Genomic DNA, 55687 nt, shown 5'->3' with positions numbered 1-55687 from the left:
GGTCGTACGGCGCCAAGCTCGGCGCGGAGTACGCGCGGCGCTTCCCGAGCCGGATCCGTGCTGGGGTCCTCGACGCGCCGACCGACCCGCAGACCCCCTGGGTGACCACGGTCGAGCACCAGGTCGAGGGGTTCGAGGACTCGCTCGACGAGTTCGTCGCCTGGTGCGGGACCCGACCCTGCCCACGCCTTCGCGATGTGCGGGGGTTCATCGCGGCTCTGGTCGCCAGGGCCGACCGTACGCCCATTCGCAGCGGTCGCCCGATGGACGACGACCCCCTCGTGGGCAGCCAGGTCCTCGACGCCGTGGTCTCGGCCATGTACGACCCGGTGCGCTGGCCGGACCTCGCCGAAGGGCTCGTCGAGGCGGACGACGGTGACTCGGGGACGCTGTGGGGCCTCATTGACGCATCCGGTGCGGGCCCCCGGGCCCGTGACGAGAACGATGCTCGGTTCGTCATCAACTGCACGGACAGCCCGCCCGGCCCGTCGGAAGCCGAGATCCGCTCGGCCGGCGCCCGGTTCCGCGACCGGTTCCCCACCCTCGGTGTGTGGGGGTCGTGGCCCCTGCTCGGGTGTTCCTTCTGGAGCGCTCGCGCCACGCTGACACCTCCCACTGCTCCCTCGGCGCCACCTCTGGTCGTCGTGGGGACCGTGCACGACCCGGCGACTCCCTACGCCGGGGCCGTGAGCATGGCGAAGGTCCTGGGCAACGGCTCGTCGCTGGTGACCTGGGAGGGCTCGGGCCACACCGCGTTCACGCGCAGCCCGTGTGTGGACGCCCTCATCGACGCGTACCTGCTCGAGCTGACCCTTCCGCCCGACGGCAGTCGCTGCCCAGCTTGAAGTCGGGCGGCTGGCGCGAACCGAGCCGACCTCGTGCTCGAGCGCACCTCAGTCCGCGCTGTCGCCGGACCGGAAGGTCAACGTCAGGTGCGTCGTCGACGGGTCGCGGGTCGACCGAAGGCCCGCGACGACGGCGGAGCCGCCGTCATCGACCACCACCTCGACCGTGCTCGGGAGCAGCACCGGCTTGGCGAACCAGACGTGCGTCGTCGAGGGCTCGGTCGACCGCTGGCCGAGGACGGCCAGGGTGCGGGCCGCGGTCCACATGCCGTGCGCGATGGCGCGGGGAAAGCCCATCGCCTTGGCGCTCAAGGCGTGCAGGTGGATCGGGTTCACGTCGCCGGACACCGCGGCATACGCCCGGCCCTGTCCCTCGGGGACGCGGATGATGCCGGCGGGTCCACCCCCTGGCAGGCTCGGCGCCTCCTTGCCACGCGACGCGTCGGCGTCGCCGCGGCCGCGCCGCAGGTAGGTGCTTCGCCCGTCCCAGACTCGTGCGCCGTCGACGTCCACCTCGGTGACGAGGTCCACGATCCGTCCCTTGGCGTGCGGTCGCAGGTGTTCGGCGTGCACCGAGATGGTGAGGCGGTCATCGGCCGTGAGTCGCCGGTGCACCGTGATCTCGTTCTCGAGGTGCACCAGGCCCGGGAGCGGCAGCGGGAAGGACCGGTCTGCCATCAGCGCGACCTGGAGCGGGAAGCCGAGGACATGCGGATAGGTGTGGGGCAGAACGTCGCCCCCCGTGAAGCCGCACACCCTGTCGTAGGCGAGGAGGTGGTCCCGGCCCACGACCACTCCCTCCCGGCGCCAGACGGTGTCGGGCAGCTCCCCTCCGCGACCTCGTCGGGTGAGCGCCGCCTTGGCGAACAGTGGTGCCAGTGAAGGGGATTCGGCCAACGTCCGGACCGTCATCTCAGGCACCCAACAGGCTCTGGCCGCAGACGCGGACGACGTTGCCGGTGACCCCGGCGTTGGCGTCCTGGCTGAACCACGCGATCGTCTCGGCGACGTCCACCGGCAGTCCGCCCTGGCTGAGCGAGTTGAGCAACCGCCCCACCTCGCGGGTCGCGAACGGCACCTTGGCCGTCATCTCCGTCTCGATGAAGCCGGGCGCCACCGCGTTGACGGTGATGCCTCGCGCCCGGAGGGCCTCGTCGGCCGACAACGCGTCGACGAGACCGATCACCCCTGCCTTCGAGGCCCCGTAGTTGGTCTGTCCGCGGTTGCCCGCGATGCCCGCGATGGAGGAGACGAGCACGACATGGCCGCCGTCTCGGACGCCGCCGGCGGCCAGCAGGACGTCGTTCATCCGCAGGATCGAGCCGAGGTTGACGTCGAGGACGGAGGCCCAGCGCGCCTCGTCCATGTTGGTGAGCAGCTTGTCGCGGGTGATGCCCGCGTTGTGCACGACGATGTCGAGGCCGCCGTGTCGGCTCGTGGCGTGGTCGAGGATCCGCTGTCCCGCGTCAGCGGCCGTCACATCGAGCTGGAGGGCGGTGCCGCCGACCCGGTTGGCGGTCCTGGCCAGGGAGTCCCCCGCACCGGGGATGTCGACACACACCACGGTGGCACCGTCCCGCGCGAGCACGTCGGCGATCGAGGCGCCGATCCCCCGGGCTGCGCCGGTGACCACGGCCACCTTGCCCGCCAGCGGCGTCGCCCAGTCCTCCGGTTCCGTCGGCGTGCCGCCGCCGACCCGAACGACCTGACCGTCGACGTATGCCGCGCGGCCGGACAGCAGGAAGCGCACCGCCGCGTCGGCGTTGGCGTCCGCGCCGTCGTCCACGAGGACCAGGTTGGCCGTGGCTCCGGCCCGCAGCTCCTTGCCGATCGACCGGGTGATGCCCTCGAGAGCACGTCGCGTCGCCGCCTGCGCAAAGCTGCCGGCGCCGCCGGGACTCCGACCCACGACGATGACCCGACCGCTGGCCAGCAGTCCCTTGAGCGCCGGGGCCACCAGCGCCCGCAGCACCTCGAGGTCTGCGGGGTCCTGCGCCTCGGTCAGGTCGGCGACGACAGCCGCAACGCGGTCGCCGGACGCGAACTCGTCGACGGCGTCGACGCCCTCGAGCTTCAGCAGGTCGCGGACTCGCGCCGCCACGGGCGCCGCGCCGAGACCGCCGACGAGGACGGGACCGTCGATGAGTGGTGCGCCCACGGCATACCTGCGCAGCCTGGCGGGGCGGGGCAGGCCGAGCTGGGCAGCAAGCCTGGTGCCGACGCGGCTGTTGACGATGCCGGCGTAGGTGCTGGCCATCAGGCGGCCTCGAGGATCGCCATGACGCCCTGGCCACCGGCGGCGCAGATGGAGATGAGGCCTCGTGCGCCCGATCCCTTCTCGTGCAGCATCTTGGCGAGCGAGGCGACGATGCGGCCACCGGTCGCCGCGAAGGGGTGCCCGGCGGCGAGGGAGGAGCCGTTGACGTTGAGCTTGGTGCGGTCCAGGGCGCCGATCGGCGCGTCCAGACCGAGCCGGTCACGGCAGAACTCCTCGCTCTCCCAGGCGGCCAGGGTCGTGAGCACCGTCGCGGCAAACGCCTCGTGGATCTCGACGAGGTCGAAGTCCTGCAGCTTCATCCCCTGACGCTCCAGCAGGTGGGGCAGGGCGTAGGCCGGAGCCATCAGGAGCCCCTCGTTGCCCGTGACGTAGTCGACGGCTGCGGTCTGTGCGTCGACCAGGTGCGCGAGGACTGGGAGCCCGTGCTCGGCAGCCCACTCGTCGGAGCCGAGCAGGACCGCCGATGCGCCGTCCGTGAGCGGCGTCGAGTTGCCCGCCGTCATGGTGGCGCCCTCACCCCTGCCGAACACCGGGGCCAGCTTGGCGAGCTTCTCGACGGTCGAGTCTGCGCGCAGGTTCTGGTCGCGGGTCTGCCCGAGGAACGGCGTCACGAGGTCGTCGAAGAAGCCCCGCTCGTAGGCGGCCGCCAGGTTCTGGTGAGACGCCGCGGCGATCTCGTCCTGCGCCTCACGGGTGATCCCCCACTGCTTGGCCGTCTGCGCCATGTGCTCACCCATCGACAGGCCGGTGCGCGGCTCGACGTTGCGCGGGATCTCGGGCACCAGCTGGCTGGGCCGCAGCCCGGTGAGCGCCTTCGCGCGCTGACCGGGCGTCTTGGCCCGGTTGAGGGTGAGCAGCGTCTCGCGCAGACCCTCGTTGACGGCGATGGGGGCATCGGACGCGGTGTCGGTGCCGCCCGCGATGCCCGAGTCGATCTGGCCGAGGGCGATCTTGTTGGCCACGAGGATCGCCGCCTCGAGGCCGGTGCCACAGGCCTGCTGCACGTCGTAGGCAGGGGTACGAGCGGACAGGCTGGAACCGAGGACCGACTCGCGGGTCAGGTTGAAGTCGCGCGAGTGCTTGAGCACGGCGCCTGCGGCGACCTCGCCCACCTGCTCCCCCGCAAGGCCGTGCCGGGCCACCAGACCCTCGATGGCTGCGGTCAGCATGTCCTGGTTCGTGGCCTTGGCATAGGCGGCGTTCTGGCGCGCGAAGGGGATGCGGTTGCCGCCGATGACGGCAGCGCGACGGGGCTGGCCGGTCGCGCGGGCGGGCTTGGACGAGGGGGCCACGAGTACTCCTGAGGTGGGTCCGACTGTGGGACAGGTAACTGATACGGACAGTAGCAGGTACACCGAGTACCTGCTACCGTCACACGTTGTGACCACGCCCACGACCACCACGGACGCCTCGACGCCGAGCCCCGACGGCCGCAGCACCCGCTGGGACCAGCACCGGGCCATCCGCCGGCGTGAGCTCGTCGACGCGACCCTGCGCGCGATCCGCCAGCACGGCGCCGGGGTCGGCATGGACGACATCGCAGCCGTCGCCGGCACCTCCAAGACCGTGATCTACCGCCACTTCACCGACCGCCAGGGCCTGTATGCCGCCGTGTGCGAGAGCGTCGACGCGCTGATCCTGCGCAACCTCGCCCTGGCTCGCGACGTCGAGGGCGCCGGTGCCGGTGGTGGTGTCGGTGCCGACCTCAGCACCGCGGAGCTCTCCCCCCGAGCCCTGGTCGCAGGAGCGGTCGAGGCCTACCTCACCCTCGTCGAGAAGGATCCCGAGGTCTACCGGTTCGTCGTCACCGCACCCCTCCTCGACCAGACCTCGGGCGACCCGGCTGCGATGGTGACCGACCACATCGCCGCGCAGATGACGGAAGTCGTCGCCGAGGCCCTCGCCCGGGCCGGGCGCAGCACCGCACCAGCCCCGGTCTGGGGTGCTGGACTGGTCGGCATGGTGCGGGCCGCCGCCGACCGCTGGCTCGCCGACCCGGCGATGAGCCGCCAGGAGCTCACCGAACACCTCACCGACCTGGCCTGGGGCGGCTTGTCCGCCGCGTGGCCGGCYGACCCCGCGCCCGACACGCAGGAGGACTCATGACCACCCTCGCCACGGCACTGCAGAGGACCCTCGACGGTCGCTGGGCGGCGATCCGCGAGGAGGCCCGCACCGACCTCGACCCCGAGCGGTTCGCTCCGCCGACCGAGCCGCTGGACCTGGAGTCCTACCGCGCCCGGATCGCCGACCAGGTGCAGGCCCTGGCCGCCACCGGCCACGCCAAGCGCGGCTTCCCGACCTCGATGGGCGGCAACGGCGACCTCGGCGGCTCGGTCACGGCGTTCGAGCTGCTGGGTCACGCCGACCTGTCCCTCATGGTCAAGGCGGGCGTGCACTGGGGTCTGTTCGGCGGCGCGGTGGCGAACCTCGGCACCCAACGGCACCACACGGCATACCTGCCGTCGATCATCGATGCGACGCTGCCCGGCTGCTTCGCGATGACCGAGACGGGACACGGCTCCGACGTGCAGTCGCTCGGCACCACGGCGACCTACGACCCCGACACCGACGAGCTCGTCGTCCACACGCCCGACCTGCGCTCCCGCAAGGACTACATCGGCGGCGCGGCCCGCGACGGACGGATGGCCGCGGTCTTCGCCCAGCTGGTCACCGGTGGCGAGAGCCACGGCGTGCACTGCGTCCTCGTGCCGATCCGGGATGACTCCGGCGCAGCGATGCCCGGCGTGACCATCGGTGACTGCGGCGCCAAGGCGGGCCTGCCCGGTGTCGACAACGGCCGGCTCACCTTCGACCAGGTCCGGGTGCCGCGGACCAACCTGCTCAACCGCTACGGCGACATCGACGAGCACGGCACCTACACCTCTCCGATCGAGAACCAGACCCGACGGTTCTTCACGATGCTCGGCACCCTCGTCCGCGGCCGGATCAGCGTGGCGGGCGGCGCCGGTGCGGCCACGCGCAGTGCGCTCACCCTGGCCATCACGTATGCCGGTCACCGGCGGCAGTTCGCGCCTCCCGGCGGGGACGGCGAGGTGATCCTGCTCGACTACCGGGTGCACCAGCGCAAGCTGCTCCCGGCTCTGGCCAAGTCCTACGCCCTGCAGATCGCGCAGAACGAGCTGGTGTCCCTCATGCACGACGTGCTGACCTCCGGCGAGACCCCCGACGAGCACCAGCAGCGCGAGCTCGAGGCCCGGGCGGCCGGCATCAAGGCCGTCGCCACGGCCCACGCGACCGCGACGATCCAGACCTGCAGAGAGGCGTGCGGAGGCGCGGGCTACCTCGCGGTCAACCGACTCCCGGCCCTCAAGGCCGACACTGACGTGTTCACCACGTTCGAGGGCGACAACACGGTGCTGCTGCAGCTGGTCGCCAAGGGCCTGCTGACCGACTACCGCGACGCGTTCGGCGACCTCGACACGTTCGGCATGGTCAAGTTCGGCGCCCGGCAGTTCGCCGGGGCAGTCATCGAGCGGACGTCGGCCCGAGGGCTCATCCAACGCCTCATCGCCACCGCACCCGGCCGCGACAGCGAGAAGGGGCCGACCGATCGCGGGTGGCAGCTCGACCTGTTCGAGGACCGGGAGAAGCACCTGCTCGAGACGCTGGCCCTGCGCCTGCGCAAGGCAGGCAAGCCGGGGGCGGATCTCTTCGACGTCTTCAACCAGACCCAGGACCACGTCATCGAGGCCGCCCGTGCCCACGTCGACCGGACCATCCTCGAGTCGTTCGTCGCGGCGATCGACGCCTGTGACGACGCCGCGGCGGCGCAGACGCTGGGCCGGGTGTGCGACCTCTATGCCCTCAGCACCATCGAGGCCGACAAGGGCTGGTTCCTCGAGCACGGTCGCATCACGCCGGCACGCAGCAAGCAGGTGACGGCAGCGGTCAACGACCTCTGCGCAGCCCTGCGGCCGCACGCGCAGGAGCTCGTGGACGCGTTCGGCATCCCGCGCGCGTGGCTCGGCAGCGAGCTGCTGTCGCCGCTGGTCGAGGACGTACCCGCGACGCCGTCGACGGCTCCCGCCGCCACGGAGGCGGTCGAGACGGCCGAGGCCGTCTAGGTGGCCGAGGCCGTCTAGGTGGCCGAGGCGGCCGAGGTCGGCAGCTGAGCGAGCCGTCGGTGGGCCGAGGACCCCCCAGCCCCGGCTGAGCTCCGGCCGTTCCTCACGACCGCGCTGGCAGCACGCAGAACTCGTTGCCGGACGGGTCGGTGTAGGAACGCCACGGCAGCTCCCCCCAGTCCGTGTGGAGCGTGTCGCCGCCACGCTCGGCGATGGCTGCCGCGACGTCGTCCGGGTCCTCCCCGGCCTCGAGCCGGACGTCGAGGTGCAGCCGGTTCTTTCCCTTGCTCTTCGGGGCCGCCTCTGGGCACAGCTCGAGGAGGGGGCCGCGCAGAGACGGGTGGCGCAGGGACCGGGGCGCGATGCCGACCGCGTCGACCCAGCCGGTCAGCCAGGACCAGAACTGCGCATCGCGGTCAGGGTCGGCCGAGTCGAGGGGCAGCGCCGCGATGGGTCCGGTGTCGACGTAGGCTGCGCGATCCTCCATGACGCAGCAGGGATTGCCCTCGGGGTCGGCGAGCACGACCCAGGGCACGTCGTGCTGACCGATGTCGAGGTGTCGAGCGCCCAGCCCCAGCAACCGCTCCACCTCCTGGGTCTGGCGGGCCCCACCCAGGAGGTCCAGGTGGAACCTGAGCGGTTCGGAGGGCTGGTCGGGAACGCGCTGGAAGCACAGGTCGAGCACCGGGCCACCCTCGATGGTGAGTCGCGTCTCGTAGCCCTCCGGCTCGTCGGTCAGCTGCTCGCCGCCGACGACCGACTCCCAGAACCGCCCCAGACGTTGCGGGTCGACGGCATCGAAGACGAGGTTCTCCAGGTACATGCTCCTACCGTAGAGCCCGCGGACGACGCCCACACGGCAAGGCGCGACGTCGCCGGGAGCAGGTGGCCTCACCCACGCAGCAGGGTGCGGCCGTCGTCGGTGACCGTCCAGAACGGGTTGTGCGCGACCTCCCACGGGTGCCCGTCGGGGTCCACGAAGATCCCGGAGTAGCCACCCCAGAACGTCTCGGCGCCGGGGCGCCCGATGACTGCTCCTGCCGCGGCTGCCTCCCCTAGCACCTCGTCGACCTCGTCTGCGCTGCGGACGTTGAGCGCGAGCGTCACGCCGCCCCATGCACCGCCGTCCTCGACGGCTGAGTCCTCGGCGAGTGCGCCACGGTCCCACAGGGCCACCACCAGTCCGCCGCACTGGAAGAAGACCACCTCGGTGTCGTCGTTGCCCCGCTCCCACCCGAGGTCGGTGTAGAAGCGCTCCGCCCGCTCGAGGTCCTCGACCCCGAGCGTGACGAGCGAGACCCGTTGCTCCACTAGGCGTTCCACCAAGGTCGCAGGGGCAGTCCCGCTCCCCCACGGTCGTCGAGCTTCACCGCGAGGACCTGGTGGAGCTGGACGATGTTGCGCTCGAAGCCAACTCGCGACCCAGCCATGTAGAGGCCCCAGACCCGCGCCGTGGACTCCCCGACCTCCTCGACGCAGGCGTCCCAGTTGTCGACCAGGTTCGTGCACCAGCCGGCGAGAGTGCGGGCATAGTGCTCACGGAGGTTCTCCTCGTGCCGCACCTCCAGGCCGGCGTCCTGCGCCGCCGCGATGATCGTCCCCGAACCGATGAGCTCCCCGTCGGGGAAGACATAGCGGTCGATGAACGCTCCCGTCGACATCCGCCGGTTCACGGGTCGCGTGATGGAGTGGTTGAGCAGCAGGCCGCCGGTGCGCAGCCGACTCTTGATGAAGTCGAAGTAGGCCGGGTAGTTGCGCACCCCGATGTGCTCGGTCAGCCCGATCGACGACACGGCGTCGAACCCGGTCTCGGCCACGTCGCGGTAGTCGCTGTGGCGCACCTCCGCGACGTCCTGCAGACCCTCGCGCCGGATCGCCTCCTGGGCCCAGGACGCCTGCTCTGCCGACAGGGTCGCCCCGATGACGCGCACTCCCCGCCGCGCGGCATACCTGACCATGCCTCCCCAACCGCACCCGATGTCGAGGAGTCGGTCACCCTCTGTGAGCCGCAGCTTGTCGAAGACGAGGCGGTACTTGTTCTCCTGCGCCTCCTCGAGGGTGGCCCCGTCGTGCGGGTAGCACGCGCAGGTGTAGGTCATCGACGGGCCGAGGACGTACTCGTAGAACGTGTTGGACACGTCGTAGTGGTGGTGGATCGCCTCCGCGTCGCGGACCCTGCTGTGCCGTAGTCCCTCGGCCACGCGGCGCCACCGCGGCAGCGCCTCCTGCGGAGGCGGTGGCGGTGGCTTGAGCAGCTCGACACCGAGCGAGCGGGCAATGGCCGCAGCGGTCTTGGGCGGAGGCATCCGGAAGTGCAGGTCACCCATCGCGTTGAGCAGCTCGTAGGGGTCGCCCGGGTGGACGCCCACCAGGTCGAGGTCGCCCGCGACGTAGGCCCGGGCCATCCCCAGGTCGCCCGGAGCCGTCGCGAGGTAGCTCGCCCCCCGCGGGGTCTTGAGGTCGAGCCCGTAGGCCGCGTCGGCCGGCCCCGTGGCCGACCCGTCGAAGGCCGTGAAGCGCAACGGCACCCCGTCGGCGGACACCGCGTCGAGGATCTGGGCCATCGACAGCCGCGGGGGAGCCTGCGAACCGTGATGGGAGTCTGACCGGTTCGTCCTGAGGATCGTCACTTGCGTTGCACCGCCTTGGAGTAGAGATCGAGCAGTCGTGCGTCAGGGTCGTAGCGTCGCTTGAGAGCGGCATACGTGTCGCCGCCGTAGAGCCTCCAGAACTGAGTCTCCTCGTAGTACGCGTCGGAATACAGGGACTTGTGGCCGTCGAGGGCGGTGACCTCCTCCTCGATGAGGCGGTTGGCTGCGCCCTCCGCCCCCTCGGGGTCGCGCGGGACGCTGGACCAGAAGCCGACGTTGACGTAGGTCTCGCCCGGCCGCAACGGGTAGAGGGGCCAGGAGCCCTTGCTGCGCACCGGACACAGCCAGATCGGCTCGATGGGGATCTCGCGCAGGAACCAGTGGACGAACTCGGCCGTGCGCCCCAGTGGCACCTCGATGTCCTGGACCACGCGCTCCCGGGGCGGTTGTCCCTTGCGCGCCTCGAGCCGGTCGGCGATGTCGTAGCGGTGGTCGAGCGCGATGAGCTTCCAGTAGAACGAGCTGCGGCGGTAGCGGCGCGGCCAGAGTCGGCGCACGCGTGGGTTCTGGGCCCCGAACGCCCGGCTGCACCAGAACCAGTCGGTGTCCCACCGCCAGAGGTAGTCGTGGACGGTCAACCGGTCGACCTTGGGCTGTGGCAAGTCGTGCTGGATGGAGCGGTAGTAGACCTGCTGGCCGGTGTAGTCGCTGACCGGACCCGGCTGGGCAGTCTTGGTCCCCAGGGTGAGGTAGGACTCCGTGGCGGAGAAGACGACGCCGTCGAGGTAGTCCACCCGCTGCCCCTGGTGCTCAGCCGTGTCGCTGATCGTGGCCAGGGCGCTGACCAGGGACTCCACGTCGTGGAACCGCAGGTGCCGCAGGGCCACGAACGGCTCGACGGGTTCGAGGGCGATCCGCAGGCGGGTGGCGTAGCCGAGGGTGCCGTAGGAGTTCGGGAACCCGTGGAACAGGTCGGCGTGCTCTCCCTCGGGCCGGGCGGTGACGATCTCGCCGGACCCGGTGAGGATGTCCATCTCCAGCACCGACTCGTGGGGCAGGCCGCTGCGGAAGGATGTCGACTCGATGCCCAGACCCGTGACCGCGCCGCCGAGCGTGATCGTCTTGAGCTGCGGCACCACCAGTGGCGCGAGGCCGTGGGGCAGGGTCGCGTCGACCAGGTGCTCGTAGGTGCACATGCCCTGCACGTCCGCCGTGCGCGCCTGCACGCCGACCGCGATCACGCCCCCGAGTCCCGACACGTCCAGGCCGGGAGCCTGCGAGGCGTCTCTGGCCCGGAACAGGTTGGAGGTCTTCTTGGCCAGCCTGACCGGCGCATCCGCGGGGATGGCACGGTAGCTGGCCGCGAGCCGTTGAACGGCGCGGTCGTGCGTCCCCGTTTCGAGCTGCCCCAGCACGATTCGACCTTATGCCGTGACACCGACCGCCGTCACGTACCTACCGTCCCGCGTTCACCCGAGCTGCTCAGGACACCACCTCCACGGCGTCGCCGACCCGCAGCTCGCCGGGTCGCCGCACCGCGGCATACACGCCCGGGCAGTTGCGTGCCGTGCCGGTGACGTCGAGCTCGACCTCACCCACGCGCAGCAGCTTGCCGATGCTGGCGGCCAGCTCGGCCGAGCCCAGGGACACGACGAGGTTGGCGCGGGTGTCGGACCGGACGTCCTCGGCGGCGACCACCTGGACGGCGGCCTTCTTGCGCCGGTCACCGGCCAGCCCGTCGGGCTCGACGACCGAGTCGCGAAGGTCCTGGCCGGGCTCGCCGTGCACGGGGAAGATGTGGATCTCGTTGACCTGCGCGGACATTCAGACTCCTTCGGGTGCGGAGGCCAGGGCAGTCTCGATCGCTCGGACCAGCTGGAGGGCAGAGTCACGCGTCAGCTCGACGGCGAGGCGCGCGCCCGGACCGCGCGACGGGTCGGCCAGGTCGATGTTCAGGGTGTGCTCGGCCATCGCATGCACCGGGTGGTCGTAGTAGACCGTGGCATCGGTGACGCGGAACCACTCGCCGCCGGGCCCCTTCGCGCTGCCGTCGACCTGCTCGGAAACCGTGGAGTAGGTGCACATGTCAGCCCTCCTGCGGGGTCAGGTGGGTCTCGAAGAAGCGTGCGATCCGCTCCCAGCCGTCGTTGGCGGCGGTGACCCGGTAGCTGGGTCGGTCCACGGCGAAGAACGCGTGCCCTGCCCCCTCGTAGGTGTGGAACTCGTGCGGTCTGTCCAGGTCGGTGAGGCGACGGTCCAGCTCCGCGACGTGGTCCGGGCTCGGCGTCCTGTCCTCGACGCCGAACAGCCCCAGCAGTGGTGCCCGCAATGACGGGAGCAGGTCGACCAGGTTGGTGACCTTGAGGGCGTAGCCCGCCGGCGGCTCCCCCGTGACGAACGCGCCGTAGCAGTCGACCGCCGCGTCCAGGTCGAGGTGGCAGGCGGCGAGCACCGCCTGACGACCACCGGAACAGTGCCCGATGACTCCCACCTTGCCGTTGTTGGTCGACAACGCGCGCAGGTATGCCGCGGCGGCGCCGACGTCGCCGACCAGCCGCGCGTCGGGCACGCCGCCCTGCGCCCTGGCCGTGGCAGCCGCGTCGGACGGGTCGGCTCCCGGCGCCTCACGGGAGTACAGGTTGGGGCAGACGGTGTCGTAGCCGAGCTCGGCGAAGCGGCGCACCATCTCCTTGGTGGCCCGGTCGTAACCCGGCATGTGGTGGATCACCACCACGCCGCCCCGGGAGTGCTGCCCGTCCGGCCGGGCGAGATAGGCCTCGACCTGTGCGCCGTCGACGCCGGTCAGGGAGACGGTTGCTGCGCTGAGGGAGTCGCTCACCTCGCGATGCTATGCCCGGACGACGAAGCCGCACCCGGACCCCGGATGCGGCTGTGTCGTGCGTGGTTCTCTGGTGGACGTGAAGGGACTCGAACCCATGGCCTCTCGCGTGTGAAGCGAACGCTCTAACCAACTGAGCTACACGTCCAGGTGCCCGGTCACACAAGGTGACGGTCGGGCCTGCCGAAGAATAGCCGGACCGGGCGGATCAGGTGAAATCCGGGGTATGCCGCGCCGTCACCGGCCGCCTCTCGCGCCGGGTCACAGCCCCGGAAGGTCCTTGACCCAGTCCTCGGCGAAGTCCGGCATGAACCCGGGAACGCCCGAGATCAGGAACAGCGCATAGAAGAAGGCCGCCACGAGTGCCGCGGTGATCAGCGCAACCAGCCCCTTGACCCACAAGGGCTTGGGTCGGAGCCACTCGGACCAGTCCTTGAGTCGCGCCTTGGCCCAGTCGAGCAGCCGCTGGGCGGGCTCGAACTCCGACCCGAGGATCGCGATCCCCGCGAACACGATGAGCCAACCCGGTCCCGGCAGGGGGACGAGGGCGAGGCCCACGACGGCCACGACGAGGCCCAGGACGATGACGGCGATGCGGTAGACCGGGTACACGGCCGGGTTGGCGCGGATCCGGCGCCGCCACTCCCAGTCTGTCTCCTCCTCGGCAGCGACGTCCTCGACCGGCACGTCCCCCGCCGCCACCGGGTCGGGGCCCTCGGTCACGGGTCGATCCGCTCGGCACCCAGGCGCGCGAAGACAGCGGCGGCCCTGGCCGTGACCGGACCGGGCTGGAGCGCCCGGTCGTCGACGGCGTGGATGGCCAGCACGTCCTTGGTGCTGCTGGTGATGAACACCTCGTCGGCCTCGCGCAGCACGTCCAGCGGCAGGGTTTGCTCCCGCACGTCCATGCCGTCCTCGCGACACCATTCGATGGTGACCTCCCGCGTGATTCCCGCGAGGCACCCCGAGTCCAGTGGTGGCGTCAGGATGGCCCCGTCCACCACGACGAAGATGTTCGAACCGGTGCACTCGCACAGCTCGCCCCGCGTGTTGGCGAACACCGCCTCGATCGCGCCCCGCTCCTTGGCAAAGGCGAGCGCAACGACGTTCTCGGCATACGACGTCGTCTTGAGACCGGCCACGGCAGACCGCTCGTTGCGCGTCCACGGGACCACGGCCACCGAGGCGCTGGCGGGCGGGCGCGGCTGCGGACCTGCGGTCACGATGTAGGTGAGCGGGCTGTCGTCCCGGTCCGAACCCAGCGGCCCCGCTCCCCCTGTCACGGAGTAGCGCAGTCGGCCGAACTCGATCTGGTCCCCGGCCCCGAGGACGGCCTTGGCCCCCTCGGCGATGTAGTCGTGGTCGGCGGCGGGCAGGCCGAGACCGGCCATCGTCCGGTCCAGCCGGCGGGCGTGCCGGGTCGCGGCGAACACTCGGCCCCGGTCGACCTTGGCCGTCTCGAAGGCCCCGTCGCCGACCGTCACGCCGTGGTCGAGAGCAGAGATGGACGGCTCGTCCACTCCGGTCAGTCGACCGTTGACCCACACCCTGACGTCGCTCATGACTCGCTCACGCCTCCACCCTCCCAGATGCCAACCCGATGAGTCGCGCGGCTTTCACCCGTGTCTCCTCCCACTCACCGACGGGGTCCGACCCCCACGTGATGCCCGCGCCGGTGCCGAAGCGCAGCCAGCGGCGACCGTCCTCGTCCCGCTCTGCCCAGAACGAGCGGATGCCCACGGCGAGTTCCGCCGTCCCCCGGTCGGCGTCGATCCAGCCGATGGCGCCGCAGTAGGGCCCTCGTGGCGCCGTCTCGAGGTCCGAGATGGCCTGCAGCGCAGTGTGCTTTGGAGCCCCCGACACCGATCCCGGGGGGAACGTCGCCGCCATCAGCTCGGGCCACCCCACCCCGGGGCGCAGCTCGCCCGACACGGCGGACACGAGGTGGACCAGGCCGGGGTGCTCTTCGGGGCGACAGAGGTGGTCGACCCGCACCGTCCCCTCCCGACAGACGTGTGACAGGTCGTTGCGGACGAGGTCGACGATCATGACGTTCTCGGCGTAGTCCTTGGGCAGCATCGCCTCGATGCTCGTCGCGGTCCCCTTGATCGGGCGGGACTCGAGCCGGCCGCCGTCGCGCAGCAGGAACGCCTCCGGACTGGCGCAGACGACGTCGAGCCCGGCGGACGGCACCGTGATCCGCCCGGCGTGGGGTGCGGGATTGCCCCGCTCCAGCAGTCGTGCCAGCCCGTCGAGGTCAGCACCGTCGGGGAGCTGGTGCGACAGCACGCGGCAGAGGTTCACCTGGTAGACCGTGCCCGCCGCGATCCGCTCGCGGATCTCCGTCACCCGGGCGAGGTATGCCGCCCGGTCCAGGCTGCTCTGCCACTCACCTTCGAGCGGCGACCAATGGGTCGGTGGTGGGGGCGCGGCATACCGGATGACGTCGGCGAAGCGGACGGCGGTGACCTCGCCCTCGAACGTGGCGACGACGGCCCAGAACCCCGACTCCAGCGTCGCCACGTCGTGACGCACCTCGACCGGACGCGTGGCGTACAGGCTGCCGAACCGCGCGTGCCCCGTCGCCGCCTCCACGATGGCGATCCTAGGCCGACCTAGACTCACCGATCATGCGCCCTCTCGCCTCGACCGTGACGGCCACGGTCGTGGCCACGGTCGTGGTCCTGGCAGTGGCCGCCTGCCAGGGCGCACCACCCCCTCGTCCTGCGAGCACCCAGCCGCCCGCGAGTGCGTCGACGACGTCCGTGGGCGTGCCCGCGACGACACCGGCCGGGCCCCCGACGACGACCACTGCCGCGTCGGACCCGGGCACCCTGACGATGGCGTTCGCGGGTGACGTCCACTTCGAGGACTACCTGGCGCCGCTGGCCCGCGACCCCCACGGCCTGGACGAGCTGCAGTCATCGCTCGGTGCAGCGGACCTGGCCATGGTCAACCTCGAGACCGCGATCACGGAGCGTGGCACCAAGATCGGCAAGGAGTTCCACTTCCGTGCCCCCGCGTCGGCCCTCGACACGATCAAGAACGCCGGGATCGACGCCGTGAGCATGGCCAACAACCACGGCGTCGACTACGGGCCCGTGGGTCTCGCGGACACCCTGGCGGCCAAGAAGGCGAGCCCCGTCCCGATCGTCGGCATCGGCAGGGACGAGGACGAGGCCTTCGCACCGGCGATCCTGCGGGCCAAGGGACTCAAGGTCGCGGTGTTCGGTGCGTCCGAGGTCTTCGAGATGACGCTCGCGCGGTACTCGGCCGGTCCGGGCAAGGGCGGCATCGCCAGCGCCAGCCCCGTCGGCCGGCTCCGGTCGGCCRTGGCCGCAGCGGCTGCAAGGTACGACCTCGTCGTCGTCTTCCTGCACTGGGGCCTGGACTACCAGGCGTGCCCGGACCGGCTGTCCGTGCAGACCGCCGAGGCCCTCGAGGGTGCGGGGGCCGACATCGTCGTGGGCGGGCACTCGCACCGCGTCAACGGGGCGGGTTGGCTGGGACGCGCCTACGTCGACTACGGGTTCGGGAACTTCGTGTGGTGGCGCAGCCACGAGCCGGACTCCCGCTCGGGGGTGCTCACGCTGTCGATCGACGTCAAGGCCGCCCGCGGCACCAAGCGGGCCGCGACGAGCGCGGTCCGCGAGGCCGTCTGGACACCCATGCTGATCGGCGCGGACGGCATACCGCGCGAGCCCGACGCTGCGAACAGCGCCCGGTTGCTCAGGCTCTGGCAGCAGGCCGGCGCGTGTGCCGGTCTGGACGCCGCGCCGGAGTGACCCCCGCGCGCGGGCTCGGAATGAAAGCCGGACATCCGCGGTTCATGTAGTTGAATTCGCAACTACTTACCCCGACCTACCTCACGAGGAGCGCGAGCCCGATGCAGTTCGGAATCTTCACCGTCGGTGACGTGACCACGGACCCGACCACCGGCACGACCGTCAGCGAGCACCAGCGGATCAAGAACACCGTCGAGCTGGCGCGCCAGGTCGAGCAGGTGGGGCTGGACGTCTTCGCCACCGGCGAGCACCACAACCCTCCGTTCGTGCCCAGCTCCCCCACCACCACGCTCGGCTTCATCGCGGCGCAGACCGACACTCTCCTGCTGTCGACCTCGACGACGCTCATCACCACCAACGACCCGGTGAAGATCGCCGAGGACTACGCGACCCTGCAGCACCTCGCCGACGGTCGCGTCGACCTGATGATGGGACGTGGCAACACCGGCCCCGTCTACCCGTGGTTCGGCAAGGACATCCGCGACGGCATCCCGCTCGCGATCGAGAACTACGCGCTGCTCCGCAGACTGTGGACCGAGGACGTCGTCACGTGGGAGGGCAAGTACCGCACGCCCCTGCAGTCCTTCACCGCCACGCCGCGCCCGCTGGACGGCATTCCGCCGTTCGTCTGGCACGGCTCGATCCGCAGCACGGAGATCGCCGAGCAGGCCGCCTACTACGGCGACGGCTTCTTCCACAACAACATCTTCTGGCCGATGAGCCACACCCGGCAGATGGTGGCGCTCTACCGGCGCCGCTTCGAGCACTACGGCCACGGCTCCGCCGACCAGGCCATCGTCGGACTCGGTGGGCAGGTGTTCATGCGTGCCAACAGCCAGGACGCGGTGCGCGAGTTCCGCCCCTACTTCGACAACGCGCCCGTCTACGGGCACGGCCCGTCGCTGGAGGAGTTCAGCCGCGAGACGCCCCTCACCGTCGGCTCACCCGAGCAGGTCATCGAGCGGTATGCCGCGATGGCCGACTCCGTCGGCGACTACCAGCGACAGCTGTTCCTGCTCGACCACGCAGGGCTCCCCCACCGGACGGTGATGGAGCAGGTCGAGATCCTCGGCACGCAGGTCGTGCCCGAGCTGCGGAAGATCGCCGCCGCCCGCAAGCCGGCCCACGTGCCGGACGCCCCCACCCACGCCAGCCGGCTGGCCGCGGCCACCGCGCGCGCCACCCAGGACGCGGCCAAGGACCTGGAGGTCACCCGATGAGCACCCGCCCCATGGCGCCCCGCCCGACGACTGCAGGCCGCATCGTCGTCGTGCAGGCCGGCCTCGGCCAGCCCAGCACCACGAGACTGCTCGCCGAGCGGCTGGCCACGGCTACGCAGGATGCCCTGCTCGAACGCGGCGACGAGGCGGAGGTGACCTTCGTCGACCTGCGCGAGCACGCCCACGACCTCGCCAACACCCTGCTCACCGGCTTCGCCACCGGCGGGCTGCGACTGGCCCTGGACGCCGTGCGCGACGCCGATGCGGTGATCGCCGTGACGCCGGTGTTCCAGGCGTCCTACAGCGGACTGTTCAAGACGTTCATGGACGTCCTCGACGACTCGGCCCTGCGCGGCACCCCGGTGCTCATGGCGGCCACCGCCGGCACGGCGCGCCACTCACTGGTCCTCGAGCACGCGATGCGCCCGATGTTCGCCTACCTCAAGGCGGTGACGGTGCCCACCGGCGTGTTCGCGGCCGCTGAGGACTGGGGTACCGGCGGCACTGGTGTCACCGTGGACGCCGGCCTGTCGAGCCGGATCACGGTCGCGGCGTCCGAGCTCGCCGACCTCGTCACCGGTGTTGCGGCCCGTGGGTCCGCGACGTCGAGGACCGCTCGGGTCGACGAGCTCGCCGACCCGGTGCCGTTCGAGGAGCTGCTCGCCCGCTGACTTCGGGCAGCAGGCCTACGGCTGCGACGTCGTCACCATCGCTGCCGGTCGACTCTCGACCTACGGCACCAACGCCGGATACCACGTGGCACTGACAGTCCAGTTGCGATGTATTCCGTTGCGCTGCAAGGCAATTCCCCGTCGCGCCGCTTGCGATTTTGTTCGAACACCTGTACGATTGTGGTATGTCGAGCAGTCCAGTGGCAGTGCAGCGTGACGAGGTCCAGCGCGACCTCGGGGCGCGCACGGCGACCGTGGCCGGCCGGTTGAACCGGGCTCACGCGAAGCTGGTCGACATCGCGGCCGAGCTCATCGAGGGCGACCACTGGGGCGACGGCGGCTTCCGCTCCCCCGAGCACTACCTCGTCGTGCGGGCAGGGCTGTCGCCTGCCCGCGCGCGAGACGTCGTCGCGGTGGCCCGCCGGCGAGGCGAGCTGGCGACAGTGGCCGAGTCCGTCGCAACAGGTGCCCTGTCGCTCGACCAGGCCGCGGTCGTCGCCCACCACGTGCCTGCGTCGCACCAGCGGTCGGTCGGCGAGCTGGCAGTGCACATGACGGTGCCCCAGCTGCGTCGAGCAGTCTCGAGACACGCCTTCACCGTCGAGTCCGACACTGACGGCGATGCCGCCAATCCTGAAGCCACCTCGGAAGCCACAGCGGTGGAGACGAGCGCATCCGAGCGACGAGCGTGTGCGCGGCCGGAGCGATGCACTACGACCGCGACGGCCGGTTCCAGCTGCGCTACAGCGCACCCGCCCCCGTCGGCGCGCTGGTCGAGCAGGCCCTCAAGGAAGCCAAGGACGCGCTGTTCACCTCCCAGACCGGTGCGGCCGCACCCTCCGAAGACAGTGTGAGCACCGGACAGGGCTCCGGTTCGATCGGGGACCATCCGACCTACGCCGATGCCCTCGCGGAGATCGCCCACCGGGCACTGTCGAGCGTGACGTCGACCAGCCGGTCCAGCCACTACCGGGTCTACCTGCACCTGTCGACCGACGGCGCCTGGATCAACAGCGGCGGAGCGATCCCGCGACGACTCCTCGGACGCTTCCTCTCCGACGGGGTGCTCCAGCCGGTCTGGGAGACCGACGGGCGACCGGTCAGCGTGGGCCGCGCCATGCGGATCCTGCCGGGTCGGTCGCGTCGGCTCATCGAGGACCGCGACCGCGGCTGCCGCTTCCCGGGCTGCACGGCCAGCCGGTTCGTCGAGATCCACCACCTGCACGAATGGGCCGCCGGCGGCGCGACCGACGACGACAACCAGGTCAGCCTCTGCCCGTTCCACCACGACGCCATCGACCGCGGTGACTTCACGATCAGCGGCGATCCCACCCGGCCCGACGGCCTCGTCGTGACCAACCGGTACGGGCTACCCGTCCGACCACCCACCCCAGCCGAGCTTGCCGCCTCACCCACCAGCTCACCACGCGGCGACCCGCTGGGCGGGGCTCCACCCGGAACGGCCCGCCCCGGCGAGCAGGCGGCCTACCGACCACCCACCGGCGAACGCGCCCGCTGGGCCGACATCGAGATCCCACCCGACCGCGACCTGCCGCCACGAACCCACTTGCACGCTGTCCCCTCGGGCTGACCCGACCTTCCGCGCAATCGGTGTCCTCCAGCGTCCTGCCCGATCGCAGGTACGTCATCTTGCTGATGCCCACCGGGCGACATCGCGGTCATACTGAGGCATCTGCAGGGAAGCCCCTCCGACCCGCAGCAAGGACGACCACGGAGGCGTGACGCGATGGCGATCATGAGTGCCCTTCCCGACCCAGCAGAAGGGCCGGGTCCCACTGCCGCATTGCCCGAGCCAACGTTCACGCCAGGACCTGCCGCGGTCGAGCAGATCGAGCAGGTGCGTTTGGCGAAGCAGGAGGCCTGGCGCACCGAGCCGTTGGCCCGCAAGGTCGCCTACGCAAGGCGACAGGGCGCGCCGGTGCCCGGCAACGCCTCGCCGGCCGTCGTCGACGAGACACTCGAGCGGATCTTCAAGAACGCCGACTTCCTGCCCGGATGGTGGCTGGGCACCGGCGCGAAGCGCGCCGACGCGGTGGCGAAGCTGACGACCGCGGTGGAGATGGGCACCGGCTTCCTCGTCTCACCGTGGCTGCTGATGACGAACCACCACGTCCTCGACTCGGCCGAGACCGCGGCCGACACCATTGCCTGGTTCCGCTACGTCGAGGACGAGGACGGCGCGAGCCAACCCACCAAGGTGGCCCTCCAGCCCGAGCGGTGCTTCGTCACGAGCCCCGCCGACGACCTCGACTTCACCCTGGTCGCAGTGGCCCCGGTCGCCGACAAGCCTCCGGGCGAGACGTTCGGGTACATCGCCATGCACGGCGGCGTCGGCAAGATCGTGAAGGGCCAGCCGGTCAACGTCGTCCAGCATCCCCAGGGGCGGCACCGCGAGGTCACCCTGCGCAACAACACCTTCAGCGGCCCCCTCGTCGACGCCCAAGGGGTGGAGAACCCCAAGTACCTGCTCTACGACGCGGACACCGAACCCGGCTCCTCGGGGGCTCCTCTTCTCAGTGACAGCTGGGAGCTGATCGGCCTCCACCACGCAAGCGAGCAGCAGCGCAACACCGCAGGCCAGTTCGTCGACCTCGACGGCAACCTCGCCGACGCCAACACCCCTGAGAGCAAACGGATCTGGGTCGCCAACCGCGGCATTCGGATCTCCGCGATCGTCAAGGACCTGTCCGCACGAACCATCGACACGAGCAACGGCACTGATGCAGCGGAACTGGTCAGCCTCCTGCTCGGACTGGGAGGGAACATATGAGCACCGCCCTGCTGCTGATCCATGGACGAAGCCAGCAGATGCCGGCCGGGGCTGTACGCACCGAGTCGTCCGTCGGGGACTTCGTCGCCGCCAAGAAGCGGGAGTGGCTGGCCGGACTCGCCAAGGGGATGACCCTTGCCGGCCGCCCGGGCGTCGCCCCCGACGCGGTCTACTTCCCGTACTACGGGAACGTGCTTGCCGACGCGATCGCCAAGCACGTCAAGGCTGGCGGTCGGACGCCCGAGCTCGAGGAGACGACGATCGCGTCGCAGGCCGCGACCACGTCGGACGACATGGTGCTCGACGCCGCCGCGGAGCTCGGTTTCGTCGCCTCGCGGCGGCTCGAGCAGAGCGAACCCGGGGTCGCCGATGCGGCCCGAGACGTGGAGAAGTCCCGCGCAGCCGGTGAGGAGGCCTCCTGGGGTGACCTGCTGAAGCCCAAGGTGGTCCGCGAGGCGCTGCGGTTCCTCAGCGACAAGACAGGCGCGCCGCAGCTCATCATCACCCAGTTCCTCAGCGACGTGGCCTACTACCTCGAGGACGACGCCATGCGCGACGACGTGCAGGCCGTGGTCACCGAGTCGCTGGCCCAGGTCACTGCGGACGGCCACACTGACGTCGTCGTAGTCGGGCACAGTCTCGGCAGCTGCGTTGCCTACGACGCCCTGCAGCGCTACTCCGGTTCGGCACGGGTCCGCCTCCTGGTGACTGCGGGCTCCCCCGACGGATACCCCGTCGTGAAGCGCAACTTGTGGGGCGGCCCGGAAGGGGCGGCAGAACGCGGCATACCGTCGGTCGTCAACCCGGTGAGCGGCTCCCTGCGCTGGCTCAACGTCTACGACGAGCACGACGTCGTCGCGCTGGTCCACCCCCTCACCCCACTGTTCGCGGCCAGCAGCGACGCGATGCGCGACGAACGCACCCAGAACCCCTCCGACCCACACTCGATCCAGGACTACCTGTCCGACCCCGACGTCGCCGGTCCGATCGCCGAGGCCCTGACCTGACGGTGGACCGGGGAGGCTGCGACCACGCAGCCCCGGCCAGCTCCCGAACGTGGAGGTGAGTGACATGGACTCCAGGTGGCGTCGACCCGTGCCGGCACTGCTCGCCCTGACTCTGGCGTTCGCCCTGGTCGCCTGCACCGGAACCGGAACCGGTGGCGACGGCGGCGGCGGGTCGACCTCCGACAGCTCGACGTCGGAGGAGTCGACGACCGAGCCGGACCCGACCACCGAAGACCCCGACCCCACCACTCCCCCATCGTCGAGCAGCAGCAACAGCAACCCCGYGATCTCCGTCGCGCGGCTGCCCGTCGGCGGCGCCTCCGAGCTGCGTGAGGACGACCCCACGCTGCAGTGCGCCGAGGTCTCCTGGATCGTGGACAACAACGGGGAGATCCCCCGCGGAACCGCGGTGGAGATCACCAACCCCCTGTTCACCCCAGAGGTCTTCGAGGTCGTGCGGGGAGGATGTGGCACCTCGCAACCCAACTGCGTCGGCTACATCTTCCGGACGTCCGCCCAACGCTGCGACCTGCTCGTCCGGCTGGTCGGGACGATCCCCGAGGACACCAGTCCGTCCGTGGGCTTCACGGGACTCGTCTACTGCCCGCGCAACGACTCGCCTGCGTGCCAGCAGTTCGTGGCAGCGCTCGGTGACCAGCAGCAGATCTCCGTCCAGCTCAGCGTGCCGCCATCCCCGGAACCCGAGACGACCTGACGGATGACCCCGGACCCGAGCCTGCCGGTCGCCGAGGACGCCGACGGCACCGACACCCCCGCCAGCCCCGACAGCCCCGTCAGTGCGAGCCGGCTGTCGTGGGACCGGGTCTACAGCTTCGCGGGAAACATCGTCGCCCCCGCGACCGCGCTCAGCACGTTGCTCTTCTACTTCGGCTACGTCTCCACGCGGGCTCAGTACCTCTACTTCGGCCTCGACGTCGACACCATCGGCCTGTCCACGCAGGCCTTCGTCATGCGAAGCCCCCAGCCGCTGCTCGTGCCCGTGCTCGTGCTCTTCCTGCTCGTCGCCGGCGGCATCGCCGTCAACCGGTGGCTCGGGCCCCGGCTGACCGGACACACCAGGACAACGCTCGCGGTGGGCACGACCATCCTGGGAGTGGGGCTGGTGGTGCTCTTCTCCTACCCCGCCACCGGGCGGTGGACCTACTACCCACTCGTCGCGCCGGTCCTCCTCGCGCTGGGAGCCGGCATCACGGCATACGCGATGGGGCAGCGGCACGGCCCGGTCCGCTTGCGTGTCGCGCTGTGGCTCACGGTCGCCGCCGCGGTCTTCTGGACCAACGCGACTCTTGCGCAGTGGTCGGGCACGGGGCTGGGGCAGGAACAGGCGGGTCGGCTCAACGAGCTGCCGCGCATCGTCCTCGACACCCGTGAACGGCTCTACCTGCGCAACGCAGACGTCTCCGAGACGGCCCTGCAGACGGAGGAGGGCCAGACCTTCCGGTACCGGTACCGCGGCCTGCGGCTGCTGGTGCAGAACGGCGACCGCATGTTCCTCGTGCCCTGCACCGAACGGGTCACCCCGTGTCCCTACCACCCGAACAGTGCCACCCTCGTCGTGCGGTTCTCCGACAGCACCCGCGTGCAGTTCCTCGCGCCCTAGCAGGACCGGTCCGTGGGCCCCTCCCCGTCAGCGATCGGCGGTGGGGGCTCAGCGATCGCGGTTGCGCGGGTGCTGGCCCGCCTGCCGCTCGTTGCCTCGCCTGTAGTTTCCGGTCACCCGCGCCATCAGCTCCTGGGCGTCACCGCCCTCGACGTCCTCGAGAAACTCCTGGGCACGCCTGCCACGCAAGACCGTGGCACGCCGCCCGTGGTGGAAGACCACGACCTCGCCGCCACGCTCCTCGAACTCGAAACCCTCCGGTCGCCCAGGCATGCGCACGAGCGTATGCCGCGCCGTCACCGGTGTCGTGCGGGTTTCCCGAGCCCTAGATTGGTCGGATGAACGCACTGGACCGCTTCTCCCTGGCTGGCCGCGTCGCCGTCGTCACCGGCGGGACCCGGGGACTGGGTGCCGGTTTCGCCCGCGCACTCGGTGATGCCGGGGCGTCGGTCGTCCTCGTGGGGCGCGATGTCGAGGCTGCGGAAGGTGTGCTGGAATCGTTGCACGACAACGACATCCGGGCCGACTTCGTGGCTGCCGACGTCACGGTCGCCGAGGACGTGCAACGGGTGCTCGACACAGCGCTGTCCCTCCACGGCCGGGTCGACGTGCTGGTCAACAACGCCGGTGCCTGCGTCCATGCGCCGGCCCTCGACGTGACGCCCGAGGACTGGCGGGCCGTCATGGCCGTCAACCTCGACGCGGTGTGGACGTGCTCGCAGACCTTCGGTCGGCACTTCGTCGCGCAGGGCGCGGGGTCGATCGTCAACATCGGGTCGATGTCGGGCTTCATCGTCAACCGGCCGCAGTGGCAGCCCGCCTACAACGCCTCCAAGGCGGCAGTGCACCACCTCACACGGAGCCTGGCGGCCGAGTGGGCCCCGCACGGGGTGCGCGTCAACGCGCTGGCCCCCGGCTACATCAAGACGGACATGTCCCCCGTGGACGATCCGACGTTCCGCCAGCACTGGATCGACGACGCGCCGATGCAGCGCTACGGCACCGTCGAGGAGCTCGCGCCGGCGGTCATCTTCCTTGCCAGCGACGCGTCCTCGTTCGTCACCGGCTCGGTGCTCGTGGCCGACGGCGGCTACACCGCGTTCTGAGGCAGACGTCTTCTGAGCCAGACGTGGCAGAGTCCCCGCCGGGAGACCGGCGGGGACCGCGTCGTTGGTGCTGGCCCGAGCTGTCAGGCGATGGCGGGCTTCGAAGAGGTGTGCCGCGAACCCGCACCGACCTCCTGCTCAGCAGGGACCCGACGCAGGTGCCTGAACCCGAGCAGGCTGAGGACGATCATCGCCGCCGCGCCGATGAAGCTGGCCCACGCGGCATACATCGCGATCTTGCCCATCGTCCCGAACGCGTAGGCGTTGAGCAGCAGACCGCGAAGCGTCTCACCCTTGAAGGCGAGGTCCACCATGGCCTTGGCCTTCGGGTCGTCGGGGTTGGCCCGCGAGGCGGCGCTGAGCTCGGAGTACGTCTTGCCCCCGGTCGACTCGTCGAGGTGGACCTTGATGTAGTGGTCGGCCCAGGCCTTGGCCTGGTCGCCAGTGGTCAGCTGCTGGCCGGCGTACTGCTCCAGGTAGGGCTTGACCAACGGGTCGTTGAGCTGGTCGCTGCCCTTGGCGGGGAAGGTGATGTGCTGGGCCGCGAGCTGCGTGTGGACCTCGTTGTCCACGAAGCTGCTCGCCCACGTCATCAGCCCCCCGGCAACCAGAAGGACTGCGGCGACGATGAGACCGCCGGTCGTGAGCAAGGCGTCGAGTGTCCGTCGTCGCATAGCGGTGGTTCCTCCTTCGGGTGTCAGGCACCCGTTCGTATGTCGTTCTGACGCACTCAGTTTCGCGAGGCGGCCAGACCGCCGTCAGGGTCAAAGGTCCCGACCTCAGGGACAGTTCCGCAGCCCCCTCACTCCGGAGGTGCCTCACGGTGTCCACCACGGACGACGAACCGCCGACCGGAAATCGACTCTGCCCGGACCCTCACGATCCGGGGCTTGGCGCCCTCGTGCCAGGGGTACAGCGGCAGGCTCAGCGCGGCGATTGCGTCGTCCAGCTCGTACACCTCGGAGGCCACTCCGCGCACCACGACGCTCCACGCCGTGGCATCCGCCGTGTCGTAGCCATCCACCTCGAAGGCGACGAACGCCCCGTCCGCGGAACGGAACAGCGTGCCGGAACCGGTCCGGAATACCAGGCTGCCGTGGTCCACCGCGAAGTTGACCGGGAAGATGTCAGGTCGACGGTCATGGACCACGGCGATGCGTCCCACCACCGCGGACCGAAGCATGTTCCAGCACTGTGCGGCGCTCAGTTCCTCTGTCATGGCCAGGCCCTTCGTGTGTGCGTCCATGGCGCCACCATCACGCGTCGTGATCCGGGAGTTCAGGGGCCAAGGTCCCGACGTCCCCGCGTTGGCCCTAGATTGGCCCGTAGCCCGAGTCCCTCAGCGAAGGAGAAAACATGGCCACCACACGCACCGCTGTCACCCACTGGGAGGGCTCCCTCTTCGAGGGCGCCGGCCAGGTCGACCTCCAGTCCTCCGGGATCGGGACGTATGACGTGTCGTGGGTCGCGCGCGCCGAGGAGCCGAACGGCAAGACGAGCCCCGAGGAGCTCATCGCGGCAGCGCACTCGAGCTGCTTCTCGATGGCCCTGTCCCTGGCGCTGGACAAGGCCGGCCACCCTCCGACCTCGCTGGACACCACCGCCAAGGTCACCTTCCAGCCGGGCACCGGCATCACAGGCAGTGCGCTGTCCGTCGTCGGCGTCGTCCCCGGCATCACCGTCGAGCAGTTCGAGGAGGCGGCCCAGGACGCCAAGGCCAACTGCCCGGTGAGCCAGGCCCTCAAGATCCCGATCACGCTGGAGACGAGCTTCTCCGGCTGAGGCCGGACGCTCGACCAGCACGGTCGGAACACAGCCATGATCGACACCTGGTGGGTGTCGGAAGACGGGCTCGAGGAGCACGACGTCGCCCAGGTCGACGCCCTCCTGCAGCGCGACAACGGGTTCGTCTGGGTGGACGTGCCCGACTTCGACGATGCCGCGGAAGCGGTCCTGCGCGAGCGGTTCCACGCTCACCCGATGGTCGTGAAGGCCTGTCGTGAGCGCAACTTCGTCCCCTCGGTGCACGGTTACGAGGAGCACACCTTCGTCATCGTGCACACGCCCCTGGCCGGCGAGGGTGGACACGTCCACATGCTCGAGCTCGACCAGCTCGTCGGCACCCGCTACCTCGTGACGGTGCACGGCCCGCGCAACCCGGCGGTCTCCCTCTCCGACGCCACCGAGGAGACCAGGACCGTGCGCGAACGCATCGAGGCCGGGCGGTTCCGCCCCAAGAGCCCGAGCGAGCTCTCGTACGCCATCGGGTCGGCGGTGGCACGTCGGCAGAGCGCCGCCGTGAAGTCCGTCGCTGGACGGCTCCCGGCCCTGGAGATGCGCGTGATGGGCTCGGACTTCCACCAACCCGAGGAGCTGCTCGAGGAGCTGTTCCTGCTGCGCCACGAGCTGCTCATCTCGCGGACCCAGGCAGGCCAGGCCCACGAGGTCTACGGTCGGCTTGCCTCGCTCGAGCGGTTCGCCAGCGACGAGTCGAGGCGGCACGCCCGCGACCTGTCGGAGCAGTTCGACCGGGTCCGCAGCCTCGCCGACGGCGAGAGCCACTTCCTGTTCGGTGTGATCGAGCTCTACCAGACCCGGGTCACCACCAAGATGACCGTCGCGATGGAACGCCTCGCCGTCATCGCCGCGATCACCCTGCCCGTCACCGCCATCGCGTCGGTCTACGGCATGAACGTGATCGTGAACGAACAGACCCACTGGACGCAGCTGATCATCGTCCTCGTCGTGATGGCCTCGATCAGCCTCTGGCTGCTGCGCTGGGCGCGACGTCAGGGCTGGTGGTGAGTCAGGCCCGTGACGACGGGGATGGCGGTGGCAGGGGTATGCCGGGTGGCCGCCCCCCATGGTGACCACCCGGCATACGTGCATGGGCCCTGGAACTCCTGGACCTAGAACTCCTCGTTGAAGGCGACCGAGCCGGACACCCCCACCTGGTAGGCGGAGACGCGGCGCTCGAAGAAGTTCGACAGCTCCTGGACGTCCTGCAGCTCCATGAACGCCAGCGGGTTCTTCGAGCCGTACTCCGGCTCCAGCCCGAGCTGCTCGAGCCGCCGGTCTGCCACTGACTCGAGGTAGGTGCGCATGTCGGTGACGGACAGGCCCGCCACGCCGCCGCCGAGCAGGTCCTCGGCGAACTGCGCCTCGGCGTCGACGGCGTCGCGCATCATCGCCCGCACCTGTGCGGCGAGGTCGTCGTCGAACAGGTCGGGCTCCTCGCGGCGCACCGTCTCGACGACGTCGAACGCGAACGCCATGTGCATCGACTCGTCGCGGAACACCCAGTTTGTGCCGCTCGCCAGCCCGTTGAGCAGGCCACGCGAACGCAGGAAGTACACGTAGGCGAAGGCGCCGTAGAAGAACAGGCCCTCGATGCAGGCAGCGAAGCAGATCACGTTGAGCAGGAAGGCCCGTCGGTGCTCACGCGTCTCCAACCTGTCGAGGTCGAACACCGAGTCGATCCAGCGGAAGCAGAAGTCGGCCTTGGCCTTGATCGACGGGATGTTGTCGACCGCGGCGAAGGCTTCCTGGCGCTGCTGCTCGTCGGGCACGTAGGTGTCGAGCAGGGTGAGGTAGAACTGCACGTGCACGGCTTCCTCGAACAGCTGACGGCTGAGGTAGAGCCGGCCCTCCGGTGAGTTGATGTGCTGGTACAGGTTGAGCACCAGGTTGTTGGCCACGATCGTGTCGCCGGTGGCGAAGAACGCCACGAGTCTGCCCACGAGGTGTCGCTCGGCCTCGGTGAGCCGCTGGAGGTCCTTGAGATCGGTGTGCAGGTCGACCTCCTCCACGGTCCAGGTGTTCTTGATGGCGTCGCGGTAGCGCTCGTAGAAGTGCGGATAGCGCATCGGCCGCAGGGTCAGGTTCATGCCCGGGTCGAGCAGCATCCGGTTCTCGCTGTGGTCAGTGTCAACGCTGTTCGTCGTGCTGCCGGTCGTGGTCGTCTGGGTGGTGCTCACTGGCAGGCCTCGCAGCTCTCGGGGTTCTCGAGGGAGCACGCGATCACGTCTTGATCGGACACTGCCTCGTCGGGGACGGTCTGGGTCGGCGCCGAGACCGGGGCGGCCATCGAGATGGTCGCCTGCTGGATGCGGGTGGCCGGGCGGGACCGCAGGTAGTACGTGGTCTTCAGGCCGGCCTTCCACGCGTAGAGGTACATCGAGCTGAGCTTCCCGATCGTCGGCGAGGCGAGGAACAGGTTGAGGGACTGGCTCTGGTCGATGTAGGGCTGGCGGGCAGCCGCGATGTCGATGAGGGACTTCTGCGGAAGCTCCCAGGCGGTGCGGAACAGCAGCCGCACGTCCTCGGGGATCGAGGTGATGCCCTGGACCGAGCCGTCACTGCGCTTGATGGCCTCGCGCACCTCCGGCGTCCACAGCCCAAGGGCCTTCAGCTCGCGCACGAGGGCGGTGTTGACCTGGAGGAACTCCCCCGACAGGGTCTCGCGCTTGAACAGGTTGGACACCTGCGGCTCGATGCACTCGTAGGCGCCGGCGATCGAGGCGATCGTCGCAGTTGGGGCGATCGCGATGAGCAGCGAGTTGCGAAGCCCGTTCTCCTTGATGGCCTTCCGCGCCGCCTCCCAGCGCTGTGCCTGGGTCGGGGTGACGCCCCAGAGGTCGGGTTGCAGGTCACCCCGCGCTGCGCGCGTCTGCGGGTATGCCGGGTGCGGACCGTGCTCCCCCGCCAGCTCCGTGGACCTCTCCAGGGCCGACAGGTAGACCTCCTCGGCGATGCGGGTGGACAGCTCCTGCGCCTCGGCCCCGTCGAACGGCAGCCGCAGCGCGAACATCACGTCCTGCAGGCCCATGACGCCCAGGCCCACCGGTCGCCACTTCGGGTTGGACGCCGCAGACTGCGCCGACGGGTAGTAGTTGATGTCGATGACGCGGTCGAGGTAGGTCACGGCCGTCCGCACGGTCGCCCGGAGCTTGTCCCAGTCCACGCCGTCACGGCCCGCAGTCAGGTGCTGGGCCAGGTTGACCGACCCCAGGTTGCACACAGCCGTCTCGTCGTTGCTCGAGACCTCGATGATCTCCGTGCACAGGTTGGACAGGTGGACCACCGGCGCACCCGGCGCCTGTTCGTCGTTGGTCTGGTTGCAGGTCCGGTTGCTGGCGTCCTTGAACGTCATCCAGCCGTTGCCGGTCTGGGCCAGGGTCCGCATCATCTTGCCGTAGAGCTCGCGCGCACCGACCTGGCGGACGTAGCGCCCGTCGCGCTCCGCCGCGGCATACACGGCCTCGAAGGCCGGGCCCCACAGGTCGGGGAGCTCCGGCACCTCGTTGGGGTCGATCAGGCTCCACTGCTCGTCGGCCTCGACGCGACGCATGAACTCGTCGGGGATCCAGTTGGCGAGGTTGAGGTTGTGCGCGCGACGCGCGTCCTCCCCCGTGTTGTCGCGCAGCTCGAGGAACTCTTCGATGTCGGGGTGCCACGGCTCGAGGTATACGCACGCCGCCCCCTTGCGGCGGCCGCCCTGGTTGACTGCCGACACGGACGAGTCGAGGGTGCGCAGCCACGGGACGATGCCGTTGGAATGACCGTTGGTGCCACGGATGAGCGCCCCGCGTGACCGCACCCGCGACCACGAGATCCCAATGCCACCAGCGTACTTCGACAGCTTGGCCACCTGGGTGTAGCGGTCGTAGATCGACTCCAGGTCGTCCTGGGGCGAATCCACGAGATAGCACGACGACATCTGGGTGTGCCGCGTGCCGGAGTTGAACAGCGTGGGCGAGCTGGGCAGGTAGGCCAGCGAGGCCATCAGCTGGTAGAACGCGATCGCCTCCTGGGGTGTGTGCGACAGGCCGCAGGCCACCCGGAGCAGGAAGTACTGGGGGGTCTCGATGACCATCCGGGTGTCGGGGTGACGCAGCAGGTAGCGGTCGTAGACGGTGCGCAGCCCGAAGTACTCGAACCGGCGGTCGTTCCTGACGTCGACGGCGTGGTCGAGCTTGCGGGAGTTCGCCTCGACGAAGGCAGCCGTCTCGTCGCCGATCAGCCCTTCGAGGTGCCCCAGTCGCACGGCCTGGCTGAACGACGCGATCTGCTGTCCGCGGACCTCCTTGTCGATGTAGTTCGACAGCAACCGGGCCGCGAGCCGGGAGTACTCCGGCTCCGCAGCCGTCATCTCGGCAGCGGTCTGGATGGACAGCCGGTCGAGCTCGGCGGTCGTGGCTCCGTCGTAGAGACCGCTGATGGTGCGGGTGGCGATCGCCATGGGGTCGACCTCGGCGAGGTCGTCGCACCAGCGCTCGACGGCGCGGACGATCTTCATCACGTCGACGGGTTCGGCGTCCCCGTTACGCTTGCGCACCGCCATGGACGTGCGGCGCGGGGCGGTCGGGGTCTCCACGACCTCACTGGGTTCGACGACTTCACTGTCGACGACTTCGATGCTGGTGTCGGTCACTGCTCTCTCCTCGCGAGCGAATCGGTGCCGCGGACGCGAGGAGGAGACGACGACGCAGCCACGCATCCGGGAAGGCAGTGCGATGTGGTGCTGCGTATGCCGTGTGACCCACCCTCGAGGCCACGACTCACCGCGCACGGTGTGCGCGGTCGCTGGCAGGTCTTCGGACTCGCGGACGTGTCGTGCCGGCGACCGTGATCTGGTTGGTCGCCGACTCGGTTCCTACTGGCCGTCGCTTCCCACCCACGTGTGCGAGCAGTGCTTGATGACGGCGGTCGTTTCCGCTTACCGCTGCGGGGCAGTCCCGGAATCTCACCGGGTTCCCTCTTGCCCCGAAGACCGATTGCGCGGCCTTCGGACCAGCAAGAGACACCATATGCGGGTGGTGGGCGCAAAGTGCGGCACCACATGTTGGGTCCGCGTGTCGTGTCCCTAGGATTGCCTGCATGCGGCGCGCCACCCCCTTAGTCGCGGGCGCAGCGCTCCTCCTCCTTGCCCTGGTGGCGTGTTCCGCGCCCCCACGCACCGGTGAGCCGACCCAGTCGGCCAGCGCCACGGCATACCCCCGGCTCACCCCGGCGTGCCCGACGGCTTCGTCCACGGGCAGACCACCCACGGTGACGGTCGCCCAGCTCAACCGGATCGTCGCGGGCCTGGACCTGCCCCTGTGGCAGGCCGGTGACATCGGTGCCAGCGCCCGACTCCCCGACGACCGGATCGTGTGGGTGTTCGGCGACACGGTGCGCGGTGAGGGGATCTCGCCACGCATCGTGGCGAACTCGATGCTGGTCACGAGCGGGCTGTGCACGTCGCAGGTCGAGACCTCCGCCCGAGGGCCGGTGATCCCCGATCGAGCCGACGGCGTCGTCCACTGGCCCATGTCGGTGGCGTCGGTGTCGAGGCCTGACGGCGACTTCCTCGTCGTGATCACCGCACGCATCCGTCGTGGCGTGGCGGGGAACTTCGACTTCACGTACCTCGGTAGCAGCGCAACGGTCTTCGAGATGCCGCCTGGTGGCGCTCCGCGGCTGCGCCACCAGCTGGACATCACCCCCGACAGCTCCGCGGCGGACCAGGTCAACTGGGGTTCGGCCATGACGGTGAGCGGGGACTGGCTCTACGTCTACGGCACCCGGCTCCCCACTCGCAACTCCTTCGGACGAGCCCTGTATGCCGCCCGCGCGCCAGTGGCGGACGCGCGCGACCGGTCGACGTGGCAGTTCTGGGACGGCGCAACCTGGGTGTCGGAGCAGGCTCGCGCGGCGGTGATCCTGGCTGCCCAAGGTGGTGTCTCCCAGACCCTGTCGGTCGATGCCGTGGACGGCCACTTCGTCATCGTCTCCAAGCGGGACGGCGACCTCGGCAACACGGTCTACGCGTGGTCGTCGAAGTCGCCGGTCGGTCCCTGGACTGCGCAGCGTGGGACGAGGGCCGACTTCCAGGACCCGTCCGGACAGCTCAAGTACGCACCCCTGGCCCACCCGGGGATCGCGCTGGCCGACGGCCGGCTGCTGATCTCGATCTCACGCAACACCACGGACTTCGGCCGGCTCCTGAAGGACCCGACGCTGGGCAGGCCGGTGTTCGCCGAGATCGACCGCCCCTGAGGAGGAATCAGGGTCGCCTCAGGGTGAGCATGGGGTCTGTCCCCGATGTGTCCACGCGGCTGCCGGCGCCACGATTCTCGGCATGATCACTGTCAACTCACTCACCAAGAGCTACGGACGCGGACTGACCGCCGTCAACGACGTCTCGTTCACCGCGGCCACCGGTCGCGTCACCGGATTCCTCGGCCCCAACGGCGCCGGCAAGTCGACCACGATGCGCATCATCGTCGGACTCACCCCGGCAACTTCGGGGACCGCCACGGTCGACGGGCACCGGTTCACCGACCTGCCGAACCCCGGCACGGAGGTCGGTGTCCTGCTGGACGCCTCCGCACAGCACGCCGGACGCACGGGACGCGAGATCCTCACGCTTGCCCAGCGCACGATGGGCCTGCCCCGGACCCGGGTCCAGGAGATGCTCGACCTCGTCAGCCTCACCGCCAACGAGGCCGACCGGCGCGTCCGGGACTACTCCCTGGGGATGCGCCAGCGCCTCGGCATCGGGACCGCCCTCCTGGGAGACCCGCACGTGCTCATCCTCGACGAGCCCGCGAACGGACTCGACCCGGCGGGTATCCGCTGGATGCGCGACCTCCTGCGCGGGTTCGCCGACCAGGGCGGCACCGTCCTGCTCTCCTCCCACCTCCTCCACGAGATCGAGGTCATCGCCGACGACCTCGTCGTCATCGGCAACGGACGCATCGTGGCGCAGGGCACCAAGTCCGACCTGCTCGCTTCGGCCGGCACCGTGGTCCGCGCCCGCAACGCTGCCGCCCTGGCGGCGGCACTGGAGCACGCCGGCCTGACCATCACGGCTCACGCCGACGGCAGCGTGCACACCGACTCCGCACCCGACCAGGTCGGCGAGATCGCGCTCGCCGCACGCCTGGTCCTCACCGAGCTCCGTACCGCCGACGGGGCCGGGCTCGAGGAGATGTTCCTCGAGCTCACCGCAGACACCCAGCGCGAAGGAGCAGCAGCATGACCACCACCGTCCTGCGGACCCCGACCTCCGAGTCGGCCACCTCCGCCCCCCGCACGCACACGGCAGGTGCGCGGATCCCACTGACCCGCATCATCGGGGTCGAGCTGCGCAAGATGTTCGACACGCGCTCGGGCTTCTGGCTGATGGCCAGCATCGTCATCACGAGCGTGCTCGCCACCGCTGCCATCATCGTGTTCGCACCCGACGACCAGCTCACCTACGACAACTTCGCGGCCGCCATCGGGGCTCCGATGACGGTGATCCTGCCCATGATCGGGATCCTCGCGGTGACGAGCGAATGGAGCCAGCGCAGCGGCCTGACGACCTTCACGCTCGTGCCGCACCGCGGTCGGGTGCTCAGGGCCAAGTTCCTCGCAGCCATCACGGTGGGTGTCGCGTCGATGTTCGTCGCCCTCGTCGTCGGTGTTCTCGGCACCGTCGTCGGGAGTGCCATCGCCGGCGTGGACCCCGTCTGGAACGTCTCGGTCGGCCACTTCGCGACGATCGTCCTGGGCAGCGTCCTCGGCATGGTCTTCGGCTTCATGCTGGGCCTGGTCATCCGCAACTCCGCGGGCGCGATCGTCACGTACTTCGTGTACACCCTCGTCCTGCCGCCCCTGCTCGGCCTGCTGGCGGCGAACCAGAAGTGGTTTGCCGACCTGCAGCCGTGGGTCGACTTCAACTACTCGCAGATGCCGCTCTTCGACGGCAACCTCACGAGCCAGCAGTGGYAGCACCTCGCCGCCTCGGGGGGACTGTGGTTGCTCCTGCCCATGGCGGTCGGGCTCCTGGTCGTCCGCCGCGCCGAGGTCAAATGACGTCGGATCGTCCCGCACTGGAGCTCCGCCGCTCGACCACCGGATCAACCGGTGGGGAGAGCGGCGGAGCTTCTGCTCGTGGCGGATGATGGTTCACGGACTGCCTGCACTCCCACGACGAAAGAGAGACTGCGAATGGCGACCACGAGGTTCACCGTCCACACCAGCTTGTCGCCGAGCGCGGTCATGGGAGTGATCACGGACTTCGGCCCAGACCGGTCCCGGTGGTGGCCGAACGTCGATGAGGCCCACTTCCAGGTCCACGAAATGGGTCCGGACTGGGCAGAGGTGACCGAGGGCACCGGCATGGGGTGGGAGCGGGAGCGCTACTCGTGGGACACCGCAACGGGCGTCGTCACGATCGACACCCTGGAGTCGAACCTGTGGGGCCCGGGCAGCGGCTGGCGGTACGAGCTGGTGCCCTCAGCCGAGGGCACCGACCTGCACGTCTCGCTCACCCGACTCCCGAACTCGTTCCGGGGAAGGATCCTCGCCGCCTTGATCCCCATCGCTGGGCCCCGCGCGCTGGGTAAGCAGTTCCAGTCGGTCCTGCGCAGGGCCGAGAGTCGCTGAAGGGGACGTGTCTGATGATCAGCCGGCGCGATGCCACACGATCCCGAAGTCGTCCGTGAGGGTGTCAGCGCCCGCGTCGTAGCCGAAGAAGATGGTCAGACGTGTCCTGAGTGCGTTGCCTCCAGGTAGGCACACGAGGCTCGCGACCATCAGCACGTCACTGCCGTCCGCATAGCCGGGGCCCGACAGCTGGGCGGGGTTGCCGCCGCAGACGCTGGTCGCGGACTCGTCCACGTAGGCCATCGCATAGGCGGTGCGTCCCGAGCCCCTGATCTCGAGGGTCTGGTTGCTTCCGTCATTGTCGACCGAGGTCCACGTGCCGGCCAGTGCTCCGCCTGCGGCCGATGCGGCGGCCGGAGCGAGGACTGCGGTGGTGGCTGCGAGGATCGCACTGGCCGCTATCGAGACAGTTGCACGATTCATGTCGATTCCCTTCCGCTGCACCGAAATGTGCGTGACTCGATGCTGGCGCGAGGCCCAGTCGACGGCAATGGCCCAACTGGGCCACGCCCGCGGACTAGGCATGCGTTGGTGGCGGTGATGGCGGTGATGGAAGGAGCGATCACCGCCCACCAAGGCCCGCCTGCAGTCCCACGATGTCGTGCGACTCCTGTAGCCACGCTTTCAGTTCGTCGTCCAGGTCGGCCGGCTGCTGAACCTTGACGAAGTGACTTCGCCATCTCGGGCCGTAGTCGGCGGTCCGGACTATCCGTGGGCTGTCCAGCCACCGGTGCAAGGAGAAGCTGACCAAGAAGCCGTCCCTGCGCGGGGAAAGGCCGGCGAACCTGACTCTCGCAACGCAGACCAGCCGCGTCTTCTGCGGGATCACCTGCACGTCGCCCAGTGAGTGCAGCACCGACACATACGTCCGTGCCAGGTCCAGCACGCGTGGGTCCGACGTGGCGAACAGCTCTTCGAGCGTGAAGTGCCCGCAGGAGTGCCACAGGTTCCGCGTCACCAATCTGGCCCCGCAGCGCGGACAGCTCCACAGGGGCGGCTGGCTGCTCTGGGTCCGGGTGTCCTCCACTGCTCCGTGCACCTCCAGACGACTGGGCCTGAAGAACCCTCTGATGTCTTCGATTATCTGGCGGCCGGGCCTTTCGCGGTGCGCCGGCCTTCGATGTTGGGCGCTGTCGACGCCCGGACGACAGGGCTACCGTCGGCACCATGAGGATCCTGGAGCGCCTCACGGAGGCACAGAACGCCCACGACGCCCAGCGCATGGCGTCCCACTTCGCCGAGGACTACGTCAGCTCCCAACCCGCCCACCCCGGCCGTGCCTTCACCGGCAGTGCCCAGGTGCTGTCCAACTGGACCGCGGTCTTCGAGGGGGTCCCCGACTTCCGCGCCGAGCTGCTGGCCTCGTCACACGACGGGGACACCGAGTGGGGTGAGTTCGACTGGCAGGGTCAGCACAGCGACGGCTCACCCTTCGCGATGCGCGGAGTGATCATCGTGAAGGTCCGTGACGACCTGATCGCCGAGGGCAGGCTGTACATGGAGCCCGTGGAACGTACAGGCCAAGACATCGCGGCCGCGGTCGAAGAGCTGTACCGACCGGGGTTACAGCCATCTGACTGACAAACGGCCAGGTCGCTGCCAGCACCAGTTCGCGACGCGCCGTCAGCCGACGATGCGGTCCAGCGTGAGCGGCAGGTCTGTCACGCGCCTACCGGTGGCGTGGCGGACGGCGTTGGCGACGGCGGCGCCCACTCCGACGATGCCCACCTCCCCCGCTCCGAGGATGCCCAACGGCATCTGGGGGTCCGGGTCGTCGAGGGTGTGCACGTCCAGGTGCGGGACGTCCGCATGCACCGGTACGTGGTACTCGGCGAGGCTGGGGTTCATGATCCGCGCGCTCCGCGTGTCGATCAGGGTCTCCTCCCCCATCGCGAGGCCCAGTCCCATGACGATGCCGCCGCGCAGCTGGCTGTGGGTCGTCTTGGGGTTGACCACCCGACCCACGTCGAAGACGCTGACCCACCGACGGATTCGCAGCTCACCGGTGTCGGCGTCGACCCGCACCTCGCAGAAGTGCGCACCGGTGGCGGCCTTCATCCAGCGCCTGCTGTCCAACACCAGCTTGGACAGGAACCGCACCTGCCCCCACATGGCCTTCGGTCCGGTGTCAGCGCCGACCTCAACGGTGAGCGAACGCTCCCCCGAGCGGGTCAGGACCTCGGCGGGGTCTGAACCGTCCGGCATACCTGCCCTGGACGCCAGCGCGTCCAGCTTCTTGCGCATGGCGTGGCAGGCCTTCTCGATCGAGCCGGCAAGGCTCGCGGTCTGGCCAGAGCCCCCCGCGCCCGGGCCCATCGGGAGGTCGGAGTCGCCGTACAGCGTGTTCACCCGTTCCAAGGGCACCCCCAGGCAGTCCGCGACCATCTGGCCCACGACGGTGGCCGTACCCATGCCCATCTCGTGGAAGGCGCAGGCGAGCGTGGCGCTGCCGGTGGCGTCCACGGTGAGCTGGACGTTGGCGACGAACTCCCAGGACGGGTGGATGGCCGCCGCCACGCCCCAGCCGACGAGATCCTTGCCGTCGCGCGTCCCCGGCGCCGGCCGATCGGCCCACCCGAACAGGTCGCGTCCCTGCTCGAGCGTCTGGGCGAGCCTGCGGTGGGAGTAGCGCGTGCCGTGGACCGGGCTCTTCTCCGAGGGCTGGTTGAGCAGGCGCAGGTCGACCGGGTCCATTCCGAGCTCGATGGCAAGCTCGTCGACCGCGGACTCCACGGCAAAGCTGCCCTGCGCCTCGCCGGGAGCACGCATCGCTGTGTTCGTCATCAGGTCGAGCTCGACGACCTTCTGCTCAGCCAGGATCGTCGACGCGTCGTAGAGGTCGAGGCTGCACGCCACGATCTGGTCGGCCTCACCACCGACGCGACCCTTGCGCGACGTGGCCGAGTGGATGAGGGCCTCCATCTGACCGGCTCGCGAGGCCCCGATCGCCACGCGCTGGCGGGTGGGAGTCCGACCACCCACGGTGCGGTAGACACCCTCTCTGGTGAGGGCCAGCCGCACCGGTCGCCCCGCGACCTTGGCAGCCATGCAGGCGATCAACGTGGCGGCCCACACCTTGGACTTGCCGCCGAAACCCCCACCGACGAACTTCGAGACGACGTGGACGTCGCTGGCCGGAATGTCGAACCGCTTGGCCAGGAACTTCTGGGTCCAGTCGATGTTCTGGCATCCCTCGTAGACGGTGAGCCGCTTGCCGTCCCAGACGGCCGTGGTCGCATGCGGTTCGAGGGCGTTGTGGTTGTGCTGGGGCGTGGTGAAGGTCAGGTCCACCTTCACCGGCGAGATCGCGTATGCCGCGCGGGCGTCACCGCGCCTGCCTCCCGTAGCGGGCATGACCGGCATGGATCGGACCTTTGTCGCGGTAGGCAGCTCAGCATCGAAGTCGGCTGTCGGAGTGATGGTTTGGTACTCCACGCGGACGAGGGAGGCTGCGTACTGAGCCGCCTCGAGGGTCTCGGCAACGACGGCGGCAACGGGCTGCCCGTCGACGTGCACCTCGTCGGTGTTGAGGAAGGCGATGGAGCTCCCCGCAGCCATCGTCGAGAGATCCATGGGGTTCATCCGGGTCGGTGGCGGGGTGAGGCGCGGGGCGTTGTGATGGGTCAGGACCAGCACCACACCCGGGTGGGCCTCGGCCCGGGCGACGTCCATGGAGGTGATCCGACCACGGGCGATGGGTGCGTGGACGAGGACGGCGTGGGTCATGCCCGGGAGGGGGTAATCCGCCGAGAACCGTGCTGTGCCAGTGGCTTTCGCGAGGCCGTCCACCCGGTCGACGGCCCTGCCGATGGCGGGTCCGGTGTGCCTCTCCGCCTCTGTCGGCCCAACGGCCTGGGTGGTCCGCTCAGGTGCCAGGGTCATGCCGCACCCCCTTCGTCGCGGAGTCGCCTGAGGGTGGCGGTGATCGTGCGGACTGCGAGGTCGATCTTGAACTCGGTGCTGGGCGTGCCCACGGCCTGCGCCAGCTCGGCACGGGCCGCGGCGGCGAACTCTTCGTCGGTGGCCGGTCGGCCGGTCAGGTGCCGCTCGAGAGTCGTTGCCCGCCAAGGCTTGTGGGCCACTCCACCGAGCGCGACCCGCACCTGGGAAACGGTGTCGTCAGTGACCTCGATCGCGGCGGCCACGGAGACCAGCGCGAACGCGTACGAGGCACGGTCGCGGACCTTGCGGTAGCGGGACCGGGCCGCCAGCGCCTGGGCGGGGAGGGTGACCGCCGTGATGAGCTCGTCCGCCGCGAGGGTGGTGTCCACGTCCGGCGTCTCTCCGGGGAGTCGGTGGAGGTCCTGGATCGGGATGGTCCGGACACCGGAGCGGCTGGCGACCTCGACCTCCGCGTCGAGCAGCACGAGCGCCACAGCCAGGTCGGAGGGATGCACCGCGACGCAGTGCTCGCTGGCTCCGAGTACGGCACCCATCCGGTTGTGACCCCCGGCGGCATCACAGCCGGCACCGCGCTCACGCTTGTTGCACGCGGCGGCGTCGTCGTAGAAGTAGAGGCACCGCGTGCGCTGCAGCAGGTTTCCTCCGACCGTCGCCATGTTGCGGATCTGACCCGAAGCGCCCATGAGAATCGCCTGTGCGAGCACCGGATAGCGTTGGCGCACAGCCAGGTCGGCGGCGAGATCGGTGTTCCTGACGCCTGCACCGATCCGCAGGCCGCCATCCGCCGTCTGCGTGATCTCGGCCAACGGGAGTCGCGTCACGTCGATGAGCACGTCGGGTGTCTCGATGCCCTCACGCATGAGGTCGACGAGGTTGGTGCCACCGCCGAGGAACTTCGAACCCGGCAGGTCCACGATGGCCGCCAGCGCCTCGTCGATGCTGGCCGGCACGGCATACGACACCGGCTTCATCGGCGACCACCCGCCGTGCCGGCGTAGGACTCGATGGCCTCCGCGATGCCGTTGTAGGCACCGCACCGGCACAGGTTGCCGCTCATCCGTTCCCGCAGCTCGAGGTTCGAGGGTTCCGGAGGTGCGGCCAGGTGGTCGGAGACCGCGCTCGGCACGCCTTCGTCGAGCTCGCGCAGCATGCCCAGAGCCGAACAGATCTGCCCCGAAGTGCAGTAGCCGCACTGGAACCCGTCTGCACCGACGAACGCGCGCTGCAGGTCGTGCGGAGCCTCGGGTGTTCCCACGCCCTCGATGGTGGTGACCTCGCGGCCCTCGACCTGCACCGCAAGGGTGAGGCAGCCCAGCACGCGTCGGCCGTCGACGAGGACGGTGCAGACGCCGCACGCGCCCTGGTTGCAGCCCTTCTTGGTCCCCGTGAGGTCCAGATGTTCGCGCAGCAGATCCAAGAGGCTCACCCCTGCATCCACCTCAACCTCGGTCGGTGCTCCGTTGAGGGTGAAGTGGAGCTCCGGAGTGGTACGGGGCTGCACTGGCACTGGCGTCTCCCTTCCTTGTCGGGAGACTAACCCAGCTCTGGCGGTCGGTGCCTTGACCCCGACACTGCCTGGACCCGCAGGCAGGGGAGGTGGCGCGGGTGGAGCCCGCCGAGGTGTTTCCAGCCGCGGACCGGGGCGGGCTCCCCACCTGAGCACGCCGACTGCGCAAGAATGGGTCATGCCCTCATGGTCGGACGCCCGGCGCCACGAGCACGTCCTCTCGTCATTGGCCTGCCCCGCCCGAGCCCAGCGGGGCTAGGTGATCCCCTCGTCCTCGTTCCTGCGCCGGTGGGACTTCGCCGCCGTACTGGTGCTGCTCGGCGTCTTCGTGCTCGGGGCGACCGCCGTCCGGTTCGCCCCGCCCGGATCGTCGGTCGCCGTGTGGTGGCCGGCCGCCGGGCTCGCCGTGGCCTTCCTGCTCGCAACCGGCCCCAACCGCTGGCGGGCGGTGATCGTCGTCGTCGGCATGGTGGTGTTCAGTGGCGCAGCCAACCTGTACGGCGGCCGGCCCCTTCTGGCCGCCACGTGTTTCGGCGTGGCCAACGCCACCGAGGCCGCGGTGGTCTGGTGGGTGATGACCCGGGGAGGGCGCCGCCCGCGCCTCGCCTCGCTCGACGACCTGGGTCGGCTCCTGATCGCCACCCTGACAGGAGCCATCGTCTTCGGCATCCTGGCCGGCCTCACCGTGAGGTTCACGCTCGACGGCACCTTCCTGCCCACGGCGTATACCGTCGCGGCGTCGCACGCGGCTGCCGTCCTCATCATGGCGCCGCTGGGGGTGGCCGTCTCCACCAGCCGGTCCCAGCCCCGCCGCCTGGAGGACCTGCTCCAGGTGCTCACCCTGCTGGCTGTGGTCCTGTGGGTGTTCGGTTCCAGGGACGGGCTCCCTCTGGCCTTCCTCCCGCTCCCCGTGCTCGTCTGGGGCGCGACGAGGCTGCACCTGCGGAGCCTCGCCGCTCAGCTGGTTGGCCTGGGCGTCATGGTCGTCTTCCTCACCAGCGAGGGTGGCGGACCCTTCGCCGCCGCGGGGCGCTCGGGGATGGTCGAACCCGAGACGGTCGGCGCGCTGACCCAGGCGTTCCTGATCACCGCGGCGATCACCGGGCTCGCGCTGGCCGTGGCGTCGACCCAGCGCCGTGACGCCCTCGACGACCTGCACAGCGAGGCGACGTTCACCCAGACGGTGCTCAACTCCGCCGTCGCCACGGCCATCATCGGGACCGACCCCTCGGGCACCATCACGTTGTTCAACCGTGGCGCGACGAACCTGCTCGGCTACCAACCCGAAGAGGTGGTCGGTTCGCTCAACTGGGTCGATCTGCACGACCCGCCAGAAGTGGCCAGGCGTGCGGCCGAGCTCGGCCTGGCGCCTGGTCCGTCCGTCCTGGTCCACCTGCTCGAGGGTGCGGACCGCACGGAGACGCGTGACTGGACCTGGGTCACCCGGGATGGGCGCCGCATCGTGGTCGACCTGACCACCAGCGCGATCGTCGACCAGGCCGGGACGGCCACGGGCTACCTCGGTGTCGCCGAGGACGTCACCGAGAGACGCCTGTCGGCCGACGCGGTGCAGACCGCGCTCCGGCGCGAGCGCCGCGCGGTCGAGGAGCTCACCGCCCTGGACCGGGCCAAGACGGACTTCCTGTCCTCCGTCAGCCACGAGCTGCGCACGCCGCTTGCCAGCGTGCTCGGCTACACCGAGATGCTGGAGGACGGCGCAGTGGGGCCGCTCGCCCCGAAGCAGCTCGACCTCATCTCGCGGATCGACCGCAACGGACGGCGGCTGCTTGCCCTCATCGAGGACCTCCTGCTCAACTCGCGCATCGAGTCAGGGCAGCTCCACCTGTCGCGCCAGCGCTGTGACCTCGTGGAGGTCGTCGACCACGCCTGGGAGTCCGTGGGGGCGCTCACCCAACGGCGAGACCTCCAGCTGTCCCGCGACGTCACCGACCGCCCGGTCCCGCTGCACGGCGACCCGGCCGCCCTCGAGCGGGTCGTCACGAACCTCCTGTCCAACGCCGTCAAGTTCACCCCCGACGGCGGCAGCGTGGTGCTCAGGCTCGACACCACGCGTGACCCCTCCGGCGCGGGCAGGGCGAGGCTGGTCGTGGCCGACACGGGCTACGGCATCACCGAGAGCGACCAGGGTCAGGTCTTCCGCCGGTTCTTCCGCTCCTCGGACGCCAACGAGCGGGCGGTCCAGGGCACTGGTCTCGGGCTGTCCATCGTGCGTGCCATCGTGGACGGCCACGACGGCACGGTCCACGTGACGTCGAGCATCGGCAAGGGGTCGGCCTTCACTGTCCTGCTGCCGTTGGCCACCGTCCCCAGGTCGAACGCCAGAGCCACCTGACGACTCGCCGATGAGTCGCCGATGAGTCGCGGGGTCGGCAGCGGTCTACCTGGCATGGACACGAACCACGAGAGGCCCGCCAGGACGCACCCTGGAGCGCCCACCGAGGCCGACCCGCAGCCGTACGAGCTCGATCCGCTGGTGGACGCCTACATCGAGGCGTTGCCCGCATGGCAACGTGCGCTGTGCCAACAGCTGCGCGAGATCGTGCACGCCGCCGACCCCGAGGTGCAGGAGACGATCAAGCGGCGGGTCCAGCCCTACTTCGTGCTCGAGGGCAACGTCTGCGCCCTGCTCGCCACGAAGGACCACGTCAACCTGTTCGTCTACGACGGCGCCATCGTGGACGATCCGCACAGCCTGGTGACCGCTGGCCACGACAACGCCACCGCGCGCACGATCGCCTTCTGGGAGGGCGATCCGGTCAACGAGCCTGCGCTGTTGGACTTCCTGCGCCAGATCATCGCCAACAACCGGTCCGGTGGGTGGCGGCGGCTCAAGAAGCCCTGAGGCCGAGGCGAGCACTCCCGTCGGGAGCTCGAGGTGGCCGTCCCGTCCCTGCTAGTCGTCCATCGAGCTGAGGTCGGGCGGGACGTCGACGGCGTGCTCCCGCAGGACCTCCAGCGGCACGACCTCGAGCACCGCCTCGTTGGTTGACGCCAGGACGACGTGGGCGGCTGCCCCGTCACGATGCGCCCGCGCCCAGTTGAGGGCCGTCACGCACCAGCGGTCCCCCGGAACCAGTCCGGGGAAGCGGTACTCCGGCATCGGCGTCGACAGGTCGTTGCCGATGCCGCGCTGGTGCTCGAGGAACTCGGCCGTCACCACCGCGCAGATGGTGTGGCTGCCGAGGTCCTCCGAGCCGGTGCTGCAGCACCCGTCACGGAAGAACCCGGTCATCGGCTCGGTGCCGCAGACCTCCAGCCCGCCACCGAGGACGTTGCGCTCGGCCACCTCCCCGGAATCGCCCGGAGCAGGCCCCATCAGCCTTCCTCGCGTGCGGCGGCTCGTTGCTCCTCGCGCAGGCGAGGCTCGGTACGCCGCTCGGGGTGGATGCCGTGCTTGTCACGGTAGAACTCCCGGACCTTGTCCATGTCTGCCACCACGTCCGGTGTGGCGGAGATCGTGGGACCGAAGCCGGCGGTGCGAGTGGGCCCGTCGATGAAGGCAAGGGCGATCGGGAGCTTGGCCGACCGCGCGAGGCGCCAGAAGCCCGATTTCCAGTACTCGCCCTTCTTCCGCGTTCCCTCTGCGGCAAGGATGAGCAGGAACGGCTCACCGCTGCGGGCCTCGCGCACGAGCTCTCGCACCACGGCGCCAGGGTTCTCGCGGTCGAGCGGCAGGCCGCCGAGGCGGTGCAGCAGCCAGCCCACCGGCCCCCGGAACAGCTCCTTCTTGATGAGGACCCTCGGCGTCACCCCGCCCCGCCACATGACGAGCAGCATCATCACGAAGTCCCAGTTGGACGTGTGCGGAGCGCCGACGAGCACCCCTGTCCTGGGGACCTGGCCGACGGCTGTCCACCCACTGGCTCGCAGCACCAGGCTGGCGAGTCGACTCCTCATGGTGTGCCTCTCGGGCAGGGCGCTCCGGTCACGGGTCGGGCGATGACGCTGGTTGGGTCCCGATGGTGGTGAGGCCCGGATGGCTGGTGGGGTCGCTGACGACAGCCTGGGCGACGTCAGTGAGGCGGTGGTGGTTGCGGCGAGCGTAGTGGCGCATGCGCTCGAAGGCGGCATTGACGTCGATGCCGTGGGTCCTGGCAAGCACGCCCTTGGCCTGCTCGATGGCGATGCGGCTGTTGAGAGCACCCTGGAGCTGCTCCGTGAGCACCTCAGCACTGCGGATGCTGCGCTCCTGCAGGAGTCCGATGGTCGCGATGTCGGCCAGGGACTGCAGGATGCGGACGTCGGCCGGCTCCAGCAGGCCGGTGTCGGTGCTGAACATGTTCAGCGCCCCGATGACCTGCCGGCGGTGGCGCAGCGGGAAGGCGTGGACGGACTGGAACCCCGCCTCGACCGCGCGGGGAGCGAACAGCGGCCATCGTTCAGCGGCCAGGTGCAGGTTGGTGTTCACGACTGCGGTGCCTGTGCGGAAGCAGTCGAGGCAGGGGCCCTCCTGGTACTGCAGCTGGAACAGCTCCAGCAGCTTGACCGACTCCGCCGAGGCGGCCATGTACTGCAGCTGGCCACGGGGGTCGGCGAGCAGGAGGCCTGCGGAGGCGGTACTGCTGACCTCGGCGGTGTGCCTGGTCAGGGTCTCCAGGAACTCGATGACGTCGAAGTCGTCGACGAGCGTGTCCGCCACCTCGACGAAGACCTCGGCGAGCACATCAGCTGCAATCATCCTCTCCGCCCCTTCCCCGTCGTGGCTCCCGGGCGGGCCGGTCGTCTGCCCGTCATGCGGTGTCTCGGTTCAGTCTGAGTTTACCGGCGACGATGTCCTTGGCGACATCGCTGATGTAGCGATTGTGGGCGTAGGCGTGGCCACGCAGGCGGGCCATCGCCTCGTCGATGCCGACACCCAGGTCGACCATCACCATCCCCTGCGCCTGGTAGACCTCCAGTCGGTAGGCCATGGCGTCATCGAGGTCCCCTGGGGTCTTTCCGTCCTTGGCGCCGTCCTGTCCGTCCACCAGCAGGCCCATGGCCACCTCGGCGAAGGTGACGGCCCGGGTGAGTGCATCGGTGGTCAGCGAACCCGGCTCGTTGCGGTAGACGTCGAGCGCGCCTGCCCGAGCAGTCCCGACCTGCAGGGGGAACGCGAAGACCGCCTGGACACCGTGCTCCTGCGCCGCGGGAGCGTAGCCCGGCCAGCGTCGCAGTCCATGGGTGGGGAGATCTGGCTCCAGGACCGGGCGGCGCGAAGCGAAGGCGTCGATGCACGGACCCTCGCCGAGGGTGAACTGCAGCTCCTCGAGCTCCCGGCTGGCCAGGCCAGACGCCGCGATCGTCCCCCCGCCGCGGTTGTCGTCCGTCAGGAGGCTGAGCCCGACACCCGTGGCCGGAAGTGCGCGGGTCAGCGCGAAGCACAGTCGTTCGAGTCGACCGATGGTTCCAGGGGCTGCGTCTGGTGGGGGTGGCTCGTCGTCGATGAGCTGGTTGGCACGAGCAAGGCGCCACTGGGCGTCGTTCACCCGGACCTCCCCGGAGAGCACGTGGGGACGGGGACCGGGCAACCGAGGCCCAGAGGTGCGGTGGCGGCACCCGCACTCACCATGCTCATGTGCTCACCCCTCGTCGACTCGGACCCGGTCTGGGCGCTGTCGTCGGCGTCCGGGGGCTGGCTGCTCGGCCTTCGTCAAGAATAGCCCCGATGGCGTTCAGGGCGGGGGATGCGATGACTCTAGCGATGCCTCTCGTGATGCCTCTCGCGACGCCTCAGGCCAGGCCGGCCCGGTGCGCGATCACCACCAGGTGCACGCGGTCGCGAGCGTCGAGCTTGGTCTGGATGCGCGACACATGTGTCTTCACCGTGGTCTCGCCGATGAACAGGCTCCGCGCGATCTCGGGGTTGGTGGCTCCCTGGGCAACGAGGTGCAGCACCTCCGACTCCCTCGGCGAGAGGCGACCCAACGCCGCCACTGCCTCGGGGTGTTCCTGCCTGGGTTGGCCGCGGACCAGCTGCGCGAGCACCTGCTTCTCCACGGCGACGTCACCGGCGGCCACTGCGCGAATCGCCGCGACGAGCGACTCCCGGGGGGCGTCCTTCAGGAGGTACCCGCTGGCGCCCGCCCGTAGCGCGGCGAGAACGTAGTCGTCCGCCCCGAAGGTCGTCAGGATGAGAATCTTTGTGGGAGAGCCAGATTCGACGATCCTTCGGGTGGCCTCGATGCCGTCGACCTCCGGCATGCGGATGTCCATGAGGGCCACATCGGGTGCCAGCGTCGTGATCAGGCCTATCGCCTCGGCGCCGTCCGCGGCCGTGCCCAGGACGGTGAAGTCCTCTTCCGCATCGAGGATGGCCGCGACACCGTCACGGATGAGGAACTGGTCGTCGACCACGACCAGGGTCGTCACGGGGCGTCCCCGAGGGGCAGGACCGCGCGCACCCGGTAGCCGCCGCCCGGCCGCGGTCCGGTCGTCAGCATGCCGCCACACGCCGCCACCCGTTCGTGCATTCCTGACAGCCCGTACCCGGGTGCGGCTGCGGTGCCGTTCACCTGGCCGGCCGCCGCGCTGTCGTTCTGCACGTCGATGACGAGCAGGTCGGCCTGCTGTCGCACGGCGACCGAGGTGGGTGATGCGTGAGCGTGCCGCAGCGCGTTGGTCAGAGCTTCCTGCACCACCCGGTATGCCGTGGCCGAGGCCTCGGGGGTGAGCGTGGGTTCGCCGTCGGGCGCGTCGAGCGTGATCTGCAGCCCGGACTCCCGCATCCGCCGGACCAGCTCGGGGACGTCGGGCCAGGTCGGTGGGTGGGCGGCGCCACTTCCCTGCGTCGGATCCCGCAAGGCCTCCAGCAGGCGTCGGGTCTCGCCGAGTGCATCACGCCCCGTGTCCTGCACCCGGAGCATCGCCTCGTCCGCCCGAGCCGGGTCCGAGGTCATGAAGAGCCGCGCCAGCTCGGCCTGCACGACGATGACGCTGAGGCTGTGCGACACGACGTCGTGGACCTCACGTGCAAGGCTCACCCGCTGGTCCGCAACGTCGGCCTGGGCCCGCGCGGCGACCGCCTGGGCGACCTGCTCACGAAGGATGCCTTCGTGGCGAAACGCAGCCCCCAGCGCGAAGATCCACCACGAGTTCAACCCCCACGCCCACGCGTTGTCGACGTTGATCTGAGGGATGACGCTCGTCCACAGCAGGACCGGGACCTCGGGCAGGACGAGGGCGGCATACTTCGACACCCCTGCGCCATAGCGTCCGCAGGCGAACACGGCGACCACGAGCAGGTAGAGGCCGGCCAGCAGGAACGCGTGGAGCTGCGCCGTCGTGGTCAGCGCGAGCGAGCCGACCACCACCACGAGCGCGGGAACCGGATGCGCCCGCCGCAGGCACAGGGCGGCGAACCGGGCGATGAAGTCGCTGACGTCGGAACGCCCGCGCAGTGACAGGGCTGCGAGCTGCAGGGCGGCTATCCATCCCTCCGTGCGCTCCTCGAGGGCTGCCACCTCACGTGCCGTGAGGTCCAGGCCCGCGGAGGCGTTGAGATATGCCGTGGCCTCCTCCGGCGTGAAGCGAAGGTCAGCTGCTCGGATCTCGACCAGCTCCCCCCGCACTCGCCACCGTGGCAGCGGCAGGTCCGGGTCGGCGCGGGTGCTCAACAGCACGTGGACGTTCGGAGGACAGTGCTCCAGGAAGAACGTCATGCCCTCGCGCACGCCGGGGTCGACGACCACGTGGTAGTCGTCGAGGACCAGCCAGACCTCCCCCGGCGCCGCGGCCAGCTCGTTCAACAACGGGGTCAGCACTCCCCCGACCGACATCGGCGCGGATGCAAGGCGTTCCAGTGCAACGACGCCGATGCCGGTCACCGCCGTCTGCAACGCCGTCACGACATAGGTCCAGAACGACGCTGCCTCGTTGTCCGCGCTGTCAAGCGAGACCCAGGCGACAGGGCGACCTGCCGTTCCCGCCTCGAGGACCCACTCCGACATCAGCGTCGTCTTGCCGAACCCGGCAGGGGCCGAGACCAGCGTGAGCCTCGCCTGTCCTCCCGCGTCGAGGAGCTCGTGCAGGCGTGCGCGGCCCACCAGACCCTGTCGCAGCCTGGGAACGTAGAGCTTGGTCCCGATCAGCGGACGTGCCACACGCATCCCCGTTCGACGGTGCGCCACCTCTGGGTGGCGTCGCCCGGCCAACGCTAACGCGCCGGGCACCGGCAGACCCGGGGACGGTCCTTTCGCCTCTTGGGTGCCGGCGCCGGACCGACGTTCAGAGCTGCGTGCTGAGGTACGCCTGCAGCGCGTTCACGGTCCGGGCGTTCCAGGTCCCGGCCCCGTCGCGTGCGATGCCGACATAGGACTGCATCGCAGCCATCGAGTGGGGGCCCCACTGTCCGTCGACGGGGGTTCCGACCCGAGCCTGGAGAGCCCTGACGGTCGCGGAGCCGAAGGTGCCGGTGGCGGTCACGCCCAGCCAGCGCTGCAGTGCCGCGATGGTCAGCGGCCTGAACACGCCGTCCACGGCGAGCCGTGTCACGAGCAGTCCGTCGGTGGCCTTCTCGAGCAGGACCCGGTATGCCGCCGCGTTGACCTTCGCCCGGAACGCCGGGTCACTGGCCGTCCTGGCACTCACGGCAGCGACCATCGCCGGCAGGACGGCGGGGTTGACGGTGAGGACGATGTCGCCGCCGGCTGAGATGAAGCTGGTGGCGCGCGTGCCGGGAGACCACGCCGCGACCTGCCTGGCGTTGCCCAGGTCGTCACTCATGACGACGCCGGTGAACCCGAGGTCTCCGCGGATCATCCCCGAGATCACGGTGGGAGAGAACGCAGCCGGGCGGTCGGCGTCGATCCTGGAGTACACGGCCAGGGACACCATGACCATGCGCGCACCGGCGGCGATGGCCGAGCGAAACGGAGCGAGGTCCCCCGAGGTGCGGCTCGTCACGCTGTCGGTCACTCCGGCGGTGGTGTCGGTGTTTGCCGTCACGTGTCCGAGGCCCGGGAAGTGCTTGGCCGTGACGGCGAGGCCGACACTGCGTTCGCCCCGGACGATGTCGCCGCCCTTCGCGGCGACCACCGTTGGTGTGTAACCGTATTCGCGGGAGTAGCTGCCGATGGGCACGTTCTTCGTGCCGAGGCTCGCCGGTACCGTGTCCACGACCGGGGCCAGGTTCAGGTCAACGCCCGCTCGCGACAGCTGCTGTCCCCAGGTCTTGGCGTTCGCCGTCAGGGTCGCATCGGTCCAGGTGCCCTGGGTCAGGGCTGACGGGATGCGCGTGAAGCCGGCGCCCTGGAGCACCTGGACCTGCCCGCCCTCCTGGTCGGCGGAGACGTAGAGGGGAACCCCCGCCGTCGCGCCGGCGGTCGTCAGCCGGTCCGCGCTGGCCGCGAGGTACCGCACGGGTGCGGCCCCGGCATACGTCCGGCCTGTGAGGATGAGGTTGCCCACGTGGTGCGCGGTGATCGCGGAGGCCGCGGCGGAGGACAACCCCGTCGCGGGCGTGCCGACCATGAACAGCTGCCCGATGCGCTGCGCCTCGGTCATCCTGGTGAACGCCGCCTGGGCGAGACTGGCGGGGCTCGCGGCGGAAGCTGCGCTGGCCCCAGTGGTCATCGTCGTCGTCAGGGTGGTCGCCAGCGCCAGGGTCAGCACGCCCACCACGGAGGCACTTCTGGTCGGTCGCCCTCGTTCCATACCTCGAAGACGAACGACGGTGGCAGCCGGTTGTCTCCGGTCATCCCTGCCGCGCGTTCGGGCCCGGGTCCGTCGGCGAAACTCCCGTCGGATTCTGCTGCGGACGATGCGGCGACGGTGGAGGATCGAGGTGGGTGGGCGCCGACCGGTGCCGGCCTGAGACCTCGAAGGAGTAGTCGTGTCGAAGTACATGGTCTTCTACAACACCACCAGCGCCATGCGCGCCCAGATGGCTGAGATCCCGCCCGACCAGGCAGCGGCCGGGATGCAGGAGTGGATGGGCTGGGGCGATCGCGTCGGGGACAACCTCGTCGACATGGGATCGCCCCTGGTGAACGAGGGCGACGCCGACGTGCAGGTGTCGGGTTACTCGGTGATCGACGCCGACTCGCAGGAACAGCTGGACGGGTTCCTCGAGGGACACCCGCACACCGCGGCGGGCGGCACGATCTCGACGCAGAAGTTCATGGAGATCCCCGGCATGTGACCGGGACGCGGGGGCGAGCCGAGGGGCACGCCCCCGCGTCGGCCTTGCGTGGTCAGCCTTCGAGGTCAGCCGTAGTCCTGTCCGAGCGGGACGGTTCCCGCGGCCTTGGCCACGTGCGCCGACACCGTCGACCTCTGCCTGAGGACCTCCCGACCTCCCCCACCTGACACTCCCAGCGTCATGACCGGCCCGACACCTCTCGCGTAGAACTTGTACTCGAGGACGTCGGGCTGGATGGTGATGGTGTCGCGGGTCAGCAGCACGTCACCGAACTTGCCCGCCGCCACCTCGGCGATCTCGTTGACGCTGAGGATCTGGCCGTTGTCCTCGGCCTTGCCCTGGTAGAACTCCTGGCGGTACCTCATCCCGACCTCCGGCCTGCCCGGCATGACGACGCCGGCCAGCGCTCCGTCGACGCCGGCCTCGAAGGAGCCTTCCTTCGAGGAGACCTTGCCGTCCTCGAACTCCGCGGTGTCCTCACCGAGGTACCAGATGGTGCCGTCGCGGTGCTGCGCGTAGTAGTCGAAGGTGTCCTCCACGAGCCCCTCCTTGGCGGTGACCGTGTCGCGCACCACCCGCGCGGTGACCCCGTTCGCCACCACGCGCGTGAGACTGGTGACGGTCACGACGACCGTGAGGGCGCGACCCTCGTCGTCGACCTCGTCGTAGGTCCACCGGGTTCCCGGTTCCATCGGCCAGTACGCGTTGTCGATCACCGTCGTGAAGTCTGACGGCTGCATCGAGACGCTCTGGCCACCCTGAGGCAGGGCGACCGGCTCCGGCCCCGTCGACCCCGTGGACCCGCTGGGTCCGGTCGAGCCCGTGGACCCGCTGGGTCCGGTCGAGCCCGTGGACCTGGTCGATGCCGTGGACCCGCTGGACCCGCTGGGCCCGGTGGATGCGCTGCATCCACCCGCTACGAGGGACACCGCAGCGGCGGCTGCGGCGGCAGCCGCCACGGACCCCGCCCGGACGGTCGGGCGTGCGCCCCGGCTACCCGTTCTCGTGGTCCGCCTTGCTGCCCACGACGTGGAACTGGTCGTCGAGCTGGACGTCCACCTGGCTGCCGTCGCCCAAGGTGACCTCCACCTCGTACAGGCTCTCCTCATCACCCACCTCCGTCTCGGTCACGCGGCCGCCGCCGGTCTCGGCCAGCGCGGCTTCCGTTGCCTGCTTCAGAGCCGCTCCCGTGATGGGTCGGTCCGTGGCGCCGTCGTCCCGGCCGCCCGCGACGGCTGCGCCGGCACCCAGAACACCAACGAGGCCAACGGTTCCGACGAGGGCGATTGCCCGGCGCTTCGTCATCCGAAGTTCCATGTCGAGTCTCCTTCCGGTTCATCCCGAGACTAGGAGGGCGAGATGAGGTGACCATGAGCTCTCATCGGGATCTCACGTGGCTGCCTACCATGGAAGAGTGCACCTGCTGCTCGTGGAGGACGAGCCGAAGATGGCCCAGCTGCTCCGGCGCGGGCTGGGCGAGAACGGCCACGTCGTCGAGGTGGCACTCACTGGGGAAGCAGCGGTCGACGCTGCGACGACCGGCGAGTTCGACGCCGTACTTCTCGATGTGATGCTGCCCGACATCGACGGCTTCGAGGTGTGCCGACGCCTGCGCCGCGGCCACAACTGGGTGCCGGTCCTGATGCTGACCGCGCGCACCGCGGTGCGTGACCGCATCCAGGGCCTGGACGTGGGCGCCGACGACTACCTGACCAAGCCGTTCGCCTTGGTGGAGCTGCTGGCGAGGTTGCGCGCCCTGGCCCGTCGAGGGTCTGTGCCGCGGCCCCCCACGCTGGTCGTGGGTGACCTCACGCTGGACCCGGCGACGCGTCGGGTATGCCGTGGGGGCGCGTCCGTCGTCCTCTCCTCACGCGAGTTCGCCCTCCTCGAGGCGTTCATGCGTCGACCGGGTCGGGTGCTCACGCGTGACCAGCTTCGTGATCTCGTCTGGGATGTCGCGCAGGACGGCCACTCCAACATCGTGGATGTCTACGTGCGCTACCTGCGCGAGAAGATCGACCGCCCGTTCGGCCACAGGTCGCTGCAGACGGTCCGCGGTGTCGGATACCGCCTCGACAGCTCGGGCCGATGAAGGCCGCGAACCGCCTGCCGATCCGCATCCGGGTCGCGGCTTCCTTCGCCATCGCCACCGCCATCGCCCTCGCGGCCCTTGGCACGTTCGTCTACGTGCGCGTGGACAACACGCTGACCCAGCAGAGCCGTGAGGCCATGGCCATCCAGCTGGACGCGCTCGCTCGTGTCCCGTGGCCAGGTCGCGCCGACGCCACCACGTCCATGACGGGTGAGTTCTTCGCCCAGATCACGACGCCGGAAGGTCGGTTGGTGGCCTCCTCGCCGCAGGTCTCGGGCTCAGTGCTGAACACCGACGATGTGGCCCGCTCGACCCGCGTGAACCAGGCAATTGACCGCCCGGTCCGGCTCGTCGGGGAGGAAGAACCAGAGGGGAGCCTGCTCCTCGTCCGCCGGGTCTCAGACCAGGTCCTCGTGATCGGCACCTCGCAGTCCCGCACAGAAGACGCACTGGGCGGCATCCAGGCGCAGTTCCTCGTGGGTGGACCGCTGGCGCTCATCCTGGCGTCCGGGCTGGGGTACCTCGTGGCGGGATCCGCCCTGCGTCCGGTCGAGCGCATGCGACGGAGGGCGGCCGAGATCTCTTCGACGTCGACGGGCTCCAGGCTGCCGCTACCTGTAGCCCACGACGAGATCCACCGACTCGGCTCGACCCTCAACGGCATGCTCGACCGGCTCGACTCCGCGGTGCAGCAGCAACGCCGCTTCGTCGCGGAGGCCAGCCACGAACTGCGCACACCGCTGTCGCTACTGCGCGTCGAGCTCGACCTCGCGCTGTCCCGGCCGCGCTCCCGCGACGAACTCGTCACAGCGCTGACGTCGGCGAACGAAGAGGTGTCGCGACTCACCGCGCTGTCCGAAGGTCTCCTCACCGTGGCTGCGACCGACCAGTCGCCCCTGCCCCTCGACCTTGCCGACGTCGACATCGACCAGCTGGTTCACGGTGTGGCGCAGCGCTTCTCGCCTCGGGCCGCCGCAGAGGGGCGGCGCATCGAGGTGCGTGCTGATGGGTCGTTGGCGATCCGCGGTGATGCTGTCCGCCTGGAGCAGGCGCTGGGCAACCTCGTCGACAACGCGCTCAGACACGGCGACACGGACGTGTGCCTCGATGTCTCGAGCCAGCCCCACCAGGTGACCATCAGGGTTCGCGATCGTGGGCCGGGCCTCTCCGTGGACCTGCGGCAGCGTGCCTTCGATCCGTTCAGCAGGGACGGTGGGTCCCGGCCAGTCCGAGGGCACGGCCTGGGCCTGGCCATCGTGGACGCCATCGTCACCGCACACGGGGGAACGACCACGATCGGCCCGCGCTCCGACGGTCCCGGCACCGAGGCAACGCTGACCTTGCCCGCCGCTCCCAGCTAGCTCACGAACGCGGCTAGAGCCAGGTGTGGATGCGGACCGTCGTGCCTGCCTCGCCGGAGCGGACCTGGACGAGGTCGCACAGCTGGTTGGCCATCCACAGGCCGCGCCCGTGCTGCTCCCCCCACGGCGGCAGGCGTCGTCCGATCATCGGGTCGGCGATGTGGCCGTGGCCACGCACCTCGCAGACCAGCGCATGGTCCTCCTGCCAGATGCGCAGCTCGCTCTCGCCGCGGCCGTACACGGCACTGTTGAGGGCGACTTCGTGGACGGCGAGGGCCAGGTCGTCGCTGCGCTCCTGCGTGAGTCCGACCGACGAGGCAGACGCCTTGACGTCCGCACGGATCGCCGCCAGGTCATCGCTACCGAAGACTCGGTGGGAGACCGCGACCTCGACCGCTCCAAGATCGGTCTCGAACATCGTCACGACGTGATGGGCTCCGCCGTAGGTGGTGCTCCCACGATGCGTCTCGATGTCGACAACCACGGGGTGGGAGCGGTGTGCCTCCGCCACCACGCTTTCCGGGAGCGTGCCCAGGTCATAGGGGCACATCAGCCACAGGGGGGTTTCGGTGTCGACGGCCATGTTGAGCAGTGCCTCGTGCATCTGGCACTCGGCGAGCTCGGCGAGCCGTCGGCCGTGCCAGATCGGCTCGCCGATACCCCGCACCGGTTGCCCGGGGTGCGCGTCCGTGAAGCGCTGCCATGCGGGAATGATCCGCGCCGGGTTCGCCCCGAGCCGAACCATGTCGAAGAACTCCACCTGGTCCGCGAGCCCACCGAGGGCGTCGCGCAGCAGGTCGATGTGGGAGGGGACGACCGCGACCATGACGGGCTGGCCCGCGCTGAGGCCTTGCGTGACGAACGGGACCGTCCCAGCAAGGAACTGGTCGTCACCGGACCAGAAGAACGCCTCGTGTCTGTAGCCGTCGTGCGTCCGACGCGCTGCGCCGGCGCCGCGCTCGGTAGCCGCACCCTCCACTGGGGTGTCGACTTGGTCGGTTCCCTGCGGCGACGTAGCCGCTCCCTTCGCGAGGGCCCGCCGCTGAATCGCGGCGGACAAGCGTGTGCAACGTCTCCCCCGAGGCTACGCCCGAATCGCCGGCTCGAACCCAAGTTCGCACTGCCTATTTGTCCCGGCGTCGTCGTGCGGAACACTGTTGGGTGCACAGCGGTTGCACGCGGAGCGAGCCGGGGGCGTCATGGTGGATCGACCAGTGAAATGACGAGGCCAGTGAGCCTCGGGCCGAGGTCGTGGGCACCGTCGGAGAGAGATGCCATCGGTCATGACAAGACGATCAGACGACGGCAGTTCCCGACGCTTGTCCTCCTGATCGTCGGCGTTGCCGCCCTGGTGGGGGTGACGGCTGGGTTGCTCCGTTCACCAGGTCCCGACGCGAGTCCCTCGACCGTGAGCGCGTCCACCAC

57 protein-coding genes, 1 tRNA gene and 1 riboswitch (1 of these 59 cut by a window edge) are annotated in these 55687 nt (G+C 69.9%); of the genes, 24 read left to right on the top strand and 34 right to left on the bottom strand.

The genetic code is table 11. The features are described from left to right. Positions 1-845, top strand: the 3' portion of a protein-coding gene (locus tag AC1DVZ_RS10330; protein ID WP_477618103.1) for an alpha/beta hydrolase. It extends 520 nt beyond the left edge of the window; the window shows 845 of its 1365 coding nt (coding positions 521-1365); its start codon lies beyond the left edge, outside the window; the stop codon is at positions 843-845. 48 nt (positions 846-893) lie between these two features. Here the strand turns inward: AC1DVZ_RS10330 and AC1DVZ_RS10325 are convergent, their stop codons facing one another. Genes AC1DVZ_RS10325 through AC1DVZ_RS10315 form a run of 3 tightly spaced genes read right to left on the bottom strand, consistent with a single transcriptional unit; the run spans position 894 to position 4415 of the window. Beyond that, entirely contained in the window at positions 894-1757 is an 864-nt protein-coding gene (locus AC1DVZ_RS10325) for a MaoC/PaaZ C-terminal domain-containing protein (protein WP_477618102.1), read from the bottom strand. 1 nt (position 1758) lies between these two features. Further along, the gene (locus AC1DVZ_RS10320) at positions 1759-3102 is read right to left on the bottom strand and encodes a 3-oxoacyl-ACP reductase (protein ID WP_477618101.1); all 1344 of its coding nucleotides are present in this window, start codon (positions 3100-3102) and stop codon (positions 1759-1761) included. Beyond that, a complete protein-coding gene (locus AC1DVZ_RS10315) occupies positions 3102-4415 on the bottom strand; it encodes an acetyl-CoA C-acetyltransferase (protein ID WP_477618100.1) in 1314 nt (437 codons plus the stop codon). The genes AC1DVZ_RS10320 and AC1DVZ_RS10315 overlap by 1 nt, the downstream gene beginning before the upstream one ends. An 88-nt stretch (positions 4416-4503) precedes the next feature. Here AC1DVZ_RS10315 and AC1DVZ_RS10310 point away from each other — a divergent pair, with 88 nt between their 5' ends. Both AC1DVZ_RS10310 and AC1DVZ_RS10305 read left to right on the top strand, forming a co-directional pair. Further along, a complete protein-coding gene (locus AC1DVZ_RS10310) occupies positions 4504-5229 on the top strand; it encodes a TetR family transcriptional regulator (RefSeq protein ID WP_477618099.1) in 726 nt (241 codons plus the stop codon). Beyond that, a complete protein-coding gene (locus AC1DVZ_RS10305; protein WP_477618098.1) occupies positions 5226-7211 on the top strand; it encodes an acyl-CoA dehydrogenase family protein in 1986 nt (661 codons plus the stop codon). The genes AC1DVZ_RS10310 and AC1DVZ_RS10305 overlap by 4 nt, the downstream gene beginning before the upstream one ends. A 103-nt stretch (positions 7212-7314) precedes the next feature. On the opposite strand, the gene AC1DVZ_RS10300 is transcribed toward AC1DVZ_RS10305, so the two are convergent. The 11 genes from AC1DVZ_RS10300 to AC1DVZ_RS10250 form a co-directional block, all read right to left on the bottom strand. Continuing rightward, positions 7315-8034: a VOC family protein gene (locus AC1DVZ_RS10300; RefSeq protein ID WP_477618097.1), complete on the bottom strand. Its 720-nt coding sequence runs from the start codon at positions 8032-8034 to the stop codon at positions 7315-7317. A 68-nt stretch (positions 8035-8102) separates the two neighbouring features. After that, complete coding sequence (locus AC1DVZ_RS10295) at positions 8103-8522, bottom strand: VOC family protein (RefSeq protein ID WP_477618096.1); 420 nt, start codon at positions 8520-8522, stop codon at positions 8103-8105. Then, on the bottom strand, positions 8522-9841 hold the full coding sequence (locus tag AC1DVZ_RS10290) for a class I SAM-dependent methyltransferase (protein WP_477618095.1): 1320 nt from the start codon (positions 9839-9841) through the stop codon (positions 8522-8524). Before AC1DVZ_RS10290 ends, AC1DVZ_RS10295 begins: the two co-directional genes overlap by 1 nt. Continuing rightward, the gene (locus AC1DVZ_RS10285; protein WP_477618094.1) at positions 9838-11217 is read right to left on the bottom strand and encodes an FAD-binding oxidoreductase; all 1380 of its coding nucleotides are present in this window, start codon (positions 11215-11217) and stop codon (positions 9838-9840) included. Before AC1DVZ_RS10285 ends, AC1DVZ_RS10290 begins: the two co-directional genes overlap by 4 nt. A 67-nt stretch (positions 11218-11284) precedes the next feature. Further along, on the bottom strand, positions 11285-11626 hold the full coding sequence (locus AC1DVZ_RS10280) for a hypothetical protein (protein ID WP_477618093.1): 342 nt from the start codon (positions 11624-11626) through the stop codon (positions 11285-11287). Further along, entirely contained in the window at positions 11627-11887 is a 261-nt protein-coding gene (locus tag AC1DVZ_RS10275; RefSeq protein ID WP_477618092.1) for a DUF6295 family protein, read from the bottom strand. It abuts the gene before it with no gap. Position 11888: 1 nt separating this feature from the next. Continuing rightward, entirely contained in the window at positions 11889-12641 is a 753-nt protein-coding gene (locus tag AC1DVZ_RS10270) for a dienelactone hydrolase family protein (protein ID WP_477618091.1), read from the bottom strand. A gap of 71 nt (positions 12642-12712) precedes the next feature. Next, positions 12713-12789: transfer RNA gene (locus tag AC1DVZ_RS10265), tRNA-Val, on the bottom strand. A gap of 113 nt (positions 12790-12902) precedes the next feature. Next, positions 12903-13364, bottom strand: coding sequence for a TIGR02611 family protein (locus AC1DVZ_RS10260; RefSeq protein WP_477618090.1), 462 nt, complete (start codon positions 13362-13364; stop codon positions 12903-12905). Beyond that, a complete protein-coding gene (locus AC1DVZ_RS10255) occupies positions 13361-14203 on the bottom strand; it encodes an aminotransferase class IV (protein ID WP_477618089.1) in 843 nt (280 codons plus the stop codon). The genes AC1DVZ_RS10260 and AC1DVZ_RS10255 overlap by 4 nt, the downstream gene beginning before the upstream one ends. A 7-nt stretch (positions 14204-14210) precedes the next feature. Beyond that, a complete protein-coding gene (locus AC1DVZ_RS10250) occupies positions 14211-15236 on the bottom strand; it encodes a chorismate-binding protein (protein ID WP_477618088.1) in 1026 nt (341 codons plus the stop codon). Positions 15237-15271: 35 nt separating this feature from the next. On the opposite strand from AC1DVZ_RS10250, the gene AC1DVZ_RS10245 reads away from it, so the two are divergent. The 8 genes from AC1DVZ_RS10245 (at position 15272) to AC1DVZ_RS10210 (ending at position 23736) form a co-directional block, all read left to right on the top strand. Further along, positions 15272-16426 (top strand): CapA family protein, encoded by a 1155-nt coding sequence (locus AC1DVZ_RS10245; protein WP_477618087.1) that lies wholly within the window; start codon positions 15272-15274, stop codon positions 16424-16426. Positions 16427-16527: 101 nt separating this feature from the next. Next, entirely contained in the window at positions 16528-17646 is a 1119-nt protein-coding gene (locus AC1DVZ_RS10240; protein ID WP_477618086.1) for a CE1758 family FMN-dependent luciferase-like monooxygenase, read from the top strand. Next, complete coding sequence (locus tag AC1DVZ_RS10235; protein ID WP_477618085.1) at positions 17643-18317, top strand: FMN reductase; 675 nt, start codon at positions 17643-17645, stop codon at positions 18315-18317. The genes AC1DVZ_RS10240 and AC1DVZ_RS10235 overlap by 4 nt, the downstream gene beginning before the upstream one ends. A gap of 688 nt (positions 18318-19005) precedes the next feature. Beyond that, positions 19006-19908, top strand: a complete 903-nt coding sequence (locus AC1DVZ_RS10230) for an HNH endonuclease signature motif containing protein (protein WP_477618084.1) — start codon at positions 19006-19008, stop codon at positions 19906-19908. 156 nt (positions 19909-20064) lie between these two features. Then, positions 20065-21108 carry a trypsin-like serine peptidase gene (locus AC1DVZ_RS10225; protein WP_477618083.1) on the top strand — a complete coding sequence of 348 codons (1044 nt, stop codon included), beginning with the start codon at positions 20065-20067 and terminating at the stop codon, positions 21106-21108. Then, positions 21105-22115, top strand: coding sequence for a lipase family protein (locus tag AC1DVZ_RS10220; protein ID WP_477618082.1), 1011 nt, complete (start codon positions 21105-21107; stop codon positions 22113-22115). Before AC1DVZ_RS10225 ends, AC1DVZ_RS10220 begins: the two co-directional genes overlap by 4 nt. 64 nt (positions 22116-22179) lie before the next feature. Next, positions 22180-22830 (top strand): hypothetical protein, encoded by a 651-nt coding sequence (locus tag AC1DVZ_RS10215; protein WP_477618081.1) that lies wholly within the window; start codon positions 22180-22182, stop codon positions 22828-22830. A 3-nt stretch (positions 22831-22833) separates the two neighbouring features. Beyond that, positions 22834-23736 carry a hypothetical protein gene (locus tag AC1DVZ_RS10210; RefSeq protein ID WP_477618080.1) on the top strand — a complete coding sequence of 301 codons (903 nt, stop codon included), beginning with the start codon at positions 22834-22836 and terminating at the stop codon, positions 23734-23736. 48 nt (positions 23737-23784) lie between these two features. Here AC1DVZ_RS10210 and AC1DVZ_RS10205 read toward each other — a convergent pair whose 3' ends face one another. After that, the gene (locus AC1DVZ_RS10205; RefSeq protein ID WP_477618079.1) at positions 23785-24009 is read right to left on the bottom strand and encodes a hypothetical protein; all 225 of its coding nucleotides are present in this window, start codon (positions 24007-24009) and stop codon (positions 23785-23787) included. Positions 24010-24074: 65 nt separating this feature from the next. Here AC1DVZ_RS10205 and AC1DVZ_RS10200 point away from each other — a divergent pair, with 65 nt between their 5' ends. Next, on the top strand, positions 24075-24842 hold the full coding sequence (locus tag AC1DVZ_RS10200) for an SDR family NAD(P)-dependent oxidoreductase (RefSeq protein WP_477618078.1): 768 nt from the start codon (positions 24075-24077) through the stop codon (positions 24840-24842). Between the two features lie 83 nt (positions 24843-24925). Here the strand turns inward: AC1DVZ_RS10200 and AC1DVZ_RS10195 are convergent, their stop codons facing one another. Together AC1DVZ_RS10195 and AC1DVZ_RS10190 are read right to left on the bottom strand one after the other, a co-directional pair. Then, positions 24926-25516, bottom strand: coding sequence for a hypothetical protein (locus AC1DVZ_RS10195; protein WP_477618077.1), 591 nt, complete (start codon positions 25514-25516; stop codon positions 24926-24928). Between the two features lie 128 nt (positions 25517-25644). Next, positions 25645-26061: a pyridoxamine 5'-phosphate oxidase family protein gene (locus AC1DVZ_RS10190; protein WP_477618076.1), complete on the bottom strand. Its 417-nt coding sequence runs from the start codon at positions 26059-26061 to the stop codon at positions 25645-25647. A gap of 137 nt (positions 26062-26198) precedes the next feature. Here AC1DVZ_RS10190 and AC1DVZ_RS10185 point away from each other — a divergent pair, with 137 nt between their 5' ends. Together AC1DVZ_RS10185 and AC1DVZ_RS10180 are read left to right on the top strand one after the other, a co-directional pair. After that, complete coding sequence (locus tag AC1DVZ_RS10185) at positions 26199-26624, top strand: OsmC family protein (RefSeq protein ID WP_477618075.1); 426 nt, start codon at positions 26199-26201, stop codon at positions 26622-26624. A gap of 36 nt (positions 26625-26660) precedes the next feature. Continuing rightward, a complete protein-coding gene (locus tag AC1DVZ_RS10180) occupies positions 26661-27647 on the top strand; it encodes a magnesium transporter CorA family protein (RefSeq protein WP_477618074.1) in 987 nt (328 codons plus the stop codon). A 104-nt stretch (positions 27648-27751) separates the two neighbouring features. On the opposite strand, the gene AC1DVZ_RS10175 is transcribed toward AC1DVZ_RS10180, so the two are convergent. Continuing rightward, positions 27752-28819, bottom strand: coding sequence for a ribonucleotide-diphosphate reductase subunit beta (locus AC1DVZ_RS10175; protein ID WP_477618073.1), 1068 nt, complete (start codon positions 28817-28819; stop codon positions 27752-27754). Continuing rightward, positions 28816-31275: a ribonucleoside-diphosphate reductase subunit alpha gene (locus AC1DVZ_RS10170; RefSeq protein ID WP_477618072.1), complete on the bottom strand. Its 2460-nt coding sequence runs from the start codon at positions 31273-31275 to the stop codon at positions 28816-28818. The genes AC1DVZ_RS10175 and AC1DVZ_RS10170 overlap by 4 nt, the downstream gene beginning before the upstream one ends. A 137-nt stretch (positions 31276-31412) precedes the next feature. Further along, positions 31413-31654: riboswitch (cobalamin riboswitch) on the bottom strand. A gap of 67 nt (positions 31655-31721) precedes the next feature. On the opposite strand from AC1DVZ_RS10170, the gene AC1DVZ_RS10165 reads away from it, so the two are divergent. The 4 genes from AC1DVZ_RS10165 to AC1DVZ_RS10150 all read left to right on the top strand — a co-directional run bounded on the left by AC1DVZ_RS10165 (position 31722) and on the right by AC1DVZ_RS10150 (position 35258). After that, the gene (locus AC1DVZ_RS10165) at positions 31722-32882 is read left to right on the top strand and encodes a DUF4185 domain-containing protein (protein WP_477618071.1); all 1161 of its coding nucleotides are present in this window, start codon (positions 31722-31724) and stop codon (positions 32880-32882) included. Between the two features lie 82 nt (positions 32883-32964). Then, complete coding sequence (locus tag AC1DVZ_RS10160) at positions 32965-33867, top strand: ATP-binding cassette domain-containing protein (protein WP_477618070.1); 903 nt, start codon at positions 32965-32967, stop codon at positions 33865-33867. Further along, positions 33864-34685, top strand: coding sequence for an ABC transporter permease (locus tag AC1DVZ_RS10155; RefSeq protein ID WP_477618069.1), 822 nt, complete (start codon positions 33864-33866; stop codon positions 34683-34685). The genes AC1DVZ_RS10160 and AC1DVZ_RS10155 overlap by 4 nt, the downstream gene beginning before the upstream one ends. A 135-nt stretch (positions 34686-34820) precedes the next feature. Next, positions 34821-35258, top strand: a complete 438-nt coding sequence (locus AC1DVZ_RS10150; protein WP_477618068.1) for an SRPBCC family protein — start codon at positions 34821-34823, stop codon at positions 35256-35258. 18 nt (positions 35259-35276) lie between these two features. Here AC1DVZ_RS10150 and AC1DVZ_RS10145 read toward each other — a convergent pair whose 3' ends face one another. Further along, entirely contained in the window at positions 35277-35681 is a 405-nt protein-coding gene (locus AC1DVZ_RS10145) for a hypothetical protein (protein ID WP_477618067.1), read from the bottom strand. A gap of 139 nt (positions 35682-35820) precedes the next feature. Beyond that, on the bottom strand, positions 35821-36216 hold the full coding sequence (locus AC1DVZ_RS10140; RefSeq protein ID WP_477618066.1) for a DUF5655 domain-containing protein: 396 nt from the start codon (positions 36214-36216) through the stop codon (positions 35821-35823). Positions 36217-36425: 209 nt separating this feature from the next. On the opposite strand from AC1DVZ_RS10140, the gene AC1DVZ_RS10135 reads away from it, so the two are divergent. After that, positions 36426-36839, top strand: coding sequence for a nuclear transport factor 2 family protein (locus tag AC1DVZ_RS10135; protein WP_477618065.1), 414 nt, complete (start codon positions 36426-36428; stop codon positions 36837-36839). Between the two features lie 42 nt (positions 36840-36881). On the opposite strand, the gene AC1DVZ_RS10130 is transcribed toward AC1DVZ_RS10135, so the two are convergent. From AC1DVZ_RS10130 to AC1DVZ_RS10120, 3 genes are read right to left on the bottom strand one after another with little or no spacing between them, the layout of a single operon-like run. Further along, entirely contained in the window at positions 36882-39140 is a 2259-nt protein-coding gene (locus AC1DVZ_RS10130; RefSeq protein ID WP_477618064.1) for a xanthine dehydrogenase family protein molybdopterin-binding subunit, read from the bottom strand. Beyond that, positions 39137-40132 (bottom strand): FAD binding domain-containing protein, encoded by a 996-nt coding sequence (locus AC1DVZ_RS10125; protein WP_477618063.1) that lies wholly within the window; start codon positions 40130-40132, stop codon positions 39137-39139. The genes AC1DVZ_RS10130 and AC1DVZ_RS10125 overlap by 4 nt, the downstream gene beginning before the upstream one ends. Then, positions 40129-40662: a 2Fe-2S iron-sulfur cluster-binding protein gene (locus AC1DVZ_RS10120; RefSeq protein WP_477618107.1), complete on the bottom strand. Its 534-nt coding sequence runs from the start codon at positions 40660-40662 to the stop codon at positions 40129-40131. The genes AC1DVZ_RS10125 and AC1DVZ_RS10120 overlap by 4 nt, the downstream gene beginning before the upstream one ends. Positions 40663-40927: 265 nt before the next feature. Between AC1DVZ_RS10120 and AC1DVZ_RS10115 the strand changes: the two genes are divergently transcribed. Both AC1DVZ_RS10115 and AC1DVZ_RS10110 read left to right on the top strand, forming a co-directional pair. Next, positions 40928-43021, top strand: a complete 2094-nt coding sequence (locus tag AC1DVZ_RS10115) for a sensor histidine kinase (protein WP_477618062.1) — start codon at positions 40928-40930, stop codon at positions 43019-43021. Positions 43022-43075: 54 nt separating this feature from the next. After that, the gene (locus tag AC1DVZ_RS10110; RefSeq protein ID WP_477618061.1) at positions 43076-43531 is read left to right on the top strand and encodes a DUF1801 domain-containing protein; all 456 of its coding nucleotides are present in this window, start codon (positions 43076-43078) and stop codon (positions 43529-43531) included. Between the two features lie 51 nt (positions 43532-43582). Here the strand turns inward: AC1DVZ_RS10110 and AC1DVZ_RS10105 are convergent, their stop codons facing one another. The 7 genes from AC1DVZ_RS10105 to AC1DVZ_RS10075 all read right to left on the bottom strand — a co-directional run bounded on the left by AC1DVZ_RS10105 (position 43583) and on the right by AC1DVZ_RS10075 (position 50289). Then, the gene (locus tag AC1DVZ_RS10105) at positions 43583-44005 is read right to left on the bottom strand and encodes a DUF2237 family protein (RefSeq protein ID WP_477618060.1); all 423 of its coding nucleotides are present in this window, start codon (positions 44003-44005) and stop codon (positions 43583-43585) included. Next, positions 44005-44586 carry a 1-acyl-sn-glycerol-3-phosphate acyltransferase gene (locus tag AC1DVZ_RS10100; RefSeq protein ID WP_477618059.1) on the bottom strand — a complete coding sequence of 194 codons (582 nt, stop codon included), beginning with the start codon at positions 44584-44586 and terminating at the stop codon, positions 44005-44007. Before AC1DVZ_RS10100 ends, AC1DVZ_RS10105 begins: the two co-directional genes overlap by 1 nt. Before the next feature lie 28 nt (positions 44587-44614). Beyond that, complete coding sequence (locus tag AC1DVZ_RS10095; protein ID WP_477618058.1) at positions 44615-45367, bottom strand: ANTAR domain-containing protein; 753 nt, start codon at positions 45365-45367, stop codon at positions 44615-44617. A 52-nt stretch (positions 45368-45419) separates the two neighbouring features. Next, entirely contained in the window at positions 45420-46157 is a 738-nt protein-coding gene (locus AC1DVZ_RS10090) for a GAF and ANTAR domain-containing protein (RefSeq protein WP_477618057.1), read from the bottom strand. A 244-nt stretch (positions 46158-46401) separates the two neighbouring features. Beyond that, on the bottom strand, positions 46402-47040 hold the full coding sequence (locus AC1DVZ_RS10085) for a response regulator (RefSeq protein ID WP_477618056.1): 639 nt from the start codon (positions 47038-47040) through the stop codon (positions 46402-46404). Next, positions 47037-48770, bottom strand: coding sequence for a sensor histidine kinase (locus AC1DVZ_RS10080; RefSeq protein ID WP_477618055.1), 1734 nt, complete (start codon positions 48768-48770; stop codon positions 47037-47039). Before AC1DVZ_RS10080 ends, AC1DVZ_RS10085 begins: the two co-directional genes overlap by 4 nt. Before the next feature lie 124 nt (positions 48771-48894). Further along, complete coding sequence (locus AC1DVZ_RS10075) at positions 48895-50289, bottom strand: glycoside hydrolase family 3 N-terminal domain-containing protein (RefSeq protein WP_477618054.1); 1395 nt, start codon at positions 50287-50289, stop codon at positions 48895-48897. A 211-nt stretch (positions 50290-50500) separates the two neighbouring features. Between AC1DVZ_RS10075 and AC1DVZ_RS10070 the strand changes: the two genes are divergently transcribed. Beyond that, positions 50501-50809 carry a hypothetical protein gene (locus AC1DVZ_RS10070; RefSeq protein ID WP_477618053.1) on the top strand — a complete coding sequence of 103 codons (309 nt, stop codon included), beginning with the start codon at positions 50501-50503 and terminating at the stop codon, positions 50807-50809. A gap of 65 nt (positions 50810-50874) precedes the next feature. Here AC1DVZ_RS10070 and AC1DVZ_RS10065 read toward each other — a convergent pair whose 3' ends face one another. Both AC1DVZ_RS10065 and AC1DVZ_RS10060 read right to left on the bottom strand, forming a co-directional pair. After that, positions 50875-51525, bottom strand: coding sequence for a hypothetical protein (locus tag AC1DVZ_RS10065; RefSeq protein WP_477618052.1), 651 nt, complete (start codon positions 51523-51525; stop codon positions 50875-50877). Positions 51526-51802: 277 nt separating this feature from the next. Further along, the gene (locus AC1DVZ_RS10060; protein ID WP_477618051.1) at positions 51803-52126 is read right to left on the bottom strand and encodes a PepSY domain-containing protein; all 324 of its coding nucleotides are present in this window, start codon (positions 52124-52126) and stop codon (positions 51803-51805) included. A 76-nt stretch (positions 52127-52202) separates the two neighbouring features. On the opposite strand from AC1DVZ_RS10060, the gene AC1DVZ_RS10055 reads away from it, so the two are divergent. Together AC1DVZ_RS10055 and AC1DVZ_RS10050 are read left to right on the top strand one after the other, a co-directional pair. Further along, on the top strand, positions 52203-52901 hold the full coding sequence (locus AC1DVZ_RS10055; RefSeq protein ID WP_477618050.1) for a response regulator transcription factor: 699 nt from the start codon (positions 52203-52205) through the stop codon (positions 52899-52901). After that, positions 52898-54262 (top strand): HAMP domain-containing sensor histidine kinase, encoded by a 1365-nt coding sequence (locus tag AC1DVZ_RS10050; RefSeq protein ID WP_477618049.1) that lies wholly within the window; start codon positions 52898-52900, stop codon positions 54260-54262. The genes AC1DVZ_RS10055 and AC1DVZ_RS10050 overlap by 4 nt, the downstream gene beginning before the upstream one ends. Before the next feature lie 13 nt (positions 54263-54275). Here the strand turns inward: AC1DVZ_RS10050 and AC1DVZ_RS10045 are convergent, their stop codons facing one another. Next, on the bottom strand, positions 54276-55241 hold the full coding sequence (locus tag AC1DVZ_RS10045) for an anti-sigma factor RsbA family regulatory protein (RefSeq protein WP_477618048.1): 966 nt from the start codon (positions 55239-55241) through the stop codon (positions 54276-54278). Positions 55242-55687 lie beyond the last annotated feature (446 nt).

This window comes from Pedococcus sp. P2_E5 (assembly GCF_056403895.1).
The sequence above is the reverse complement of the archived record's forward strand: the minus strand, read 5'-3'. Positions and strand labels throughout refer to the sequence as shown.

Excerpts from the sequence above, each read along its gene's own strand:
- AC1DVZ_RS10130 (WP_477618064.1), bottom strand. The coding sequence starts at position 39,140 with ATGACCCTGGCACCTGAGCGGACCACCCAGGCCGTTGGGCCGACAGAG.
- AC1DVZ_RS10220 (WP_477618082.1), top strand. The coding sequence starts at position 21,105 with ATGAGCACCGCCCTGCTGCTGATCCATGGACGAAGCCAGCAGATGCCG.
- AC1DVZ_RS10210 (WP_477618080.1), top strand. The coding sequence starts at position 22,834 with ATGACCCCGGACCCGAGCCTGCCGGTCGCCGAGGACGCCGACGGCACC.
- AC1DVZ_RS10165 (WP_477618071.1), top strand. The coding sequence starts at position 31,722 with ATGCGGCGCGCCACCCCCTTAGTCGCGGGCGCAGCGCTCCTCCTCCTT.
- AC1DVZ_RS10190 (WP_477618076.1), bottom strand. The coding sequence starts at position 26,061 with ATGACAGAGGAACTGAGCGCCGCACAGTGCTGGAACATGCTTCGGTCC.
- AC1DVZ_RS10195 (WP_477618077.1), bottom strand. The coding sequence starts at position 25,516 with ATGCGACGACGGACACTCGACGCCTTGCTCACGACCGGCGGTCTCATC.
- AC1DVZ_RS10280 (WP_477618093.1), bottom strand. The coding sequence starts at position 11,626 with ATGTCCGCGCAGGTCAACGAGATCCACATCTTCCCCGTGCACGGCGAG.
- AC1DVZ_RS10160 (WP_477618070.1), top strand. The coding sequence starts at position 32,965 with ATGATCACTGTCAACTCACTCACCAAGAGCTACGGACGCGGACTGACC.
- AC1DVZ_RS10275 (WP_477618092.1), bottom strand. The coding sequence starts at position 11,887 with ATGTGCACCTACTCCACGGTTTCCGAGCAGGTCGACGGCAGCGCGAAG.
- AC1DVZ_RS10200 (WP_477618078.1), top strand. The coding sequence starts at position 24,075 with ATGAACGCACTGGACCGCTTCTCCCTGGCTGGCCGCGTCGCCGTCGTC.
- AC1DVZ_RS10235 (WP_477618085.1), top strand. The coding sequence starts at position 17,643 with ATGAGCACCCGCCCCATGGCGCCCCGCCCGACGACTGCAGGCCGCATC.
- AC1DVZ_RS10095 (WP_477618058.1), bottom strand. The coding sequence starts at position 45,367 with ATGATTGCAGCTGATGTGCTCGCCGAGGTCTTCGTCGAGGTGGCGGAC.
- AC1DVZ_RS10225 (WP_477618083.1), top strand. The coding sequence starts at position 20,065 with ATGGCGATCATGAGTGCCCTTCCCGACCCAGCAGAAGGGCCGGGTCCC.
- AC1DVZ_RS10100 (WP_477618059.1), bottom strand. The coding sequence starts at position 44,586 with ATGAGGAGTCGACTCGCCAGCCTGGTGCTGCGAGCCAGTGGGTGGACA.
- AC1DVZ_RS10180 (WP_477618074.1), top strand. The coding sequence starts at position 26,661 with ATGATCGACACCTGGTGGGTGTCGGAAGACGGGCTCGAGGAGCACGAC.
- AC1DVZ_RS10205 (WP_477618079.1), bottom strand. The coding sequence starts at position 24,009 with ATGCCTGGGCGACCGGAGGGTTTCGAGTTCGAGGAGCGTGGCGGCGAG.
- AC1DVZ_RS10185 (WP_477618075.1), top strand. The coding sequence starts at position 26,199 with ATGGCCACCACACGCACCGCTGTCACCCACTGGGAGGGCTCCCTCTTC.
- AC1DVZ_RS10255 (WP_477618089.1), bottom strand. The coding sequence starts at position 14,203 with ATGAGCGACGTCAGGGTGTGGGTCAACGGTCGACTGACCGGAGTGGAC.
- AC1DVZ_RS10240 (WP_477618086.1), top strand. The coding sequence starts at position 16,528 with ATGCAGTTCGGAATCTTCACCGTCGGTGACGTGACCACGGACCCGACC.
- AC1DVZ_RS10150 (WP_477618068.1), top strand. The coding sequence starts at position 34,821 with ATGGCGACCACGAGGTTCACCGTCCACACCAGCTTGTCGCCGAGCGCG.
- AC1DVZ_RS10105 (WP_477618060.1), bottom strand. The coding sequence starts at position 44,005 with ATGGGGCCTGCTCCGGGCGATTCCGGGGAGGTGGCCGAGCGCAACGTC.
- AC1DVZ_RS10305 (WP_477618098.1), top strand. The coding sequence starts at position 5,226 with ATGACCACCCTCGCCACGGCACTGCAGAGGACCCTCGACGGTCGCTGG.
- AC1DVZ_RS10325 (WP_477618102.1), bottom strand. The coding sequence starts at position 1,757 with ATGACGGTCCGGACGTTGGCCGAATCCCCTTCACTGGCACCACTGTTC.
- AC1DVZ_RS10050 (WP_477618049.1), top strand. The coding sequence starts at position 52,898 with ATGAAGGCCGCGAACCGCCTGCCGATCCGCATCCGGGTCGCGGCTTCC.
- AC1DVZ_RS10060 (WP_477618051.1), bottom strand. The coding sequence starts at position 52,126 with ATGGAACTTCGGATGACGAAGCGCCGGGCAATCGCCCTCGTCGGAACC.
- AC1DVZ_RS10110 (WP_477618061.1), top strand. The coding sequence starts at position 43,076 with ATGGACACGAACCACGAGAGGCCCGCCAGGACGCACCCTGGAGCGCCC.
- AC1DVZ_RS10145 (WP_477618067.1), bottom strand. The coding sequence starts at position 35,681 with ATGAATCGTGCAACTGTCTCGATAGCGGCCAGTGCGATCCTCGCAGCC.
- AC1DVZ_RS10135 (WP_477618065.1), top strand. The coding sequence starts at position 36,426 with ATGAGGATCCTGGAGCGCCTCACGGAGGCACAGAACGCCCACGACGCC.
- AC1DVZ_RS10125 (WP_477618063.1), bottom strand. The coding sequence starts at position 40,132 with ATGAAGCCGGTGTCGTATGCCGTGCCGGCCAGCATCGACGAGGCGCTG.
- AC1DVZ_RS10300 (WP_477618097.1), bottom strand. The coding sequence starts at position 8,034 with ATGTACCTGGAGAACCTCGTCTTCGATGCCGTCGACCCGCAACGTCTG.
- AC1DVZ_RS10320 (WP_477618101.1), bottom strand. The coding sequence starts at position 3,102 with ATGGCCAGCACCTACGCCGGCATCGTCAACAGCCGCGTCGGCACCAGG.